At 62.2% G+C, this 51,026-nt stretch carries 43 protein-coding genes, 1 tRNA gene and 2 pseudogenes; 14 read left to right on the forward strand and 32 right to left on the reverse strand.

Annotated elements, in window-relative coordinates:
- Positions 1-80 precede the first annotated feature (80 nt).
- The 3 genes from pheA to T370_RS0109435 form a co-directional block, all read right to left on the reverse strand.
- Entirely contained in the window at positions 81-1,205 is a 1,125-nt protein-coding gene (pheA, locus tag T370_RS0109425) for a prephenate dehydratase (RefSeq protein WP_005027904.1), read from the reverse strand.
- A gap of 2 nt (positions 1,206-1,207) precedes the next feature.
- Complete coding sequence (locus T370_RS0109430; RefSeq protein WP_029435575.1) at positions 1,208-2,200, reverse strand: 3-dehydroquinate synthase II family protein; 993 nt, start codon at positions 2,198-2,200, stop codon at positions 1,208-1,210.
- A 196-nt stretch (positions 2,201-2,396) separates the two neighbouring features.
- Positions 2,397-3,200, reverse strand: a complete 804-nt coding sequence (locus tag T370_RS0109435) for a 2-amino-3,7-dideoxy-D-threo-hept-6-ulosonate synthase (RefSeq protein ID WP_005027906.1) — start codon at positions 3,198-3,200, stop codon at positions 2,397-2,399.
- Between the two features lie 517 nt (positions 3,201-3,717).
- Between T370_RS0109435 and T370_RS0109440 the strand changes: the two genes are divergently transcribed.
- From T370_RS0109440 to T370_RS0109455, 3 genes are all read left to right on the forward strand, one after another.
- Positions 3,718-4,167, forward strand: coding sequence for a universal stress protein (locus T370_RS0109440; protein ID WP_005027907.1), 450 nt, complete (start codon positions 3,718-3,720; stop codon positions 4,165-4,167).
- A 734-nt stretch (positions 4,168-4,901) separates the two neighbouring features.
- Positions 4,902-5,300, forward strand: coding sequence for a hypothetical protein (locus tag T370_RS0109450; RefSeq protein WP_156034393.1), 399 nt, complete (start codon positions 4,902-4,904; stop codon positions 5,298-5,300).
- A gap of 84 nt (positions 5,301-5,384) precedes the next feature.
- On the forward strand, positions 5,385-5,816 hold the full coding sequence (locus T370_RS0109455; protein WP_029435577.1) for a hypothetical protein: 432 nt from the start codon (positions 5,385-5,387) through the stop codon (positions 5,814-5,816).
- 211 nt (positions 5,817-6,027) lie between these two features.
- Here T370_RS0109455 and T370_RS0109460 read toward each other — a convergent pair whose 3' ends face one another.
- From T370_RS0109460 to hisH, 3 genes are read right to left on the reverse strand one after another with little or no spacing between them, the layout of a single operon-like run.
- Positions 6,028-8,430: a tetratricopeptide repeat-containing diguanylate cyclase gene (locus T370_RS0109460; protein ID WP_016360617.1), complete on the reverse strand. Its 2,403-nt coding sequence runs from the start codon at positions 8,428-8,430 to the stop codon at positions 6,028-6,030.
- 2 nt (positions 8,431-8,432) lie between these two features.
- Positions 8,433-9,212, reverse strand: a complete 780-nt coding sequence (gene hisF / locus T370_RS0109465; RefSeq protein WP_005027911.1) for an imidazole glycerol phosphate synthase subunit HisF — start codon at positions 9,210-9,212, stop codon at positions 8,433-8,435.
- Positions 9,206-9,853 carry an imidazole glycerol phosphate synthase subunit HisH gene (gene hisH, locus T370_RS0109470; protein WP_005027912.1) on the reverse strand — a complete coding sequence of 216 codons (648 nt, stop codon included), beginning with the start codon at positions 9,851-9,853 and terminating at the stop codon, positions 9,206-9,208. Before hisH ends, hisF begins: the two co-directional genes overlap by 7 nt.
- 346 nt (positions 9,854-10,199) lie before the next feature.
- Here hisH and T370_RS0109475 point away from each other — a divergent pair, with 346 nt between their 5' ends.
- The 7 genes and pseudogenes from T370_RS0109475 to tpx all read left to right on the forward strand — a co-directional run bounded on the left by T370_RS0109475 (position 10,200) and on the right by tpx (position 17,271).
- Positions 10,200-10,910, forward strand: coding sequence for a septal ring lytic transglycosylase RlpA family protein (locus tag T370_RS0109475; RefSeq protein ID WP_005027913.1), 711 nt, complete (start codon positions 10,200-10,202; stop codon positions 10,908-10,910).
- A gap of 618 nt (positions 10,911-11,528) precedes the next feature.
- Entirely contained in the window at positions 11,529-12,845 is a 1,317-nt protein-coding gene (gene dsrA / locus T370_RS0109480) for a dissimilatory-type sulfite reductase subunit alpha (protein ID WP_005027914.1), read from the forward strand.
- An 18-nt stretch (positions 12,846-12,863) separates the two neighbouring features.
- A pseudogene (dsrB, locus tag T370_RS0109485) lies at positions 12,864-14,006 on the forward strand (dissimilatory-type sulfite reductase subunit beta); the annotation flags it as partial.
- An 81-nt stretch (positions 14,007-14,087) separates the two neighbouring features.
- The gene (locus tag T370_RS25960) at positions 14,088-14,315 is read left to right on the forward strand and encodes a dissimilatory sulfite reductase D family protein (RefSeq protein WP_255344672.1); all 228 of its coding nucleotides are present in this window, start codon (positions 14,088-14,090) and stop codon (positions 14,313-14,315) included.
- A 122-nt stretch (positions 14,316-14,437) separates the two neighbouring features.
- Positions 14,438-14,734 carry a hypothetical protein gene (locus T370_RS0109490; protein WP_005027916.1) on the forward strand — a complete coding sequence of 99 codons (297 nt, stop codon included), beginning with the start codon at positions 14,438-14,440 and terminating at the stop codon, positions 14,732-14,734.
- A gap of 2 nt (positions 14,735-14,736) precedes the next feature.
- Positions 14,737-16,440, forward strand: a complete 1,704-nt coding sequence (locus tag T370_RS0109495) for a cobyrinic acid a,c-diamide synthase CobB (RefSeq protein WP_029435579.1) — start codon at positions 14,737-14,739, stop codon at positions 16,438-16,440.
- Between the two features lie 306 nt (positions 16,441-16,746).
- Positions 16,747-17,271, forward strand: a complete 525-nt coding sequence (tpx, locus tag T370_RS0109505) for a thiol peroxidase (protein WP_029435580.1) — start codon at positions 16,747-16,749, stop codon at positions 17,269-17,271.
- Between the two features lie 116 nt (positions 17,272-17,387).
- Here the strand turns inward: tpx and T370_RS0109510 are convergent, their stop codons facing one another.
- From T370_RS0109510 to T370_RS0109580, 15 genes are all read right to left on the reverse strand, one after another.
- Positions 17,388-17,672 carry a hypothetical protein gene (locus tag T370_RS0109510; RefSeq protein ID WP_029435581.1) on the reverse strand — a complete coding sequence of 95 codons (285 nt, stop codon included), beginning with the start codon at positions 17,670-17,672 and terminating at the stop codon, positions 17,388-17,390.
- Between the two features lie 120 nt (positions 17,673-17,792).
- A complete protein-coding gene (locus T370_RS0109515; RefSeq protein WP_029435582.1) occupies positions 17,793-20,120 on the reverse strand; it encodes a phage tail protein in 2,328 nt (775 codons plus the stop codon).
- Positions 20,111-20,626, reverse strand: coding sequence for a C40 family peptidase (locus T370_RS0109520; protein ID WP_029435583.1), 516 nt, complete (start codon positions 20,624-20,626; stop codon positions 20,111-20,113). Before T370_RS0109520 ends, T370_RS0109515 begins: the two co-directional genes overlap by 10 nt.
- 63 nt (positions 20,627-20,689) lie before the next feature.
- On the reverse strand, positions 20,690-21,463 hold the full coding sequence (locus tag T370_RS0109525) for a phage BR0599 family protein (RefSeq protein ID WP_005027922.1): 774 nt from the start codon (positions 21,461-21,463) through the stop codon (positions 20,690-20,692).
- Positions 21,463-23,121, reverse strand: coding sequence for a hypothetical protein (locus T370_RS0109530; RefSeq protein ID WP_029435584.1), 1,659 nt, complete (start codon positions 23,119-23,121; stop codon positions 21,463-21,465). Before T370_RS0109530 ends, T370_RS0109525 begins: the two co-directional genes overlap by 1 nt.
- On the reverse strand, positions 23,118-24,254 hold the full coding sequence (locus T370_RS0109535) for a hypothetical protein (protein WP_029435585.1): 1,137 nt from the start codon (positions 24,252-24,254) through the stop codon (positions 23,118-23,120). Before T370_RS0109535 ends, T370_RS0109530 begins: the two co-directional genes overlap by 4 nt.
- Positions 24,254-25,252, reverse strand: coding sequence for a hypothetical protein (locus T370_RS0109540; RefSeq protein ID WP_029435586.1), 999 nt, complete (start codon positions 25,250-25,252; stop codon positions 24,254-24,256). Before T370_RS0109540 ends, T370_RS0109535 begins: the two co-directional genes overlap by 1 nt.
- 36 nt (positions 25,253-25,288) lie before the next feature.
- Positions 25,289-26,479: a hypothetical protein gene (locus T370_RS0109545; protein ID WP_029435587.1), complete on the reverse strand. Its 1,191-nt coding sequence runs from the start codon at positions 26,477-26,479 to the stop codon at positions 25,289-25,291.
- A 9-nt stretch (positions 26,480-26,488) separates the two neighbouring features.
- Complete coding sequence (locus tag T370_RS24985; protein WP_005027927.1) at positions 26,489-26,668, reverse strand: hypothetical protein; 180 nt, start codon at positions 26,666-26,668, stop codon at positions 26,489-26,491.
- On the reverse strand, positions 26,665-27,018 hold the full coding sequence (locus T370_RS0109555) for a hypothetical protein (protein ID WP_005027929.1): 354 nt from the start codon (positions 27,016-27,018) through the stop codon (positions 26,665-26,667). Before T370_RS0109555 ends, T370_RS24985 begins: the two co-directional genes overlap by 4 nt.
- Positions 27,019-27,227: 209 nt before the next feature.
- Positions 27,228-28,190, reverse strand: coding sequence for a phage tail tube protein (locus T370_RS0109560; RefSeq protein WP_029435588.1), 963 nt, complete (start codon positions 28,188-28,190; stop codon positions 27,228-27,230).
- Between the two features lie 9 nt (positions 28,191-28,199).
- Positions 28,200-28,649 (reverse strand): phage protein Gp37, encoded by a 450-nt coding sequence (locus T370_RS0109565; protein ID WP_248604241.1) that lies wholly within the window; start codon positions 28,647-28,649, stop codon positions 28,200-28,202.
- On the reverse strand, positions 28,646-29,068 hold the full coding sequence (locus tag T370_RS0109570; protein WP_005027933.1) for a gp436 family protein: 423 nt from the start codon (positions 29,066-29,068) through the stop codon (positions 28,646-28,648). The genes T370_RS0109565 and T370_RS0109570 overlap by 4 nt, the downstream gene beginning before the upstream one ends.
- A 141-nt stretch (positions 29,069-29,209) precedes the next feature.
- Entirely contained in the window at positions 29,210-30,154 is a 945-nt protein-coding gene (locus T370_RS0109575) for a Mu-like prophage major head subunit gpT family protein (protein ID WP_005027934.1), read from the reverse strand.
- Between the two features lie 233 nt (positions 30,155-30,387).
- Positions 30,388-31,509: a phage protease gene (locus T370_RS0109580; protein WP_029435590.1), complete on the reverse strand. Its 1,122-nt coding sequence runs from the start codon at positions 31,507-31,509 to the stop codon at positions 30,388-30,390.
- Positions 31,510-31,818: 309 nt separating this feature from the next.
- Here T370_RS0109580 and T370_RS26190 point away from each other — a divergent pair.
- The 4 genes and pseudogenes from T370_RS26190 to T370_RS0109600 form a co-directional block, all read left to right on the forward strand.
- Positions 31,819-31,962: pseudogene (locus T370_RS26190) on the forward strand (hypothetical protein); the annotation flags it as partial.
- Complete coding sequence (gene fdhF / locus T370_RS26195; RefSeq protein ID WP_345917533.1) at positions 31,939-33,861, forward strand: formate dehydrogenase subunit alpha; 1,923 nt, start codon at positions 31,939-31,941, stop codon at positions 33,859-33,861. The pseudogene T370_RS26190 and the gene fdhF, both read left to right, overlap by 24 nt.
- Before the next feature lie 301 nt (positions 33,862-34,162).
- Positions 34,163-36,178, forward strand: coding sequence for a 4Fe-4S dicluster domain-containing protein (locus tag T370_RS0109595; protein ID WP_029435592.1), 2,016 nt, complete (start codon positions 34,163-34,165; stop codon positions 36,176-36,178).
- 279 nt (positions 36,179-36,457) lie between these two features.
- Positions 36,458-36,534, forward strand: a tRNA-Arg gene (locus T370_RS0109600).
- A gap of 245 nt (positions 36,535-36,779) precedes the next feature.
- Here the strand turns inward: T370_RS0109600 and T370_RS22820 are convergent.
- From T370_RS22820 to hpsH, 11 genes are all read right to left on the reverse strand, one after another.
- Positions 36,780-38,630 (reverse strand): sigma-54 interaction domain-containing protein, encoded by a 1,851-nt coding sequence (locus T370_RS22820; protein WP_248604242.1) that lies wholly within the window; start codon positions 38,628-38,630, stop codon positions 36,780-36,782.
- Between the two features lie 536 nt (positions 38,631-39,166).
- Positions 39,167-40,147: a Bug family tripartite tricarboxylate transporter substrate binding protein gene (locus tag T370_RS0109615; protein ID WP_005027942.1), complete on the reverse strand. Its 981-nt coding sequence runs from the start codon at positions 40,145-40,147 to the stop codon at positions 39,167-39,169.
- Positions 40,148-40,178: 31 nt separating this feature from the next.
- Positions 40,179-41,672, reverse strand: coding sequence for a tripartite tricarboxylate transporter permease (locus T370_RS0109620; protein WP_029435594.1), 1,494 nt, complete (start codon positions 41,670-41,672; stop codon positions 40,179-40,181).
- Positions 41,673-41,681: 9 nt separating this feature from the next.
- Entirely contained in the window at positions 41,682-42,167 is a 486-nt protein-coding gene (locus T370_RS0109625; protein WP_029435595.1) for a tripartite tricarboxylate transporter TctB family protein, read from the reverse strand.
- A 105-nt stretch (positions 42,168-42,272) separates the two neighbouring features.
- On the reverse strand, positions 42,273-42,746 hold the full coding sequence (locus T370_RS0109630; RefSeq protein ID WP_005027945.1) for an L-2-amino-thiazoline-4-carboxylic acid hydrolase: 474 nt from the start codon (positions 42,744-42,746) through the stop codon (positions 42,273-42,275).
- 1,142 nt (positions 42,747-43,888) lie between these two features.
- A complete protein-coding gene (locus tag T370_RS0109645) occupies positions 43,889-45,283 on the reverse strand; it encodes a sigma-54 interaction domain-containing protein (protein WP_029435597.1) in 1,395 nt (464 codons plus the stop codon).
- A 161-nt stretch (positions 45,284-45,444) separates the two neighbouring features.
- Positions 45,445-46,746, reverse strand: coding sequence for a TRAP transporter large permease (locus tag T370_RS0109650; protein WP_005027947.1), 1,302 nt, complete (start codon positions 46,744-46,746; stop codon positions 45,445-45,447).
- The gene (locus T370_RS0109655; RefSeq protein WP_005027948.1) at positions 46,746-47,252 is read right to left on the reverse strand and encodes a TRAP transporter small permease; all 507 of its coding nucleotides are present in this window, start codon (positions 47,250-47,252) and stop codon (positions 46,746-46,748) included. The genes T370_RS0109650 and T370_RS0109655 overlap by 1 nt, the downstream gene beginning before the upstream one ends.
- Positions 47,253-47,311: 59 nt before the next feature.
- Positions 47,312-48,310 (reverse strand): TRAP transporter substrate-binding protein, encoded by a 999-nt coding sequence (locus tag T370_RS0109660; RefSeq protein WP_005027949.1) that lies wholly within the window; start codon positions 48,308-48,310, stop codon positions 47,312-47,314.
- 270 nt (positions 48,311-48,580) lie between these two features.
- Complete coding sequence (locus T370_RS0109665; protein ID WP_005027951.1) at positions 48,581-49,414, reverse strand: amidohydrolase family protein; 834 nt, start codon at positions 49,412-49,414, stop codon at positions 48,581-48,583.
- A gap of 620 nt (positions 49,415-50,034) precedes the next feature.
- Entirely contained in the window at positions 50,035-50,943 is a 909-nt protein-coding gene (hpsH, locus tag T370_RS0109670; protein WP_029435598.1) for a (2S)-3-sulfopropanediol dehydratase activating enzyme, read from the reverse strand.
- Between the last annotated feature and the right edge of the window lie 83 nt (positions 50,944-51,026).

The following is a 51,026-nucleotide window of genomic DNA, read 5'->3' on the forward strand; positions in this document are numbered from 1 at the left end:
GGGGTTTGGGGAAGGGAGGGAAAAGCTTTTCTCCAGAAAAGTTTTCCCTCCCTTCCCCAATCTTCATTTTCCTTCCCTCACTACTCCCCTGCCGTGTAGCAGCCCAACAGCCTGAACGAGTGGCAGGTGTTGCGGAGTTCGGCGAGGACGCCGGAGAGCTCGGGCTTGAGCAGGTTCGTCTCGAGATCGGCGAAAAAGGCGTATTTCCAGCTCTGAGAGCGCAAGGGGCGCGACTCCAGCTTGCGGAGATTCACCCCCGCCTTGAACAGCAGATCCAAAATACCCGCCAGAGAACCGGGCTTGTCGGGCAGCGTGAACAGTACCGAAGTCTTGTTGGCTGCGGAAGTGTCCGTGGGCTTGGGGCCGATGACCACAAAACGCGTCTGATTCGTCGGCTCATCCTCAAGATTATAGGCAAGGATGGGCAAACCGAGCATCGTGGACAGGCTCTTGTGCCCGATGGCGGCGCTCCCCGGCTCGGAAACCGCCCGGCGCGCGGCGGCGGCGGTGGAATCGCAGGCCATAAGAGAGGCTTCGGGCAGGTGCTGACGCAGCCAGCGCTGGCACTGGGCAAGCGCCTGCGGATGGGAATACACCACTTTGATCGCTTCCGGAGACGATTCCACGGACAGCAGCGTGTGCTGGATGCGGGCGACCGACTCGGTCTGGATGTACACATCGTATTCCATGAAGAGATCGAAGCACTGCCCCACGGAGCCCTGCAGGACGTTCTCAAGCGGGATCACACCGAGCGCGCACTCGCCTCCGTGTACGGCGGCGAAGGCCTCCCGGAAGTTCTTGCAAGGCCGGTAATCCATAAGATTCCCGAGCAGATCCACAGCCGCGAAATACGAGTTCGTACCCTCGGGGCCGAGATAGGCCACGGATACGGGACGCTGAAGGGTACGGGACGAAGCGAAAATTTCGTGCCAGATGGAACGCAGATGCTCCTCGGGCAGGGGGCCTGAGTTCTCGCTGGCAAGGTTGTCCAGAATCTGCCGTTCGCGCTGCGGGCGGAAGACAGGACCGGACGTATTCGCCTTCACCCGCCCCACTTCAAGGCTCAGGGAGGCACGGCGGTTGAGCAGGGCCAGCAGTTCGCGGTCCACGGCGTCGATCTGGAGGCGCAGCCCCTGAAGCGCTTCGGACTGTTTCGCGGCTGCGGCTTCGGACCAGCCGTCCGGGGTATCGTTGGATTCGGGCATGACTATATCTCGCGGATGTTTTCCTGAATGCGCATACCGAAATGACGCCCGGCCACATCGGCTCGGCAGATGACTTCGTCGCCGGGCCGGAGCGCGACCACGCTGACGGGCGTCCCGTCAGGCCGCACAAGGCGGATGGTTTCGGCGTTCTGCAAAAAGACGGAGCCGGTGCGCGTGCCTTCCGGCGTTTCCATCTGGGCCGTGATCATCAGCATGGGCCGCACCTCGGTCTTGATGCGCCCTATGGTGGCGAGCGACGTGCGCCCGTCCTTATCCACGATAAGGACTTCGTCCCCGGAGCGCAATTCGCCCACGTAGCAGGTCTTGTCGCCGGGCATCACCGCATAGGCGTGCACGCCGCCCGCGTTGATGCGGAAAGGCCGCGCCGCCACATATTCGTTGTGCTCCGTTTCGGCGTGCGTAAGGAAGGTGAAGGCGCTGGAGTTGCCCACCAGCATCCCTTGCCCCCGCTCCATGAGGGTCAGCGTATCGACGCAGACGCGGTGCCCGAGGCCCACGGTCTTCACTTCGGTAATGGTCGCCTTGTCCAGCGTCAGCGTGCCTTGCGACAATTTCAGCTCCGATACGATGTTCTTGAGGCTTGCCAGCGCTTCGGGAAGCACCACCACGACGGGCACGCCGCATTCGAGAACCCCCGCCGCAAGACGGGCTTCGGCCAGCGAAGCGACCTCGACCGCGAGCTTTCCGGCCACGGCGGGCTGCGCGAGCAGATTTTCCACCGGGATGATCTCCCACCCCTGAGCCAGTACGAGCCGCTCGCCCCCGGCGATGCGGGAGGCGATGGATTCTTCCTCGGCCTTGGAGCCGAGCCCCACGGACGGCATGTCCGCCTCGGCCCGCACGTCGCACAGGGCCAGGGAGCGGACGCCCTCCACGTGTTCGGCTTCGGTGATGATCCCGTCGACGCCGGATTCGAGGGCCAACGTCACGTCTTCCTTGCTGAAAGGCACGCTCTTGAAATAAATGTCAGGCATGGTCCCGTTCCTGTTGTTTCAACCGCATCAGGCTTCATGTCCTGACCGGAAAATGACGGCCCCGGAACTCCCCGGAACCTTTCCCCTTCCCTTTTCCCAGCGCAGCTTCCGCCGCGCAGACGCCTCTACCAAACCGGCGTTTCCCGGATTGAGGCCGGGGGGAGCGCCCGTCAAGAAACGCCCTCCCCCGCTCCCGCTAGCCTTCCACAACGGCCAGCGCTTCGTCCAGTGACAGGCCCTGATGGACCAGGCCGCGCAGGGCACGGACGAGCTGCACGCGCTTGGGATGCTGGAACACGTTGCGGCCCACGGAAAGGCCGGAACCGCCCGCCTTGAGGGAATTGTCCACCATTTCGAGGAATTCGCGGGTGGTCTCGGTGCGGGGGCCGCCGGCGATGACCACAGGCACGCAGCAGCCGGCGATGACGTCGGCGAAGGAATCGATGTCTCCGGTGTAAGGGACTTTCACGATGTCGGCGCCGAGTTCCACGCCCACGCGGGCACAATGGGCAACGACGGCGGGATCGTATTCATTGGAGATGCGGGGGCCGCGGGCGTACAGCATGGCGAGGAGAGGCATACTCCATTCTTCGGCCACACGGGCGACTTCACCGAGGTCGGCGAGCATATCGCTCTCGTTGTCGTCGCCGAGGTTCACATGCACGGAAACGCCGTCGGCACCACGGCGGATGGCTTCCTCAACGGTGCATACGAGGCGTTTCTTGTTGGAGTAGCTGGACAGGGACGTGGAAGCGGAAAGATGGATGATCAGGCCGACGTCTTTACCTTCGCCGGAAGCGCGGAAGCAGCAGCGGCACAGCCCTTTGTGCATCAGAACAGCATCAGCGCCGCCGTCGGCCATGTCTGAGACTGTTTTGTGGATATTCTCGATGCCTTCGATAGGACCGACAGAGACGCCGTGATCCATAGGAACAATAATGGCGCGGCCGGTTTCACGATTGAAAATGCGCTGGAGACGAACTTGCTTGCCGAGATTCATGGTATTCCATCCTTTGTGTGTTTGCACAGGGAAGCTGCTGCATGGATCCGCGGCAAAAAGAAAGGCCGCGGATTTGCACCCGCGGCCCTGAATGTCTGGTTTTGCTTTACAACAACACCCCACACACCCCTGTACCGCAGGCGCGACCAAAATAAAAAAAGAAGCCCCAAAAGCGGCTGCTTTCGTTGGAAGCGGTAAATGCGGTGGCGGTGTAGTTGGTCATGTTGTCCTCAAATGTGTTTCGTGAAAACTAGTCCTCAATCCGGTTTCCTGTCAAGAAAAAAATGTACCTTTTTTCATCAGCGCGAAAACGTTTGGTTTTCGCCACAGTTCCGTCACTGTCCGCTTTTTCCCCCGATCCTCGGCTTCCGGCAATGCACAAGAGGGAAACGAATAAAAGGCGGCCTCTTGTTTGTTAACGAAAAAACGATTACAGTCTGATTAATCTCAAAGAGCGCTCCTGCGCCGTTCCGCAGTAAAGCTCTCCACTGTGCAATCTTTTACAGGGAGAAGAGTCATGCCTGCCTTGAAGAAGATCCTGTGCGCCCTGGACCTGTCGGATCAGAGCGAATCCGTAGCCGAATACGCCGTTATGCTCGCCAAGATGTCCGGAGCCAGCATTGTGGCAGTATACGCCGCCCCCACGCTGACCCAGTACACGGGTTTCCATGTGCCGCCGAATACCATCGACAACTTTGTCGGTGAAATCGTTTCCGGTGCCGAACGCTCGATGACCGACTTTGTATCCGAACACTTCACCGGCGTGGATGCCCGCGGCGTTGTCGTCGTCGGCTACGCGGCTGAAGAAATCCTTGCCCTCGCCGAAAGCGAACAGGCCGACATCATCGTTATGGGTACCCGTGGACGCAAGGGCATCGACCTGATCCTGTTCGGCTCCGTGGCTGAAAAGGTCGTGAAGAACGCGACTTGCCCTGTGCTGACCATCCGTCCTACCGACGACGATTGATTGACAGGGGGGCAGTCCGGCGAAACCGGGTTGCCTCCTTTTCCTTCCCTCGGACGGAACCGCTCCGTTTCGTCCTTCTTGGTGTTTGCCCAACGTTCCGCGCCATTCGATAGGAATGCGGACCGCAGGACTTCACTGCCGGAATCCGGACCTGCCCCCCATGCTTTACAGAAAAACGCTTCCGCATCATGGGAGGACGTTTTATGGCTCCCTCCAGCTTTCCCGCCTTTTCCAGAAAATGCACGCCTTCGGGAGGCAGATGTTTCCTTGTGTTCCCCGTTTCAGTGCTTGGGGTGTGCGTGAGCGTGTACTATCACTTTACGCCCGGCATTCCCTTTGATCGGAACCTGTTCGCAGCGCTGGGGATGATCCCGGGCGCGTTCCTCCTGCTCCTGCCTTGCGGGGCTGGCTCTCTTGGCTGTTCGACACGCTCTTGTGCGCCATTATTGCACCGATATTTTGTTATTTCAGGGGAATGGATATAGGCATATTCCCCGCAGCCGTATGGGGTGCCCTGCTGGGGGCAAGCATCTCCTACCCCCTGTTCACGCTCTTTGACACACTGAAAGAAAGGGCGGAAAAAGGCACCGGCAAAGACAGCAAACGCCCCGCTTCCGACGAAATGGGCCCACCAAAGAAACCATAGGTCTTCCAACAGCCCGCAGCCCGCTCAACGCACGATCTTCCGATTTCGAATACCCGCCCTTTTGAGGGCGATCATCGGAGGCTACCCCATGTCCCTCACCCGGTTCCTCATCCTTGCACCTAAAGGCACCCCTTCAAGGCAAAGATGCTGCAGACTGCTTGCCGTGATGCTGATCGGCATGTTCGGGGGCCTTATCTACGGATGTTCCGAAGGCGCTCTCCTTTCTCCCATATTGGCGTCTTCGGCCGGAATGCTCCCGAGCGCGTTCCTGTGCGCCCTGTTTCTGCTCATGCCCTACGGAGGCTGGATTCCCGCCCTGATCTGCGCGTTTGCGGGCGCCCTCTTCGCTCCCGCCACCGCCGCATTGAAAGGGCTGGATTTCGGCCTGATTCCCACGATGCTCTGGGGCTTCATGGCCGGAATGACCGCGTATCCGGGAGTCGTCCTTCCGCAAGCGGCGCAGCCCGAAGACGAACCGGCGGGCTAGCCTGACGGGTTGCCGCAGAGCCTCAACCCCGCCCCTGCCGCCAAACGCAGCGGGCCACGACGCAACGCAGCCAAGGAGACGGCAATGGGCTTCTCCATACGGTCCGAGCTTGCAAGCTACGCGCGCCTCAAGCGCCGGTGCTACTTCCTCTTCGTCATATCCTACGGAGGATTGCTGGCGGGCTTGACCTACGCGGCCATGACGCATCAATCCCCGCCCCTCTGGATCGGGCTCATCCCCGGGGCCGCCCTCTCCATCCCTCTGCTTCTGCTGCCCACGCAAAGCTGGCTTCCCTGCCTTTTCCACGTCCTGCTCGGGGTCGTCTTCGCCCCCATCATCTGTGCCCGGCGGGAAGCGGACCTGTCGCTCATCGAGGCCGTGGAGCTGGGCGCCGTGGCGGGGCTGGCCCTCATCTACCCCTTTTATATCCTGTGCAGTACGCTGGAAAAAGAAGGCACACTCAAAAAATACGCCCCGGATCAGAGGCGGAAGGCCTCCCAAGAGACGGAGGAATGAGGTTCGCCGCCCCTTGCAGCCGCTTCAGCTTGAGCAGTGCAGCAAGCCCTTTCGCCTGCAAAAGAACCAAGCCTCGCCTAGGGGCGCGGGCCGTGCGGAGAAGTACGGGGAAAGGGCGGCGGAGAGCGGAGAAGAGTAACGGCAGTGGCAGGAGAAAAGAGGAGGACCCCTTCCGCAAAGAGGCCCCCTCCTCTTTTCCAATCTGGCTTTTCTACAATTCCCCGGCCTTCAGCAAGGCTTCGCGGGCGTCCGACAGACGGCCCTGCACTTCGAGGGCGCGGGAAAGCACCAGCCAGCCATTCCGATATTCGGGACGCAGGGCCACGCTCTGGCGGGCCAGCGATTCCGCAAGCTCCGGATCTTCGCCGCCGTCAAGGTAGAGGTCGGCCATAAGGCTGAGGGCGGCCACATCTCGGGGATTGCGGAGCAACGCCTGGTGCAGATGTTCGCGGGCCTGATCCGCTTTGCCGAGCCGCAGGGCGAGACGGGCAAGATGCCGGTACGGGAGCGGGCTCCCGGTGTCGAGGGCCGCCGCCGACTCGAACCGGGCGCGGGCCTCTTCAAGCCGTTCCTCCGCCTCGTCGAGCTGCCCGAGCCGGATCAGCGCATACAGATGCGAGGGCGACAGCCGGATGCAGGTGCGGAAATGCTCCGCAGCCGCCTCGTTGTCGTGCAGGCTCTGGCAGACCGCGCCGAGGTTGTAGGCCAGCGCGGGATCGTCCGGGGTACGCTGGATCGCCTCCTCGAAAAAGCGCCGGGCTTCGGCATGGCGCCCAAGCGAGGCAAGGCAGACGCCGAGGGAATTCCACGCCAGTACATTATCCTCGTCGGCCAGCAGGGCAAGCTTATACTCTTCGATGGCCCCGAACACGTCGCCCCGGCAGTGCCGCTTGTCCGCGCTGATGTTCAGGGCGAGAGAACCGAACTGCCCGATATGCGGCGCGGGGAGCAGGAGCGCGTATTCGAGCGCCTTGCGGGCGCCTTCGATCATGTCCGAAGGCCGGAGATCGAGGAACGGCCAGCAGGCCAGCCCCACGCCCGCGCGCACGCCGAGGCGCGAGGCGATGTCGGCGCACAGCTTTTCGTACAGCTCGCGGAGCGGTTCCGCCTCCAGATCGGGATGGAAAAAGATGAGGCTGTTCAGCCCGAAGCGTCCGCCGGGCACCTTCCTGCCGCATACGGAACGGGCGAGATCGGCCACCTGCGCCATAATGTGCTCGGGCTGCGTCATGGGCTGGATCGCGCCGGAAGATTCACCGTCGCGGCGCGCCATGTCCACGTGCAGCAGGGCCAGCGAAAACCGTTCACACTCGCTGCACGCCCGCGCCAGATGGGCAAGGAAATCGCCATGCCGCAGGAGCCCGGTCAGAGGATCGGGACGGTGGAACACGCCGTCGTCCTGCCCTTCGGGGGCCGCGTTCTGCACGCTCAGCCTTTGCTCCTCCTGAAGCAGCGTCAGGGCGTCGTCGGGCTCAAGCGGCCACGCGGGATCGCCAAGGTGCAGGATCTCCGCCACGGATTCCGATTCACGGACTTCCAGCAGGACGATCTCGCCTTTGTAGAGCGGCTGGAGGGACTCGTCCCCGGAACCGCCCTTGACCGCGTAGTTCACCGACCAGACCGAGAAGTGCTGGCCTTCCCGCGCGCCCACGCTCCGGCCGAGCGAGGTCAGGACCCGCGAAAGGGGCATCACCTGCCGGATGTGCCCGCCTTCGAGAAGCAGCCTGCCGTACCCCATGACCCGGCCCGCCTGGAAACCGCCGGGGCCGCGCGTGCGGGCCACTTCCGCCGCGAGCTGGGCCTTGTGCAGCAGGATACGCCCGTGCTCTTCCGAACTGCGCTGGCGGGTCCCGTCCATATCCTGCGGATAGAGCGCATAGCCCGCATGGGGCTGCACGCCGAACTGCCTGCCGATCAGCGGATCGGGCAGGCGTACCTGCTCCATCGCCCGCAGGATGGCGGCGGAAAGGTTTTCGCACTCGGGGCGCGTGGCTTCGGGAAGGAACACCGCAACCGCGCTGTCGCCGATGCGCGCGCCGAACGCCTGCTCGGGGAGCTGGCCGGAAAACGCCTCCACCAGCTTGCCCACGAGCCGATCCGCAAAACCGTAGCTGATATTCCGGGCCACCTCGCGCACGCCGTCGAACCGGACGACAATGAGGCCGAGCGTACCGCCCCGGCTGCTGCCTTCGCCGCTTTCCAGCCCGAACTCCCGCGCGAACGCCGACTGTATGGCCCCGGTTTCCTGCGTGAGCCGCTCCAACAGCACTTCATGGGTCGCAAGCCCCGAGCGGGGATCAAGCCGCCCGGCCTTGTACAGCTCCAGATTCTCAAGGCACAGATCGACGATGCCGGGCAGGGACGGCAGCAGCGCCGTCACGCGCTCGGCGTCGGGCACACGGGCCATGAACACGCCGAGGAGTTCCCCGTGCCGGACGAGCGGCAGCAAAAGCTTTCCCTCGTCCGGCAGCCATTCCGGTTCCTTCGAACGGGTCTGGCGGGGAAAATAGACGGCGTGTGCCTCGAACGGGAGCACGCGGTACAGACTGTCCCGCAGCCGCTGCTCCAGATCCAGCAGATCACGCCGGACAAGGCCGGTCGTCAGGCCCGACATGCCTACCACGTCAGGCGGACGGGCACGCCGCGATCCGCCATGTATTGCTTGAGCTGCCCGATCGTATATTCGCCGTAATGCACGATGGAGGCGATGAGCGCCGCCGAAGCGCGGCCTTCCGTCACGGCGTCCACCATGTGCTGCGGGCTCCCCGCGCCGCCGGAAGCGATGACGGGGATACGCACGGCGTCGCAGATCAAACGGGTGAGCGTCAGCTCATAGCCGTCCTTGGTTCCGTCGGCGTCGATGGAGTTGACGCACAGTTCGCCCGCGCCGAGCGCCTCGCAGCGCTTCGCCCACTCGATGGCGTCGATTCCCATGGCCTTGCGCCCGCCGTGGATCACGATCTCGTATCCGGACGGGATTTCCGGGGTGACGGGAACCCGCTTCACGTCCATGCCGACCACAATGGCCTGCGAGCCGAACGCGTCCGCGCCCTGCGAAATGATTTCAGGATGCTTCACGGCGGCGGAGTTCACGGAAATCTTTTCCGCGCCCGCGAGCAGCACGGCCCGCATGTCCTGTACCGTGGAAATGCCGCCCCCCACGGAGAAGGGGATGAAAATCTCCGAGGCGACCTTTTCCACCACGTCGAGGAAGATCCCGCGCGCCTCGGCGGAAGCCGTGATGTCGTAAAAGACGATTTCGTCGGCCCCGGCCTCGTAATACTGCCGGGCGGTTTCCACCGGATCGCCGATGTCTTCGTTGCCCACGAACTTGACGCCCTTGGTCAGGCGCCCGTTGCGCACGTCAAGGCAAGGGATAACCCGTTTCGTCAGCATACCCGGCCTCCCGCGCTGCGTGCCATGCACCATTCATAGAAATTGGAAAGGATCTTCAATCCCGGCCGCCCGCTCTTTTCCGGGTGGAACTGGATGGCCCACAGGCCGTCCTGCCCATACACCGCGCAAAACTCCGTACCGTAACAGCTTGTGGCGATGACCTTTTCCGGGGCCGTCTCCACATAATAGCCGTGCACGAAATAGAAGGCCGCGTCAGCCGGGACATCCTTCAGGATGGGGCTCTCCTGCTTGCGGGAAATCGTGTTCCAGCCCATGTGCGGGATGCGGATAGGCGCCCCACCTTCCTCCAAATGCTCGTCGAAACGCACGCAACGGCCTTCCACGAGGCCGAGGGTCGGCGTGTCGTTCTCGTCGCTGTGGGCCACCATGATCTGGCAGCCGAGGCAGATCCCGAGCAGGGGCCTGCCCGACGAGACGACATTGCGCAGCACAGCGTCGAGGCCGGAATCCTGAAGGTGGCGCATGGCCTGTCCGGCCGCGCCCACGCCGGGGAAAATCACGCCGGCCGCGCTGTCCACGACGGCGGGATCGGCAGTGATGACGCAGGGAATGCCCAGATGATCGAGCGCGCGGCGCACGCTGGTCTGGTTCCCCGCCTTGTAGTCAAGGATGGCAAGCATAGTTCTTCCCGGTAAGCCGTTGTCCGCCGCCTCCGCGCGGAAAAACGTCCGGCGGGCGGGAGCGGGTGAAAGCCCATCGAAAGGGCCGAAAACACGATACTATCCGGTTCAGCGCCAGGTCAAGGCCCACGGAGCGCCGGCCCAAGTGTCGGTACGCCCGGAAGCCCGCATGTTCCTTGCCTTAAGAGGCTTGTTGAGGGCGCATGGAAAGCCGGGGTTGACAGAATCCGTAGTCTGGGTGAAATATATGACAATTCCACACTCCATCACGAGGTAAACCAAGGCCCTTTCTCTTCCGCCAGGCGCGGGAGGCCTGCCGTACGGGGCCGCAGCGCTAAGGATACGCATGATAAAACGAGCCATCACCCTGCTGCTCTTGGCTCTTCCCTTTTATTTGGCCGCCGTCCAGCAGGCGGAAGGCCGATCTCCGGGCCCCATGCTTGAGGTCTTCACCGGGGGAGCCACCTTCTACAGCGACTCGTTCCACGGCAAGAAAACAGCCAATGGGGAACGCTACAACAAGAACGAATTCACGGCGGCGCACCGCTCCCTTCCTTTGGGGACCATTGTCCGCGTGACCAACCTTTCCAATGGGAACAACCTGCTCGTCCGCATCAACGACCGCGGGCCGGGCAAGAAAAAACTCATCCTCGACGTTTCCAGGGCCGCCGCCAGCAAGCTGAACATGATCCGGCGCGGCGTGATTTCCGTTCAAGTCGAGGTCGTCGCCGACAAGCGGGGCATCCCGGTCCTCCGGAACAACGCCTTTTACCTGCGGCTGGCCAGCGCACGCACGCTCAAGGACGCCCAAAACAAGCTCAAAACGCTTTCGTCCGCCAGCTCCTCCAAGCTCACCAAGCAGACTTCCCGCAACCGGTCCGGCGAACTCAAAATCCTCTCGGAACGCCTTCCCAACGGCCGCACGCAATACTTCGTCGGCCAGGGCCCCTTCACCCGCTACCGGGATGCGCAACACGCCCTGAGCAAAGCCAGAGCCAGGCACACTGAAGCGAGCGTCGCCTGCCTTCCCACGCTGGTCGCCGAAAACACCCGCTAACGACGGTTTGAGCCGCCCTCCGCAAGCGCCTTTCCGTATGCCCGGCACCCGCCACTCTTCGGGGCTCCACACCGCGCCTTTTGGGACAACCTCCCCTGTTTTTCATGGGAGCCTTTTCGTGCGTCCTGTTGGACCTTGGCCCAAAAGCAGCTTAATCAGCTAGTATTAAAGGGAAAACATACTCAGCTCCCAGAATATTGTTCAAAAAATCACTAAATCTTTTTCGTTCTTCTTTGCACAACTTTTTCCGTCAACAACTATCACACTGTTTAAACATACTTTTTATACAAAAAAGACAAAGAGGGAAACGGTTTTCAACTCCCCAAAAGCCCTTTCCGGACTGGTGCAGAAATTCACTCTATCCTCTATCGTGCCCTAATCACGCGCCATTTGCACGAGTTCCCGGCTCCGCGGGGCTAAATGTGCACAAAATCCTTTGATGACACTGTGTTTCTCGAGCCTTCCTTGACACAAACAAGAACTGCATGGTATTTTTAACAAGAAGTAAGATAACTGAGATCAGGCTCGCGCGTTTGCGCCCGGGCCGTCTTAGAATATCCCGCGGCGCTCAGCCGCACCACAATGCGGTTACCAACCAAACCAAGTGGAGGTAAGGCAATGGCAATCAAACATCCAACTCCCTTGTTGGATCAACTCGAAACTGGCCCCTGGCCCAGCTTCGTGTCCGACATCAAGCAGGAAGCTGAATACAGAGCGGCCAACCCCGACAACGTGGAATTTCAGGTTCCCGCCGACGCTCCCGACGACCTGCTCGGCGTGCTTGAACTCTCCTATAAAGAAGGGGAAACGCACTGGAAGCACGGCGGCATCGTGGGCGTGTTCGGTTACGGCGGCGGCGTTATCGGCCGTTACTGCGACCAGCCCGAAATGTTCCCCGGCGTGGCTCACTTCCACACCGTCCGCGTGGCTCAGCCCTCCGGTAAGTACTACTCCACCGAATTCCTGCGTGGCCTGTGCGACATTTGGGAACTCCGTGGCTCCGGTCTGACCAACATGCACGGTTCCACCGGCGACATCGTGCTCATCGGCACCCAGACCCCGCAGCTTGAAGAGATCTTCTACGATCTCACCCACAAGCTTGACGTCGACCTCGGCGGTTCCGGTTCGAACCTCCGTACGCCTGCCGCCTGCCTTGGCCAGAGCCGCTGCGAATATGCCTGCTACAACACGCAGGACGCTTGCTATCAGCTCACCATGGACTATCAGGACGAGCTGCACCGTCCCGCCTTCCCCTACAAGTTCAAGTTCAAGTTCGACGGCTGCCCGAACGGCTGCGTGGCCGCTATGGCCCGTTCCGACTTTGCCGTCGTGGGTACGTGGAAGGACGACATCAAGATCGATCAGGAAGCTGTGAAAGCCTACGTTGCCGGCGAATTCGCCCCCAACGCCGGTGCTCACGCCGGTCGTGACTGGGGCAAGTTCGACATCGAAGCCGAAGTCATCAACCTGTGCCCCTCCAAGTGCATGAAATGGGACGGCAGCCGCCTCTTCATCAACAACGCCGAATGCGTGCGTTGTATGCACTGTATCAACACCATGCCCCGCGCCCTGCACATCGGCGACGAACGCGGCGCGTCCATCCTCTGCGGCGCCAAGGCCCCGGTCGTTGACGGCGCTCAGATGGGCTCCCTGCTCGTTCCCTTCGTCCCGGTTGAAGCTCCTTACACCGAAGTCAAAGAAATCATTGAAAAGATTTGGGATTGGTGGATGGAAGAAGGCAAGAACCGCGAACGTCTCGGCGAAACCATGAAGCGTCTGTCCTTCCAGAAGCTGCTTGAAGTCACCGAAATCCCCGCTCTTGCTCAGCACGTCAAGGAACCGCGTTCCAACCCGTACATCTTCTTCAAGGAAGAAGAAGTGCCCGGCGGCTGGAACCGTGACCTGGCTGCTTACCGCTCCAGACATCAACGCTAAAGAGAAGGGAGAATTACCATGGCGTTTGTTTCTTCCGGCTACAATCCTGAAAAGCCGATGGAAGGCCGTATCTCCGATATTGGCCCCCGCAAATACGACTCGTTCTTCCCTGAAGTCATCAAGAAGAACTTCGGCAAATGGCTGTACCACGAAATCCTGGAACCCGGCGTGCTCGTGCACGTCGCCGAATCCGGCGATAAGGTGTACACCGTGCGCTGTGGCGGCACCCGTACGATGTCCGTTACCAACATCCGCGAAATCTGCGAAATCGCCGACAAGTACTGCGATGGGCACGTTCGCTGGACGACCCGTAACAACATCGAATTCATGGTGACCGACGAAGCCACCCTGAAGGCCCTGAAGGAAGACCTGGCGGGCCGCAAGTTCGCCGCCGGCTCCTACAAGTTCCCCATCGGCGGCACCGGCGCCGGCGTTTCCAACATCGTGCACACCCAGGGCTGGGTGCACTGCCACACCCCCGCCACCGACGCCTCCGGCCCGGTTAAGGCTGTGATGGACACCATGTTCGAAGAGTTCAAGAACATGCGTCTGCCCGCCCCCGTGCGCATTTCGCTGGCTTGCTGCATCAACATGTGCGGCGCCGTGCACTGCTCCGACATCGGTATCGTGGGTATCCACCGCAAGCCTCCGATGATCGACGACCAGTGGGTTGACCAGCTCTGCGAAATCCCGCTGGCTGTCGCCGCCTGCCCCACCGCCGCCGTGCGCCCGGTCAAGAGCGAACACGACGGCAAGAAGGTGAACTCCGTGGCCATCAAGCAGGACCGCTGCATGTACTGCGGTAACTGCTACACCATGTGCCCCGCCCTGCCCATCTCCGACGGCGAAGGCGACGGCATCGCCCTGATGGTCGGCGGCAAGGTTTCCAACCGTATCTCCATGCCCAAGTTCTCCAAAGTGGTCGTGGCGTACATTCCCAACGAACCGCCCCGCTGGAACACCCTCACCAGCACGATCAAGCACATCGTGGAAGTGTACTCCGAAAACGCCAACAAGTACGAACGTCTGGGCGACTGGGCCGAACGCATCGGCTGGGAATCCTTCTTCGAACTGACCGGCCTTGAGTTCACCCATCACCTGATCGACGACTTCCGCGATCCGGCTTACTACACCTGGCGCCAGAGCACCCAGTTCAAGTTCTCTGAACTGGCCCTCGCCGCCCACGGTGGCGAAGCCCACGAAGCTGCTTCCGCCGCTGAAGTCACCGCCGAAGACAAGGAAATTGTCATCAACTTCCTCAAGGACAAGATGTCCCGTCCCGGCGCGAAGACCAAGTACTACTTCAAGGACTTCCTTGAACTCTTCCCCGCCAAGGGCACCCGCGACGTCAAGAACGTCCTGTCCGTGCTCGTGTCCGAAGAGTCTCTGGAATACTGGTCTTCCGGCTCCACGACCATGTACGGTCTGAAGGGCGCCGGCAAGCAGGCCTCTTCCGAAGGCGAAAACTAGTCTTAACGGTTGCGGGGGAGCTTTCCTCCGCGCCTTTCCCTCCCGTCCCCGCTTTGCCGGGAACGGGAGGGAATATTGAGGGAAGGAAGCGATTCCTTCCCTTTTCTTTTCCGGGAGACGGCATGGCCCAAAACATTCGACTCAGGCACGCGCAGTCCGGCGTCATCACAACCGGATTCTACGGGTTCAGCTGGACGACGTTGTTCTTCAGCGGTTTTCCCGCCATATTCCGTGGCGATCTCATCACCGGGGTCATTGTCCTGATCCTCAGCGCGTCATCCTTCTGGCTCGTTGCCATCATCTGGGCGTTCCTCTACAACCGCGTGTACACGACACGGCTGCTTGAACGCGGGTATGTCTTTGACGACGATCCGGAGAAAGTCCGGGAAGCCAAACGCGCCCTGCGCATTCAGGAATAAACATGGATGCCGCTTTCCCCTCCATCACTGCGCCCCGCCTTGTCGTCTCCGGCCTTTCCGGAGGCGGCGGGAAAACGCTCCTCTCGCTCGGCCTCGCCCGGGCCCTGACGCTTCGCGGCCTCCGCGTCAAACCCTGCAAAAAAGGCCCGGACTACATCGACGCCGCATGGCTCGGCCTCGCTTCGGGACGCACGCCGACCAACCTTGATCCCTTTTTTTTGACGGATGCCCGGTTGCGCGCGCTTTTCTGCACCTCATTCGGCGATGCCGACCTTGCCATTATTGAAGGCAACCGGGGCCTGTACGACGGGCGCGACGTGCAGGGGAGCTGCTCCACCGCGACCCTCGCCCGCGCTCTTGGCGCGCCCGTCCTGCTTACCCTCACGGTCACCAAGATGACCCGCACCGCCGCCGCGGTCATTGCCGGGCTGGCCCACTTCGAGCCCGTCAATCTCGCGGGCGTGGTCCTCAACCGTGTGGCTTCCTCGCGGCACGCCGCCCTCATCCGGCAAAGCATCGAAACATACACCGGCATCCCCGTCCTCGGGGAAATCCCCCGGCTTGCCGAAAACCCCATTCCCGAGCGGCACATGGGGCTCGTCTCCATGCACGACGAAACTCCGGACGCTCTGGGCCGGGCCTCCCTGCTCGCCGCCCTCGACTCCCTTGCCGGGCTTATTGAACGCCACATGGACATCGACGCGGCCCTGCGCCTCGCCCGCTCCGCTCCGGATCTGCGGGACGTCGAACCGTTCTGGGAAGGTGGAGAGGATGCCGCTTTCCGGGAAGCGGGCACCCTTCGGGAAGGCTCCGGCAACGCTCCTCAGAGTGCCGATGCGACGGCTGAGGATACCGATCTCGGAAAAACGTTCATCGCCCCCGGCGATACTACGCAGCCCCATAATGAGCGGGTATCCGCCGAAAGCGCGTCTTCCGGCATGGAGCCCTCTCGCCCGCCGGAACCAGCCAGCACAAGGAAACCGTCCGCCTCAGCGTTGATCCACTCCGGCCTTCCGCCCGTAACGCCTGTGACCATCGGCTTCGTACGGGATGCGGCCCTGTGGTTCTATTATGAGGAAAATTTCGAAGCCCTGCGCCGGGCCGGAGCCGAACTCGTCGAATTGAGCCTGCTCTCGCCCGAACCGTGGCCCGGCGATCGCCTTGACGGGCTCTATCTCGGCGGCGGATTCCCCGAAATGGTTCCCGAACGCCTCGCGGATTCCCCGCATCTGGCGGAAATCCGGGAATACTCCATGCGCGGTATGCCCATTTATGCCGAGTGCGGGGGATTCATGGTCCTGTGCCAGGAGTTGCAGATCAACGGGAAGCAGTACCCCATGACCGGGATTTTCCCCGCACGGGCGGAATTCTGCCCGCGTCCGCAGGGCCTCGGCTATGTGGAGGCCACCGTGGAAGCCGAAAACCCGTTCCATCCGGTAGGCGCTCTCCTGCGCGGGCACGAGTTCCACTATTCCCGCTGCGTCGCGCTCGGAGAACTGGAACCGACCCTGCGCCTCTCGCCCGGCGTGGGCATGTCCGGACCGGGGCATCGCGCCAAAGGGCTTGCGGCGGAAGGCCCGGACAACCTCAAGAGCCGCGACGGGCTCCTCGTCCGCAACACCTTCGCGGCGTACACGCACCTCTTTGCTCCAGCCGTCCCGCACTGGGCCGCCCGCTTCGCCGCCGCCTGCCGGAAAAATGCCTGATCCCCAGAGAGGGTGGCGTTTCCTCAAAGAGTCACACGCCTCCCTCTCCCCGAACCTTCCTTCCCACGCGCTTCATCTTATCCGCCACCTTAGGTTTCGAGATCCGTTTTGACGCTCCCACTCTCGTTGATGAAACACCCGCCATCGTTGCGCCGCCCCCAAAAAAAAAAGGGAGCATGATATGTTCCGTGATTTTCTCTTAATCAGGAATCATTTCTATTTACATCCTATCGTGTTTGCGGTATCGTTTTTCACACAACACAGAACAACACTACGCTCCCGTTTTTTGGGGGATGGAGGCTTATCATGATTGAGGAACGCACCGGCATCATCACTTTCCAGAGCAATCCCCTGACCCTCATCGGCAAAGGCGTTTCCGTGGGCGAAGCGGCCCCGGAATTCTGCGTGCTCGCCAATGATCTCACGCCGCGCACGCTGGCCGACTACAAGGGCAAAGTGCTGGTCATCAGCGTGGTTCCTTCCCTCGACACGCCCGTCTGCGACATGCAGACCCGCCGTTTCAACACCGAAGCCGCCAAGCTTTCCGACAACGTCCGCATCCTGACCATCAGCTGCGACCTGCCCTTCGCCCAGACCCGCTGGTGCGGAGCCGCCGGGGTCGACGCCGTCGAAACCCTCTCCGACCACCGCGACCTTTCCTTTGGTACGGCCTATGGCGTCGCCATCAAGGAACTCCGCCTCCTCAGCCGCGCCGTGTTCGTCATCTGCGCCAACGGCGTCATCGCCTACGAACAGATCGTCAAGGAAGTCACCCACGACGTCGACTTCGAAGCCGCTCTCGGGGCCGTGAAAGCCTGCCTTGAAAAATAGTTCCGCCAAAGCGTGAACTGACCAGCCTCCCCGCCGGACCTCTCTTTCCTTCCTTCCGAGACCTTCCGGCTCATATGGCAAAGGCCGCTCCTGATCTCTCAGGAACGGCCTTTATTCTAGGCGGAAGGCGGCTCTTCCGCCGCTGCCTCCAGCGCCGCCACGCGGGACTTGAGGGCCTCCAGTTCCGTTTGCAGGGCCTGCACCGCATTGGACGGCTCCCAGCTGCCGTTGACGGCGTTCCACACGGGGACGGCCCCCGCCGTGCGGCTCCGGCTGTCCATCAACGGGAGCAGCTTCCCGAGCCATGTATTGAGGCGCTGCATGTTCGCCGTCACGATGGCATTCCAGCCTTGCTGCCCATAGGTGATCGTTTCAAGCCCGGTCGGGGTCAAACTCGCCATTGCGTCTTCTCCTTGCTTGTTTCGCCGGTCCGCTCCCCCCAATGGCCGCAGGGCCGGATGGCCCGGAACTCCGGCCACGGGAAACATGCCGTTGCGTTCTTATCCGTTGGAATGCCCGGCTCAGGCCACGTATTCCCCGTCCTGCGATTCCACGGTGACGTATGCCGCTGGGGAAACATACCCGAGCTGCCGCGCCGTCACGGACAGCGCGAAACGTCCCGAGCGCGTAAGGGTGATGGACGTGCCGTTGACCACATGCTCCGTACCCGCCGCCGTAAGGACGAAATCCCCGGAGAATCCGGCGGGCACCGGCTCGTTCTCGTTCTCGGTGCGCGTCCCGGCCCCGCCGAAAGCAACGTCCACCGGGCTCCAGCTTACGGCGACGGAATCCCCCGTGCGTACCGCCCGCAGCCCGGTGACGGGCCACGGGACCATCGCCTTTCCGGTCACGGCGAGAGACAGGCGATCCACCCGATCCGCGCCGAGCACCTCGTCTCCCGAAACGGGCCGCAGTTTGATGTTGTGCGTGCCTATGGGCAGTCCCTGCACCGTGTTTCCCTCGCCCGGATTCCGGAATACCCATATCGCCGCTCCCGACGCGTGCGCCTGGACGGGCGTATTCATGTAGCCCCGCACCACGCCGGAGAGCCGCGTCGTCTCGGAGCCCTCAAGCACGACCGTCTGGAAAAGCATCAATTCGTCTCCGACGAGCGCCATGCGCCGCGCCCCGAACAGATCCGTCCGGCTGACCGGGCCGAAGGCCGGATCTTCCTTATAGGGCCGGTACAGCAGCCCCTGCGTGTCGTCCACGGCAAGCGTACTCGCCGGATACGCCTCGGCAAGGGTCCCGTATTGCGCCCACGGAGCCGAAAGCAGCCCAACGGGGCTGTAGTCGGCGTTCGTGGCGGAACGCTCCACCAGCACCCCTTCCTCGGAAAGCAGCTCCCTCGCCGCCAGCACGAGCACCACGGGCTCGGATCCGGTTTCCGGGTTTCGCGGCAGTTCGAAAAGCCGCGCGTGCCGCAAGGGAACCGGCGAGAGGTCCGGAGCCGACCACGGCGGGATGCCGGTGACCGGCGGGTACACGACGGTCGGAGGAGCCATCGGATCGGGCAGGGTTTCCCCCGGAGGAACGAACGTTCCGGACAGCCGCTCCACAACCTGCCTGGCCTGAATCGAAATGCGGTTCTCGGACAGGTTCCCGCGTACGACTTCCAGCACGCGCACCCGTACCCCGGAAAGGCCGAAACGCGAGTGCGTGATCTCGAGGATCTGCCCCTGCTCGATGTGGGCATAGTCACGCGACACGTCGAATGAGAACGAAGCCGCCGGGTAGGATTCCACATCCCGCAGTTCCTCAATGCGCCGCTGCGCCGCGCTGCGGTCGGTGAAGGCGGTCAGGTCCACGCTCTTTTTGCGCCGCAGCCCGAGGAGCTGGATGGAGGCCGCGTTGTTGGCGGTCACGGCACGCTCGGAATAGTCCTGCGCCGCGTCGGTGAACTTGCCGGAAAGATCGTTCCACGTCGTATCCCACGCCGCCCGCTTGAAGGAAAAGGAACCTTCCAGAAAGTCGCCTTCCCCGAGCGTCGCCGAGGGCGCCACATCCGGCTCCGGAGCCCGCAGGGACAGCGTCCCGTCAGCCCGCTCGATGAGCCAGCCGCCCACCGCCCCGAGCACCTGCATAATGTGATCGCGTACGGGTTTCTGACGCGAGAACACGATGTTCAGGCCATAGCCCTTCTGTGCCCAGAACGACGCGGCGGCGGAAAAACTCGGCTTGTCGATGGAAGACCACGAAGCCCCGGCATCAAGGAGCAGCTGGAGGATGATCGCCGCCGGATTCACGCCGTTGGACAGGATGGCGTGTTCCAGCGGGATATCCCCGCAGAACCGCACCACGTAATGCAGCGTCGGCATCATGGATACGTTGAAGCCCAGATAAAACTGCCGGAGCCAGATATGGGACACTCCCGGGAGGCGGCTGGCGTACGGCCCGGCCTGCGCGGGATAAAACGCGCCCGTGCCGTTGTTCCAGACCTGTTCGGCGCACGAGATGGCCCCGCCCTGCTCCGTGAGCAGCCGGTCGTCCTGATATACGCCGACAAGTTCCAGCGGCCCCATGCCGATGCCCTGCCACACGTCCATACGGTAGTGGTAGCCTTGCAGCACCTTCTGCTTTTTCTTTTTGCCGCCCTTGCCGCCCACGGTCGTTTCCTCATACTCCGGCTCGCTGGAAAGGTTGCCGTAGTACAGCAGGTTTCCCGGCAGCCTGACGGTGCCGAACACGCGGGGGATGACCGTACCTTCCTCAGCCGTGGTCAGACGGAAGGCGTCGAGATTGGCCGGGGCCATGTCCGCCCCCTTCGTGGAGCGCGGGCCCTTGGCGAACAGCGTCGTCGCCACGGTCGCCCCGATGGTCACGGCGGCGATGATAAGCCCTACGCCCATGCGGCCACCTCCGCTTCGGCAATGACGATGCGGAAGTGCCGGGTCATGCGCCTCAGCCACCAGTTCCCGAGCGGCGTAAACGATACGCCCCGGTCGTTGATGGCGTGCAGCATCTGAAACCCGCCGTCGGCGCAGGGCCAGACCAGACCGCAATGGTTGGTCACGCGGCGCTCCGTAGTGGAAAACGCCAGCCAGTCGCCCCGCAGGAGCGGCGTACCCACAGGCAGGGAGGCCATCTCCAACCCCGGACGCAAGTAGTCGCGCATATGCCGGTGGCTGGCCTCCAGCACGTATTCGTCCCGCGTATGCTCGTGCCAGTCACGGGGATAGTAGTCGTACTCCAGACGGGTCAGCAGCCCGGCATCCAGCAGCGCCTGCCCGACGAACAGCGTGCAGTCCGCGCCGCGCCCCCTGCACCGCTGCAAATGCCTGTAGGGGGTCCCGAGCCATGACTCCGCCTCCGCGCGGAAGGCTTCCCACGCGGCCTCGTTGTCGAAATAGTGCATAACGGTCCTTCCTTTGGAAAGGGAAAAGAGGCCTCTTCCCCTGAAGCATCCCCTTCCGGTTTCCTATTTGAATCCCCAGACGGCGGGGTTCCGGCTCGGGATGGAGGCGCAGCCGCCGAAACGGGCGGAATTGCCGAAACGGTCCCGGCAGGTGGCGGGCGAGCCGTCGCATCCGGGGTACGCCGTCACGGTCCCCCCGTTGCCCACCCGGGAATCAAAGGGCAGCTGGAGCGTGATCGTATCGCCGCCATGCGCGACGATGAACCGGAAATCCCCTCCCGCCGCGGCATACCCGCGCGTGAAATACCCGTTCGGGTACGCGGCGAAGGACGGCGACGCCAGCAGATACCCATCCACGGACACGGACGCCGTCACTCCCCATGACTGCGCCGCCAGCCCGCACCCTGAATCGAACAGCACGAACTGGCACTGTCCCGAGTAGATCATGCGAGGCAGCATGGCATCGAGGATGCAGCTTGACGAAAGGCAGTTGACCGAAACCTGCGTGGCGTCCGCCCCCGGGATCACCTCCAGCACCACGCCGCCGAAAACCTGCACCGTATCCCCACTCTCGGGCTCGTGCTCATAAATGTTCACCCGCGTCGGCAGGATGGGCAGTGAAGCCAGATACCGGGTGAGCAGCGTATCCATGCACGCCGTCAGCGTCACCGTGGCGGCTTTGCCGTCCACGCTGCCCCGCAGTTCGCCGCGTTCGATGGCGGCGGGCGTCCACTCCGCGCCGCGCCACAGGACGGGCTCCCGCGAGGTCGTGAGCGTATGTATGGTATCGGCTATGATTTCGTAGAGTTCCACAATCTGAGGCAATACGGTGCGCATCAGCTTTCCTCCGGTATGGTGCAAAACGACAACTCACACCGGGAAACCCCGGCGGATTCGTGCCGGATGGCCACGCAGTCCGTGTCCAAACGGGCGAAGTAGTCCCGGCCCACCCGAGAGGCCGGGGGCACGGTCACGCCGAGTTCGGAACCGAGATGCAGCGCCAGTTCCCCCACGTTCGCGGTTTCCACGGCCACGAGACGGCGGAGCAGGACATCCCCGCCCGGCAAGGCGATCCACAGCCGCTGGTTGGGGATGAAACCGTCCTTCGCGCCGTTGTCCCGTACGTACAGGATCGCCTTGTCCGCCGTGGACCCGCGGGTCAGCGTGAAATATTGACGCGGATCGCGCACCAGCAGCGCTTTCCACCGCCCCCGCAGGGCTGTGGCCCGATCCAGCAGGTCGGCGAGTTCCCGCTCCCGCAACAGGTACTTCTGGCGATGCGTCGACGAGGCCACATCCCTCCGGACGCCCAGTTCCATCACGCCGCCGCGCACGGTACGCAGCGTACGCAACAGGGACGACGTGCCGCCGACGCCGTCGCCCGACCAGTCGGGACGGTGCGGCCAGAGGTATGCGCCCGTCCCGGAAGGAGCGTTGGGCAACGCCCCCAGCGCAGGCTGCGCGCCCGCCAGTTCCCGGAATTCAACCGACCACGTTTCCATCCCGTCGGAAACCACGGCAGGCTCCGCGCTCGTCAGGATACCCGTAAACAGCGGGACCAGCCGCGTGGCGCCACCCGCAAACACATCGGAAACCGGCGCGGTCACGGAAAGCGTCCGGCCCGCCGGGTCCCTTGAAAGCAGGGAGCAAGCCATGAATGTACCGCTCCGGCGCTCATGCAGCATGATCAAATCGCACAGCCGCGTCAGATTCCAGCAGTCGCTGAAATCCCTCCCAAGCATGAGCACCTGCCGGGTGGCGTCGATCCCCGTCACGTCCAGCGCCTCCTGCCACAAAGGGACGCCGAACACGCGATCTTTCCCGTGCTGGACAAGGTGGTGGAGCCGCTGCCCGTTCACGCCGTCGCCCCAGATCGTGGCACGGAGCGTCCGCAGGGGGCGCTTCGCCAACGGGCGGCGCTGCTCGTCGCCGTTCTCACCCCGCGTCAGCACGGTGTCGAACGCATAATCGATCTCCAAACCATCCGACCAATCGGGCCAGAACGGAAACAGAAGCACGCGCGACGCCGTGATCGTCAGGCTCCGCTCCCCGATGCCGGTAACGAACGTATACGTCGTATCCTGCTGCGCCGGGCCGGAAGACAACACGGTGAGAAGGCCCTTGAGCGCGCCGGTAGGCGGCAGCACCCCCGGACGGAACCCCGAAAGCGTCGTGCCCGCGGACGATGCGCTGTTGACGCCGACGAGCTGCACGGGGGCGAACGTCGCGTTCCAGAGCACCACGTCGAGCGCCTCCATCCCCGAGAGCAGCCCCAGATGGACTTCCGAGGGATACAGATGGATCTGCCCGTAAATGAGGTCCGCAACGCTCTCGGCCATGCGGTGCCCCGAGGGCCGGGGGAGCGGCGTGGCCTCGTGCCGCACTTCGTCCCCCCGGTGCGGGGCGTCGCCGATCCACGCGCCCGACGTGCCGGGGACGCTGTACGAGCACTCCGGGACGCCGCCCGCGCGCGGCCACAGCACCTCGAAAATCATGCCTCCACCTCAACGGCGAGGCCGATCTCATCCGAGTCCGAGATGTCTGGCAGGACCATAAACACCCGGCTCCCGATGCTGATGCGATCCTTGGGCTTGAGCCCATGCAGGTTGACCGCCCAATACGGGAGCTCGCCCGCGAGGCGCACGTCCGCGCCGTTGCAGACATACAGCAGCGGTTTGATCAGCATGTGCCGGAGCGTCCCGCTGTTCTGGAGGAGCGCCGCGTTGTACTGGGGGACCGATGCGCAGACCCCGCCCTTATGCGTATAGTTTATGGTTTTCCCGCCCGCGTTGACGGTCCCTGTCAGGCAGTAGTCTGTGTTCACCCGCCCGATGACATTGCGCACGGTGACGCTGGTGCGGACCACGCTGGACGCAAGCGGGCTCGTCCTGTAGCCGTAGGTCCCCTCGGGCGGGAATTTCTCGGCATTGGCCCCCTTCCAGAGCAGCCCCACGTTGCCGTAGTTGTTGTTGCAAAAATAATACTCGTTGTTGACGTCCCGCTGGGCCACGTACAGCGCGGAAAGCATGAGCCCCATCGCGCTGTTCGCGCTCCACGCCGACCACAGCACCATGTTGAGTTCCGTCTCGGCATCGAAGCCGTCCGCCGCTCCGAACATCAGAGGCACCCAGCCCGAATACGGCGTATTGGCCCCGTCGGAAAACGTGTAGACCACCCGCATCGCCGTCATGACGAATGTCGGGCAGACCAGCACGATCTGTTCGGCGACCGGCGGCAGGATCCACCAGCCCGTGGACGTGATGCTGTATTTCCCCGGGGTCCTGAGCCAGATGGGTTTCCCGGTCGTCCGCGAGCAATAGCCGTGCGCCAGCCTTTCGGTGAACCGGCCCGGCTGCGCGTCCCATGCCGCGGAAGCGTCGAACCCCGTATTGCCGTGCACGGCCAGCAGAAAGCGCTCCGCGTTGTCGTGCGCCTGCAAGAGCCGCAGCGAAAAAAAGAGCCGCCGGTTCCCGCCGCCCGCACTGTGCAGATACAGTTCGCCGTCGGCGTCCACGGCGTTTTTGTCCACCGCCCACCCCCCGGCCTGGGCGGCACTGGCGATGTTGGCGAGCACGCCTTTCTCCGTCCCTACGTTCGTGTAGCTGAAAACCTTGCAGGGCTGCGCCATCATTCATCTCCTATGGCCATAAAGCTATGCCACTCCACCCGGTTGACGTCGGGGAAGAGGATGTAGCCGTCCACGTCGCTTTCAATGCCGGCCAGCGAGTCGGGAGCCCAGCGCACCCCGTACATCTCGCCTATGGCCGACGCCCCGGTGTAGTCGCCCGTGTTCTCAAGCTGGATGACGTACATGGGCAGGAGCAGGCGCGGCGTCCCTTCCGGGAACACGATCCCCGTCCCCTGCGTGTCTATCTTCATGTCCGTCTCATAGCCGCTCGACGAGCCCAGCAGGCTGGTCGTGGGGCAAATGGCGAAGTGCGAAGTCCATACGCCGTCCGGCCTGCAAATCTGATGACAGGCGTGATAATAAGAAAAGGTCGTTGCCAAGGGGAAAGAGCCCCGCCGTACGAATGCCAGATTCCGCCTGTGCAAATCCGCATCGCGCGAGCCCGTGCTCGTGATGGCGTCGTGCCATGTCGTGTATTGCCACAGGCTCGTGTAGCCGTCCGTCAGGCAGGCCAAAGGCCACGGGTTCTCGCTCGGCAGCGAAAAACGCCGGAGCTGTCCAAGGTAGGCGTTGGCGTATACCCCGTTGCACTCAGCCACGATCACGACGCGCGCCTTGTTGCTCCAGATCCAGACGTTCATGGCGGCATTCCAGCAAGGCAGGAAGGCATGGGTCCCGTTCTGCCCCGTCCCGTTGCCGTAGGCCGTATCCAGAAACCCCGTTCCGCCCGGCGCGCTGTCGAAGGCCTTGTAGACCTTGCAGACAAGCCCGCCCTTCACGCCGTCGGTATACGTGGCGGCGCAAAGCCCCACGTATACCTCTTCCGAACCGGACAGCCCGGTATTGCGGAAGACCGTCGCCGGGCCCCACGTCAGCGAATCCTGACGCGCCACCGTCCAGTCGCGGCCCGGCGTGCCCGGATCGCCCGTGATGAAGTTCGTCATTTTGGCCAAAAGATCGGCATGGTTGGCCGCCGTTATCTTGCCGCTGAATGCCATTGCTTTCCTCCTCAGGCGCACGGCCCGCACAGGGCGTCAGGACGCAATCCCTTCCTCGCCCAAAATATTGATGAGCACGCGCCGCCCCCGCGTCGAAGCCAGCGCCCGATCGAATTCACGTTGAAAATCCATAACGTTGATCACGGTCAGCCCCTCATTGCCGGACGCCTTGCCGCCTTCCGTCAGGGAACCGTTTCCGATCTCGCCGCCGAGGGCATAGGCCGTGCGCTTGCCTCCCGATGCAGGGAGACGCGGCGACGCGAACGGCTCCAGCAGTTCGCGGGGGACACTCCTGCGCCGCAGCGCCTCCAAAGCCGATACCCCGTAATGGCGTACCGTGGGCCTATCGAGCATATATTCGCCGGGCGTGGCGCGGATCAGCACGTTGTCCGCCCGCTCGCCTTTATCCTGCCCGCCGATGAGCCCGCCGAACGCGAACCCTTTCAGCGGCGTGCTCTTGATGGCGGCAACACGGGCCATGCCCGCGGCGACGGCGGTGGCGGCCATGATTGCGCCCACCACCGGGCCGCCCCACTCCATGCCCTGCGCGTACGCGGCCTGAGCGGCCTTGTAGGTGCTGATGGTGGCCTCGGCGATGGCCAGTGCCTGATACAGCTGGTACACGCCCTTGCTCTGGGCAAGGCCGGACTCGTAGACCTGCTTCATGGCGTCCGCCATGCCGCCAGCCAGCGACAACGCCCCTTCAAGCCGTTGGGCGTCGATCGCCTTCTCGCGCTCCGCCTGCTCGGCCTTGATGGACACTTCCCGATCCGCCTGTGCCTGCTGCGCCTCAGCCCAGTTCTGCCCATGCGCCACAAAAGCTTCCAGTTCGGCCTGATACGCGTCCTTCCGGGCTTCCAGCTCCTGCGCCATCCGCTCGGCCTGTTCCGAAGCGTTTTCCCGCTCCATGTCAGCGGTTTCTCCCGCCTGACGCCGCCGCTCGGCATAGTAATCCGCCATCGTCTTGCCGCTGTCCCGGAATGCCGCATCCAACTCCTGAAGCGCCCCCTTGGACAGGCCTTCCAGCTGATCGGCGGCCCCTTCCGCCAGCTTCCCCAGATCCAGCCCGGAAACGGCCTGCCCCGACTCCTTGTTCAGCGCGGAGACATCAGCCCGGAGCGAGCCCACCAGTTCCCGCACATTCGAGAGCGCCCGGCCCATATCCTTCAACCCCGCGGAAACCGAATCCTTGAGGCTGAGTTCCAGCGTATAGCCGCCATGTCCCATGTCCCGCTCCTATGCTTCCAGAAAGGCTTTGAACTGCCGCCCGTCCGTATGCAGCGCCACACGCAGGGCAAGGGCGGCGTCCTTCATGCGTTCGTCCCGGCGCTGCGCCTCGGCCTCAAGCGCTTCGACGAACGCGCTCCACCCATACTCGAATACGTCCCTGTGCCCGGCCCCCGCCAGCCGCATCACCGTACGGAGGAGTTCCCGTTCAGAGCCGCCTCCATCAGATCGCTGCGCAACTGAGCCCGGAACGCCTCCAGCACCCTGCCGAAGCCCAACGCCCCGGCTATCCTGAAAAAAGCCGCGTTGACCTCCTTGACCTGCTCCCACAGCATCTCAAGCTCGCCGGGCGTCATGTCCATGAGGTCATTGGTAGTGAGGTTGGACATCCTCGGCAGCAGCCGCTCCAAATCGTGGACCAGCGGGCCCTTGCCGAACTGCTCGCACATATCCAGCACTTCGCGCACCGTCAGTTCCTGAAGGCGCACGCTCAGGGTGCCCTTGTCGTTTTCCATCGTGAATTCAGCTGATTTTCGCATTGGGTATCCTTGTCGGGAAAAAAATGATGCGGGGGAGGGAAACCTTTCTGAAGAAAGGTTTCCCTCCCCGCGCCCCTCCCTCCCCAAGACTTTCGACTGGTGGGGAGGCGGCGCGGAGTAGGTCCCTGCCGTTTGGAAACGAAACTGGAAAAGAAGGAAACGCGGTTCTTCAGGGAAGGGTTCCCTCATTTTCACAATATGTTTTACGGTTATCCGAGATAGCGCACCCGGAAGAACGGGCTTTCGGGATGGTTCAGATCATCGGCGAGCACTTCGCCGGTCATGGGGATGGAGGCCAGTTCCTCACTGATGAGGCCGACCTCGCCGCTGAGCGAAAGGGTCACCTTCCAGCACTGCACGACAAGCCCCGGCCCCTGATCGGGCTGGCCTACGAACAGCAGTTCGCCGGTGACGTCGCTGGCGGTCAGCGCATCAACAAGCTGCTCGTCGGAAGACTCGCAATCGGCGGTCAGGAACACCGTGTCGGCGGAGCAGGATTCGCGGACGCGCAGCAATCCGGTGCGGGCGTTGAGATCGTAGTCGACGCCCTGGCGGTAGCGGACGGTCGGCGCGCTGGCCTTGTCCGTGAGCACCACATCGGCGACGCGGGCGATCCCCTGTAGCGTGGCTTTGATTGCAGAGGCGGCGATCTCCTCGCCGGGCACAAAAGTCCCCCGCACGTTTACGCACTCCAAAACCCCGTCCGTTACATAGGCGACGGTCGCCGTGGCGCTGGACGTCGAGCCCACCACGGAGGAGCCGGGCGCGAACGTCCCTCCGGTCACCGTGCCGTGCTCCAGACGCGTGAAGCCGAGCTTCTCCTTGCCGACGAACGTATACAGGCCCTTGTTGGCGTTGACGGACTGGCCGGACACCGTCGCGGCGGCCTGCATCTGCTTCGCCACCGCCGCGCCCTTGAAGGCCCGGAGGATGTTTCCGGTGGTGAATTCCTCCAGCGTGAAGGCCACGGCCGCCCCCTTCTGGGTGACCAGCTGGAGATCCTTGGTCTTCGTGCCGCTCATCGAGCTGAAATGCTCCAGCTTTTCTTCGGTCAGGCTGATGGTGAAGGCCGGGGCGTTTCCGAGATGGTCGTAGCCTTCGCTCCCTACGGCGCGGAAAAACAGCTCGCCCTTGCCGTACAGGTAATTCCTTGTCTGCGGACTTGCAGTCATATCCAATCCTTACAGTGCAATATTGTGTATGGTCGAAACGGTCATGCGGTAGACGCTGGCTCCATCCAGAACGAACCCTTGGATAGAGGACGGCAGGCACGGCCCCATGCCCGGAAGGGGCGGCACGCCGAGGAGCCGTTCCCGGGCCGCGGCAAGCAGCGCATAGGTTCCGGGGTGCCCCGGTTCCGGCTTTTGGCCGTTTGCTGCCGATCGGTAACTTTTATCCATGACGTAGACCTCGAACTCCATGCGTTCCTCAAGGCGGCGGCCCGAAGGCGTGAACGCGGGAGACCCCGCGTACAGGACCAGCACCGCCGGAAACCCGCGCCGCAGCCGGGCCCATGTATCCTTGTCCGGTTGTCCCTGAAACGCCGCTACGGTCTTTGCTCCCGGCGTTTCCCTGAGCGGCTGGAGCAGTTCGAGAATCGCGTCCTCAACCTCCATCGGCGTGCGGCTCACGGCGTCACCCCATCCCACGGGCGGGTGCCCGGTTCGAGCAACACGGCCCCCGGCGTTTCCGTTCCCGCAGGCGGCAGGCCGGGAATGCCAGCCTTGCCGTCCGCGACGTCGCGCAGCCAATTAAGCGCCTTGGTGTAACGCTCACGGATGGGATCGGTGTCGCGGATGTCGCCCCCGGTGAGCCGATACCGGGCGATGTCCCCGGCAACCGAAACCACCACGGGCGGAATAGGATCAGAGTCCGAAAGCGGCGTCGCATAGCGATCCGCGAGATAGCTGTCCACTTCCGAGGATGCCCGCTCCAGGGCGTCGGAAATGACCGCTTCGTCGAGTTCGCCCGTGCCCTGCCTGTCCGAAAGCGTGCGGATTTCGTCCGCCCCGAACAGGCTCACAAGCTGATCAAGCGTGGCGTATGCCATAAAGAAATGCCTCCGGCGGCAATCCGCCCATTCTTGTTCGGCTGAGGCGGACTCCCCCGCCTCTCCTCCGGCTGACGCCGTGCGGGGGAGCCCAGAGAAGGGCACTTTCACAAGAAAAGCCCCTCCCACGCCTTCGCTCCGCTAAATCAGCCAGTGGCTGACCAGCAGCGTCGCGGCGCGGTACCAGATATTGCTGCCGCCGTCGGGGTCCTGCTCGGCGGAAACGACGCGGCGGGCGGCGGACTGAAGGGACGGGGGCACGACAAGCATCGTCCCGGCCTCACCGCCGAAACCGAGGCCGAGGGGACGCCCGCCATCGGCGCGGAAGCTCTGCATGGCTTCAAGGGCGGCGGCGAAATTGGCGGCGTTCAGCTCCTGCGTGCTGCACACGGCCTGCTGCCAGAAGCCGTACCCGCCGTTGCAGCGGTAACGGATGCCGTAGGGGATCTTGTCCTTCATAAAGACATAGTCGTTGTCCGGATTGGTGATGACCTGCAATTCCGGGGCGGTGCGCTCCTGAAAGATGAACGGGCGCAGCGGGCGGGAGACATCCAGCACGAACCACGGCGTCCCGTCGGTGACCGTTCCGTCCACAGCGGCGGGACGCAGCCAGTTGGAGACGGTTTCGGCGTCGCCTGAGCCGTCCGCGTTCAGGTACACGGGATGATCCACGGCAAAGAACGCCTTGCCGTCATAGCATGTGCCGGACATGCCGTTCTTGAGGAGGCCGAACACGATCTCGTCGGGATGCGTCCCGGCGGCATAGCCCATTTCGCGGAACAGCGGGGCATACACGCCGATGTCGTCGTCCTCCACAGCCGTGCGGGGGATGTCCACGGTGGCCTCATAGAGGTTGTTCATCACCGAATAGCCGTGCTCTTTGATGTTCTTGAAGGAGCGGTCGCCGGACCATTCGCGGAGTTTGGGGAACTGGCCAATCCAGCCGTACGTATTGCCCGCCGAGCTGCTCGGCACACGGGTGGACAGCCTGTCCCACTGGGACGGCGCGGACGAAAGCGCATCCTGAAATTCACGCTGGAACCCCACACGCAGGGCCGACACAAGGGAACTCGTCACTACTGCCATTGATATATCCTCATGATGAAAAACGGTTCTGAAGAGAGGAGACGGGCCTTTTCCAAAGGAAACCGCCGTGTCCTCTCCCCCTGGTTCCCTCCCCTCTCCCTAAAAGCCTTCGCTGATAGGAAGATGATGCGGAAGGAACCCCTGCCTTTTCACTTTTCCAAACCGGAGGACGGACGCGAAAGAAACAGCTTTTCAAGCCGCCCATCCCGACGCCGACCTTCCCCGGCTCTCCCTTACCCCCGTACAGCGAGATACTCGGCCTCGCTCAGGCCGAGCTGGGCGCAGACGAAGCGCTCCTCATCGGAGAGCGGGGACGCGGCGGGAGCCGACAGCGCGGGGCGGCTGCCCGTGCTCTGGAACGACGAGAGCGCGGCAATGGGCGAAACGGCGGCAAGATAGGTTTCCAGCGCCTCCGGGTTCTGGCGTCCCAGCGCGGTGGCCCAGCCGACAAGCCCACGGCTCAAGCGCCCGTCGGTTACGGCGGTTTCGACGCTCCGGGCCACGCGATCCCCCTGCGTGACGCTGAGCGCCACGGAAAGCTGATCGCGCAGGGCTGTGTTGGCGCGTACCAGAGAGGTCAGGGCCGCCTGAGGATGGCAAGCCTGCAAAAAGTCGAACAGCGTGGGCCGGGCGTTGCCGGGCAGCGGATCTGCCTGATGGGGAAAAGGCGGCTGTCCGGGCAAAGCGGGCAGATCGGACGCGGCGGGATTCGCGGGCGTGAGCAGGGATTCGAGCTTGTCCAATTCCGCCTGCAAGGTTTCCTCGGCTGCGTCTTCAGGCAGGCCGAGCAGCTGTTTCAGCCGATTGAGCGCATTCATGGCTGTCTCCGGTTGAGGGGTGTCGGATGGAGGGAAATCCTCGGTCGCGGCGACGGCGCCAAGCCCGTCAAGCGCGGGAACATTGGTCAGGGCCGCGCCTTTCAGTTCCAGTACGTCGCCGTTTTTGGGGTTGAAGGAGAACACCGGGGAAATGAAACGGTATTCGTCCTGTTCGATGAAAGCCTTGGCGCCTTCCGTCCACCGGATCGACGCGAACAGCCCCTGCCCCGGCTCGTACCGGAGCGACTCGATCCAGCCTGCGGCCGGAGCGGGCTGCCCGTTGTGGCGGGCGTTGAGGCTCTGGTGCTCATAGTCGATGGCCAGAGGCGTCTCGCGCCGCCTCCATTGGTCGAGCACATGTTCCGCGCCGGGACCGGAGAGGTTCCATGCGTTGAGGTTTCCTCCCGTGAGCGTGCCGGGCCTGCCGTCGCGCGCGGCGAACGCGCCGTCGGGCAGAAGCCGGATCTCCGGGAAAGGCCGGCGGAGCGAATCCGCCACCGCGGACAACAAAAGGGGATGTAGGGGTGATTGCTTCATGAGCTGCACCCTACGCGGCATTGCGCCGCAAGAAAGATTGAACGATGTCAGCGGGTGGAAGAAGCAAGGAGCGGAAAGGATCTGGCGTGGAACAGGCCGACCCTAAAGGGAAAAACGGCAAAAGGGCTACGAGGGGGCACCCTGCGGCACACCGTAGGAAGAAGAGGGCGGAAATTTGGTGAAAAACAAAGCTTATGCGATAAAAACAATCGAAATCGTAAAAAATTTTCCGCACAAACTCCGAAAAGGCTTGTAAGCGAAACCCGCCGGATCTATGATTGGTCAACTGAACAATTTTCGGGGTGGAGCATGAAAAAAGTTCTGACGACCTGCGGCTATTGCGGATGCGGGTGCAACCTGTATCTGACCGTGGAGGGCGGGCGCATCACCGGCGTCCTGCCCAAGCCGGATCATCCCGTCAGCCAAGGCATGTTGTGCTCCAAGGGGTGGCAGGGGCACGGCTTTGCGCGCCATCCCGATCGGCTGGATCAGCCCCTGCTCCGTCAGGAAGACGGCACGCTGAAAGGCGTTTCGTGGAGCGAAGCCTACCGCGCCATTGCGGAACATCTGCGCGCGGTGCTCCGCACGCACGGCCCTGACAAGTTCGCCATGCTCGCCTCGGCGCGCTGCACCAACGAAGAGAACTACCTTGCCGCCAAACTGACCCGCGCCGTGATCGGTTCTCCGAATATCGATCACTGCGCGCGCCTCTGACACAGCCCCACCGTAGCCGGTCTGGCTACAGCGTTCGGGTCCGGGGCGGCCACCAACAGCCTTGAGGAAATCCGCTTCGCCGACACCATCCTCGTGATCGGTTCCAACACGTCGGCGCAGCATCCGCTGGCCTACGCCCGCATCACGGCGGCCAAGAAACGCGGGGCAAAGCTCATTACCGTGGACCCTCGGCGTACGCCCGTGGCAACGCTGTCGGACATCCACCTCGCCATCCGTCCGGGCAGCAACCTCGCGCTCGTCAACGCGCTGATGCACGTCATCCTGTTTGAAGAAAAAGGGCAGGACAACGCCTTCATCAACGAGCGCACGGAGCATTTCGACGCACTGCGCGCCTCGCTGGAGGGCTGCACTCCGGAATGGGCCGCGCCGCTCACCGGCCTCCAGCCCGAAGCCATCCGGGAAACGGCCCGGCTGTACGCCAAGGGGCCCAATTCCATCATCCTCTACTGCATGGGCGTCACCCAGCAGGTAACGGGAACCCGAACCTGCGGCGCGCTGGCGAACCTCGTCATGCTCTGCGGCATGATCGGGCGGCCTTCCACCGGGCTCATCCCCTTGCGCGGGCAGAACAACGTGCAGGGCTCCTGCGATATGGGCGCGCTCCCCGAAACCCTGCCCGGCTACGTCAAGGCGGATTCCGAGCTGGGGCACCAGCGTTTCGCCCGGCTCTGGGGCCCGTTCGCCGACGAGCAGGGCAAGAAGCTCACCGAAATCATGGACGGGATGCGCGACGGGAGCATCCGGGCGGCCTACATCATGGGTGAGAACCCCATGCAGTCCGATCCGGACGCGGCAAAAGTCGAAGCAGGGCTGCGGAACCTCGATTTCCTCATCGTACAGGACATTTTCATGACGCCCACGGCGCGGCTTGCCGACGTGATCCTGCCCGCGGCCAGCTATCTCGAAAAACAGGGGACGTTCACCAATACCGAACGCCGGGTACAGCTCATCAACGAAGTCCTGCCCCCCCTGCCCGGCACCCGCCCCGACTGGCGCATCCTGTGCGACGTGATCAACGCGCTCGGCGGGCGGGCGGACTACGATTCGCCCCGCGAGATCTTCAATGAGATCCGTCAGGTGGTCCCGAGTTACGCGGGCATGGACTATACCCGCCTTGCCGAGGAACAGGGGCTGTGCTGGCCCTGCCCGACCCCGGATCATCCGGGCACGCCCTATCTGCACGCCGCGTCCTTCACGCGGGGGCGCGGGCTGTTCACGGTCAACGACGTGCCCGACGATCTCGGCTACGCCACGGATGAAACCTATCCGTTCACGCTGCTCACCGGGCGCGTCTCGCACCACTACCACACCGGCACGATGACCCGGCGCTCGTGGGCGCTGGACCGCGAGTATCCCGAGGCATTTCTCGACATGCACCCGGACGATGCGGCGGCCTTGCGGCTCAAGGACAACTGGAAAGTGCGCGTGACGTCGCGTCAGGGCTCCATCGTGGCCCGCCTGCGGACGGCCACGGATCTCCAGCCCGGAACCGTTTTTCTCCCCTTCCATTTCGCGGAGAGCCCCGCCAACGCGCTCACGAGCCACGAGCATCTCGACCCCACGGTCAAAATCCCCGCGCTGAAGCTCACGCCCGTGCGTGTGGAGGAGGCGAAGTAGGGGAAAGGAATATCGGGGGAGAGGGAAACCTTCTGGAGAAAGTTTCTCTCTCCCCTCCCCCGAGCCCCCTCCTCTCTCCCTTCAAAGACTTTCGTGTTTATCGAATCCCTGTTCGCGGTTTTTTCCTTTGGAATAAAGAGTTGCTGTGTATTCAACTAATCAGCAAGGTTTTTGAAACAAATGGGGCGCAGCCTCCCCACCAGTCGAAAATATTGGAAAAGGTGGGGGCGCGGGGGAGGGATACCCCTTCACCAGCAGGGTTTCCCTCCCCCGTATTCCCGCCTTTCCCCCAGGAGCCCTCATGTTCAAGTTCAAAGCATCGGATCTCCCCGAAATACTGACGCGCTGGTCGGCGCGGTATTCGGTATTCGTCCCGAGCGGAAGCCCGGACAACGCGCAGATGCGCATCTGGTCGCGCCGTACCCGGAAAGAGGTCCGGTTCATGGAGCCGGACGAATACACCAACCTGATCGTCGCACCCAAGGGATTCGTCTTCGGCGAGCGCGAGGAGCTGTTCCGCTGGGAAGGCAACGAGAAGACCTGTACCGCCATCAGCGCGCCGTCTTCGTCATCCTTGCAGGAAGAGGACAAGATCCTGTTCGGTCTGCGGCCCTGCGACACGTACGGGCTGGCCTACATGGATCGCTTTTTTCTCGGCGAGCACCACGACATCAATTACCATTTGCGCCGCCAGCACGTGTTCATCGTCGCCGTGAACTGCCTTGAGGCCGGGCCGGAATGCTACTGCGCCTCGATGGGAACCGGGCCGTTCGCGGAAATCACCGCCCACACCGAATACGGGATGCAGGCGGGCAAGGGGTATGACCTGCTTCTGACCCCGGATTACGGGCCCGACCACAAGAAAGGGGAGAAGGGAGAGAACGACTGGTACTGGGTGGAGGCGGGATCGGACCGGGGCAAGGCGCTCCTGTCGCACGTCGCGCCGCTCCTGTACCGCGACCTCGAATTCACGGGCCGCAGACGCAAGAAAGCGTTGCAGGAAGACGCGCTGAAGACGTTCCGCCGCACGCTGGACACGTCCACGGTCCGGCAGGTGCTTGCCGCGCACTTCAAGGACGAAGAATGGGACGCCATCGCCTCAAGCTGCATCGCCTGTACCGGATGCACGCGCGTTTGCCCCACCTGTACCTGTTTCACCACCGAAGAGGAGCAGGACACGCCCCATTCCGGCACCCGCGTCCGGGTCTGGGACTCGTGCCAGTCGGTATCGTTCACCCGGAACGCGGAATTCCATAACCCGCGCTCCAAGACTTCGGCTGTGCGCTACCGGATCTACGACAAGCTGCAATATATCGAAGAGCGCTTCGGCATGAAGGGCTGTACCGGATGCGGGCGGTGTGCGGCCGTCTGCCCGGCATCCATCGACATGGTGGACATCATGGCCCGGATGAAGGAACGGACGCCCCACGAGGTGCTGGAAGCCCCCGCCCCGGCGGTCAACGTGCACTACGAGCGCGAGGAACGCCTGTTCGACCCTCAGCCGTATACGCCGCTCGTAGCGGAGATCATCGATATTTTTGAGGAAGCCAAGGGCATCAAGCGGTTTACGGTCCGTTACCGCGACCGCCCCAATCAAGGCCGCCCCGCCCTGCGCGGCCAGTTTTTCATGCTGACCGTGTTCGGCGCGGGGGAAATCGCCATTTCCGTGCCGTTCAGCGACCGCGTGAAGGATGCCTTCACCTTCTACGTCAAAAAGGTCGGCAAGGTCACCACGGCCATGCACAACCTGAAGGTCAGGGACATGATGGGCCTACGCGGGCCGTTCGGCGTGCCCCTGCCCTACGAGACGCTGAAGGGACGCGATCTGCTGGTCGTCGGCTCCGGCGTGGGCCATGCACCCGTGCGCGCAACGCTGGTCCGGGCCATCGAAAACAAGCCGGACTTCGGGCGCATCGCCATTATGGCGAGCGCTTCGACCTATGACGGGCTGCTGCTCAAGGACGACCTGCGCGAATGGGCGAAAGTCCCCGGCGTCGAGGTGCACTACTCGCTCTCCAAGCCTACGGATCAGGTGGATGCGCACATCGGCTACATCAACGACCTGCTGCCCGGCCTCGGCCTCGACTGGAAAAACACCTCGGCGATCATCTGCGCCTCCGCCCGCCGCATCAAGGCCGTCGCCCGCGACCTCATGCAACTCGGCATGAAGCCCTCGGACATTTACACGGCCCTCGAAACCAACATGCACTGCGGCATCGGCAAGTGCGGGCACTGCAAGGTCGGGAGCCATTACATGTGCGTGGACGGCCCCGTGTTCACGTACGAGGAAATGCTCCAGCTTCCGCCGGAGTTTTAGACACATTGAGGAAGGGAGAGGGACGCTTTCCAAAGGAGTACGCCCCTCCCCTTTCCCACTTCAACCTCCCGCTGTCATTGAATCCCTCGGCCCAATCCCCCGGCAGCCTCATACGGAAGCTGTGCTTCTTGTCTTTTTTCAAGAAGATAAAAACAGATAATATCATGATATTATAGTGAAAAAAATATTTTTTCCGCACAGGAGAGATTTTTTTCGCGAGAGTTCCCCAAAAAACGCTTGACGGAACCGGGCCGTCCGACTATACCTCTTTCTCGTGATGCGGCTGTAGCTCAGCTGGATAGAGCAACAGGCTACGAACCTGTAGGCCGGGAGTTCGAATCTCTCCAGCCGCACCAGAATTTTGAAGGACTTATGATGAATAATCATGAGTCCTTTTTTTCGTACCCGAAAAAGCGTTCCCAATCTGTCCGCTGCAAATCGAAACCGCTTGATGGCACTCCTCAATGCGCCTTCACCGTTTTTGCCTCGCCGCAACCCGCCTGCCGCATTCCCCCCCAAGAAGGCATCTTCTTATAGGGGGTCTGTGGGGCCTCAAAAACCGGATCCCCTTCAAGGGAAAGCCGTTCGCCCACCCCATCCGCTATGGCTGTTTCCTGCATGGGGCGATCTCGCTCGATATAGCGACAGGCATCCTGTCCATCCTCCCGCCCATCCTTACGGGTTCGCCCGTTTCGCTTATCCCCGCGCGGTCCGTCCTCCCCGCCATGTCCCCCGGCAACGCATGGGAGGAGGCACAGCCGGAATGTTTTGCCCCAGGCGGGCTGGGGGGGAAATGACGGAAGGGAAGGCGGCCCCTCCCTCTCCTTTGCGCAGGCCTGCTGAAGGCGTCCAAGGCCTGGAACAGGCAATGGCCCGCCATGCAGGGGATTGCGACAGGGCGGGCGGTTGCCGCCGTATCCATGCGAAAAGGCGAGCCCTCAGTCATCTCGCGTGCTTTCTCGCCGTGATGCCTAGCTGCCCCATCCTGCGGTAAAGCGTGGCAAGGCTGATCCCCAGTTCCGAGGCCGTCCGTTTTTTCCCTTCCGTGTGCTGCCCGTAGCGCCCGAGGAGCTGCATGATCCTGTCGTATTCCGCCGTATCGCGGGCAGGCCCCGGCGGTGGGGACAGCATACCTTTTTCCGTTTTGACGGGAGGGGGGGCTTGCCGTCTTGAAGCGGGAATCCATGAGATCCAGCGTCAGGACGCCGTGCTCGCAAAACCCGACCCCGTATTCCACAAAGTTTTTCAGTTCGCGCACGTTGCCGGGCCACGGGTAGGCCTCGAAAGCGTGCATGAGTTCGGTGGCGACCCGGTAGGTGCAGCCCCGTTCGCGGCTGAACGACTGGAGGAAATGGGCCACCAGCAGCCGGATGTCGCCTTGCCGCTCCCGGAGCGGGGGCACGAACAGGGGGATCACGTCCAGCCGAAAGAACAGGTCTTCACGGAACGCCCCCTGCGCCACCAGTTCACGAAGGTTCCTGTTGCTGGCGGCGATGATGCGGATGTCCACGCTGTGGTTGACCTTCCCGCCGACGCGCCGGACAACGCGCTCCTGCAAGACACGCAGCAGCTTGACCTGAAGCGACACGGGCATTTCGGATACCTCGTCGAGGAAGAAGGTACCCGTGTGCGCCTGTTCCAGAAGCCCCTTTTGGCCCCCGCTGTTCGCGCCGGAAAACGCGCCGGGCTCATAGCCGAACAGCTCGCTTTCCATGAGCGATTCCGGGATGGCCCCGCAGTTGATGGCGACGAACGGCCCCGTATGGCGGGGGCTGTTGTCATGGACCGCCTGCGCGATCAACTCTTTGCCCGTCCCCGACTCCCCTTGGATAAGGACGGTGGCGTTCGTGCCGGCGGCCTTCAGGATAGCCGCCTTGAGCCGCAAGATGGCCTTGCTCTCGCCGATGATGCTGGGAAAACGGTCATCGCGCGGTTGTTCGGGGAGCGATTCCACGTCGCGTCCGCGGGCCCATGCGAAACCGATGATCTGGCTGATGAGCTCGAACGCCTTTTCCGACTTCATCAGCAGCTCGGCGCGCTGATTGTCGGTGAAGGCCACGATCTGCACGACCGCGACGATTTCGTTTTCTATCACCACCGGCCCCGTGAAATTGGCCACATCCGCGCAGGCCCCCTTGCCGGAGCAGGTACGGCAGACTTCTTCTTTGCCGGGCGTCAGCACCATGGAGCTCTGGCCGGAACGCAGGCTGTAGGTCAGCGCATTGTCCGCGGGCATCCGGAACCCGACACCGCGGAGGTAGGGGCCGGTTCCCCCCACGCAGTAGCCTTCCGCGTTCATGATCACGATTTCCACGTCCAGCAGCTCCGCCAACGGGGGAAGATGCTTCTGCACAAGGCGCCAACGCTCGGTGACGGGGGAACCCGATGGGAGGGGAGGTTCGAGAGGGGTGTTGATCCACAGGGGGACAGCGGCATGGATTTCCGATCTCATAGGTGTCTCCAAATAGGCAAATCTATATGTTTTATCGATGTATCTTACTTTTATAGTTACTCTTTTGAGTTTCTCACCTGCATGAGAAAAAGACAAGCGAAAAGGTGGAAAAAAGGAGAAGCCGTATTTTTTTGTTGTTCCCGAAGCGGGTGGCGGAAACCGATTCTGAGAGGCTGCCTTTGGACGGCGGGGGCTGCCGGGACCTTCTCATGCAACAGCACCGCTGCGCCGGGGGGAGGCCCTTCGCATGTCTTCAAGAGCGGAACCGGGCCTCCATCGCCTGCTCTTGAAGGGGCTCCGCCGTTTCCGCCCTCCCCCTGCAAAAGGGCCTCATCGGGTTGCGGGCGATACCCATCCCCAGATGCGCCCGTGGCTGTCCGCGGGAAAAACGGCTGCCGGGCGTTTCGGCATACGGACGCCTCCCGCGCCCCGGCGAAAACCGCCAAGCGGAAGGGAGGCCCCCCTTGACGCCGCCCGTGCTGGCCCCAAACAAAAAAGCCGCCCCTGAGGACGGCTTCCTGACGAAGGGCTTGCCTTTACTTCTTTTCGGCTTCCTTAGCCTTGCGGATAGGCTCCTCAAAGAGCTTGTAGTACCCTTCGATGACCTTGCCGAATTCGTCGGCGGGGAGGTAGTTGGTGGTCATGTTGACCTTGGCGAACTTGGCCTGCACGTCGGGATCGCTGAGAGCTTCCTTGATCAGGCTCTGGAGGCGTTCGATGCGATCCTTGGGGGTCTTGAGCGGGGCCACGATGCCGTACACGGAGTCGAACACGAAACCGTCGCCGAACATTTCCTTGAACGTGGGCGCGTCGGGATAGTTGGGATCGCGCTGGGCGCCGCACACGGCGATGACGCGGATGTCCTTGTGTGGCTTGAAGTTCACCACGGGCGTGAACCCTGCGGAGATGTGGTTGCCGAGGAGCGCCGTCACGATTTCCGCGCCGCCGTTGTAGGCCACATAGGGGAGGTCGGATTCGGGGAACAGCTTCATCACGTTGGCGTGGTAGAAGCGCTGGGCCGTAAACGCGCCGGGGCTGGCGAGGCTGTACTTGCCGCGTTCGGCCTTGGCCTTGTCCATGAGATCCTGCACGCTGGCGATGCCGGAATCGGCGCGGACGCCCCAGCCCATCGTGAAGACGTTGACCTGCGCCACCGGGGCCAGATCCTTATAGGTGAAGCCGCACTTCTTGTATTGCGGGACGACGGTCAGCACGTTGGCAGAGGTGAGGCTGATGGTATAGCCGTCGGGACGGGCGCGGACGGTTTCGAGCGTGGCGGGGATGCCGCTGCCGCCGGGCTTGCTGGTGATGAGCAGCGTGATGTTGTGCTTGCGCTGCAGGTAGTCGCCGATAATGCGGGCGGCGGTGTCGGGAGCGTTGCCCGCGCCGAAAGGCATGATCAGGGTGATCGGGCGGCTCGGGTAGTCTTCTGCCGCAGCTTGGAACGGCATGGCGCAGAGCAGGGCCGCGGCTGCGGCAACGCCGGTGCGGAACATCCGGGACAGATTCCTCTTCATGAAGGCTCCTCCTGAAAAAAGTGTGGATGGATCAGACCGCCTCGCGCTTGCATCCCCTGTATTCGTCCCAAATGGTTTTGAGGACGACGCAGGCGCTGACGGCCAATATGGCGCAGGATATGGGGCTGGTGAAAAAGGTGCTGAAGTCGTCGCGGGAGAGGGACAGGGCCCGGCGGAAGTTGGATTCCGCGAGCGGGCCGAGGATCATGGCGAGCAGCATGGGCGGCTGGGGGAACCCCGCCTTGAGCATCAGGTAGCCAAGCAGCCCGAAGGCGGCCATTACGCCGATGTCGAACGTGGAGTTGTTGGCCGCAAAACTGCCTATGGCGCACAGCGTGAGCACGACGGACATGAGGATCGCCGTAGGCACGAGGACGACCTTGCCGAGGATGCGCACGGCGATGAGCCCGACCACAAGGATGAGGATGTTGGAGACGAAGAAGCTCGCGAAGATGCCGTTGACCGTGGCGCCGTGCTCCTGAAAAAGCAGCGGGCCGGGCGTCAGGCCTTGGATCATCAGCGCGCCGAGCAGGATGGCGGTGAGCACGTCTCCGGGGACGCCCAGCGTCATCAGGGGGATGAGCGCCCCGCCGGTCACGCCGTTGTTGGAACTTTCCGTCGCGGCCACGCCTTCCAGCGTCCCCTTGCCGAACGCTTCGGGATGCTTCGAGAAGCGCTTGGCTTCGCCGTAGGCTATGAAAGTCGCGGCGCTGGCCCCCGTAGCCGGGATGATGCCGATGAGCGTGCCGAGGAGCGAGGAACGCAGCAGGTTGAACTTGTTCGACCAGATTTCCCTGAGCGTCAGCCCCTGATTGGACAGCTTGCCCTCCTTGACGATCCCGCTCTTGCCGAGGAAGACATCCTCAAGGGACAGGAGCACCTGCGATACCGCAAAAAGCCCGACGAGCGCGGGCACCAGCGAGATGCCGTTGAACAGTTCCGGCACATCGAACGTGTTGCGGAAATCGCCGGAAACCGGATCGATCCCCACCGTGGAAAGGAAAAGGCCCACGAATGCGGCGGCAAGCCCCTTGCACATGGCCCCTGAAGACAGGGTCGCCACCACCGTGAGCGCGAAAACGGCCAGTGCGAAATATTCGGCCGGGCCGAACGACATGGCGGCGGTCGCCAGCAGCGGCGCGCAGGTCACCAGAGCGACCGCGCTGAAGATGCCCCCGAAAAACGAGGCGAACGTGGCCATTTCCAGCGCTTTGCGCGATTGCCCCTTGGCGGTCAGCTTCGGGCCCTCGAGCAGGGTCGCGGCGGCGGCCACCGTGCCCGGCGTGCCGACGAGGATGGCCGTGATCGATCCCCCGTAAATGGCCCCGGCGTACATGCCGAGCAGCATGGAAAAAGCCTCCACGGGCGGCATCCCGAAGGAAAGCGGGATGAGCAGGGCTACGCCCATCGCCGCCGTCAGGCCCGGCATGGCCCCGAACAGGATGCCCAAAGAAACCCCGGTGACGTTGGCTATCAGCGAACCGAAACTCAAGGCCGCCTCTATCCCAGCAAAAACCTCGGACATCGTGTCCTCCTACGGCAACATGATCTGAAAGAAGTATCCGAAGGCATACAGCAGCGCTCCCGTGGTCAGCGCCGCCACTCCCATGATTTCAACGGGATTCCGGCGTCCCAGAAGGGGCAGGGAGAACAGCAGGAACAGGAACGTGGAGATCGTAAATCCGCCGTTGTGCGGCCACGGGAACCAGCTCTGCTCCACGAGCCGGTCGCCGAGCCAGATCATGCCGGACAGGTACATGACGAAGAAACCGAAAAAGAGAAGGGTCTTGATGACGGCGGATCGGTTTCCCCAACTACGGCCGGGCCGGCTCCTCAGCAGCCCTTGGAGGATGAGGAAAACCCCGCACAGCGCCATGCCGCCGAGGGCCAGCGTGGGCAGCGCATCCGCCCCGACAACCTCCCCATCGGACGGGGCGATGGAGGCCGACACTTCGTAAGCCCCCACCGCGCAAAGGCATAGAAGAACCGCGCCGGAAAAAATATCGTTGAGGTTTTTCATGGAATTCCTTTGTGTTGTTGAGGCCCCGCCCCCCGGAAAGCGGGAGCGTATACCCTCCGTTTTCCGGGGAGTCGGGCGATCAGGCGAAAAAGCCCGCCGTCCCGGTCAATCCTTCTTCTTTTTCCACAGCACGACGCGGCAGAAGGGGTCGCCCTTGCCGAGGCGTTCCACGATATCGCACGGGATGCCGTGCTCCTTGGCGCGGTTGCGATCCAGTTCCATAGCCACGTCACAGAAAAGATCCTGATCTTCAGGAGAAAGCCCCATCTTTTTCCATTCTTCGAGGAGGGGGCAGTAGTGCATCTTCATTTCGCAGTATTCTTCGGTGTCGGAAATTTCCGTCTCGAATACGCCGCCCATCATGGTGTAGTGTTCGTTCATCCAGTCTTCGGGAGCCAGCTTGCGCCCGTCGCGCTCGGCACGGATGCGGCCGTATTCGGCAATCCCCTCACGGGCGAGGGCTTCGGCCTGTTCGCGGGTCATTACTGAGGAAAACGCCTTGAACAGACAGGCCTGAGAGCGGGCCCTGTCCTGCATGGCCCCACGAACACGGCGTACAACTTCGGGATTCCATTCCATGAAACTTCTCCTGTTATCATAAAAGGTTTCACATCTTCTCCGTGTAACCGGACATTTTTTCTAATGCGATTTTTGTGCCATACGGCGCATACTCCGCATCTCACTATTGTTACAGATTTTTTATCATTGCAGGCACATTATTCTCATCCTGGAATTCTCTTTTCGCATCTCATTGAGAAAAAATTCTCACCACATGAAAATACAGTGCCCTTTATGCCGTTCTCTTTATTTTCAGTCAGGTATGCCGCACAGTTACGGCAGCGCAGTTTCCGGACTCCTTTGCCGACAGGCATTCAGGGCACGAAAACACACCGCCAGGATCCCAGGATGGGACCGCAACCTGCCCGCGCAAGGAAACGGATGCGGAACGGAAAAAGGAAGATTGACAGGATGGCGCGCTGTGAAAGGCGAAAGAAAAAGCCGGAAAAAATGCCGAGGGGGAAGGACAACGGAAGCCTCTGCTCACCCGCCTGTTTTTCCGGCGAAACAGGAGAGGGGGACAAGCGCCTCCGTGTGGGATAGCACGCCGCCCCTTCGAGCGCGGAAAAGACTGGAGGTTGCGAATGCTATTCAAACAAATGCGGTAGATTACGGACGGAAAAGCTGGGAAACCGTATGACGGCATTCCGAACGGATACGGCGGAGAGGAAATACCCCAACGGGCGGAGCGCCGACGGGTTCCAGACCGTATCCCTGAAAAGTATCTAGCGGGGATGATGGGATAGCCAGAAAAAGGAAAGCCCGCTGGAGTTCAGCGGGCTGCCTTCATGCGGCGGGAGGGCCGAATCCATGCTTCCCCCTCCACATCCTATTGACTGTATTCCATTCTTGGTTACGTCCGCAGCACGCGCCGTATCCATAAAACGGAGGCTTGGCGAGCCTTCGAAACAGCACCGGGGGCTCAAAAAACTTCTGGCGAACGTAAAGAGGCCCCCGAACAACGCCGGGCATCCTCCCTTTTCCGTCTTGACGCGCTCCCTCACGGGTGGCTTCAAGTTCGGGAACGGCATTCCCCGAAGGCAATCCATACCCCGCCCTTTCCCTATCTGGCGATAAAACGGGCTGAAGACGCCGACAGCCAGCATCGCCGCCCCACCCGATGTATTCCCGAGGTACAGCGGCCACCTCCCCAGCCCCAAGCGTCACTGCATCTTCCCTTCTTTCTCCAATTCCTTCACTTTTCTGAAAATCGTACTGCGGTCGACCTGAAAGTGCCTGGCGACCTCGGTGATGCTGCCGTAACGTTCCATCGCGGCTGAAAGGACCTTGTTCTCAAGGTCCTTCATGATCTCCTTGTATGTCTTGCCGTCGAGTTCAAAATCGAGGCCGTCCCTGCGCGCCGATGCGGCAGGCTTCGCCACGCCCGAAATGGGGACATCCGAGGCCCGGATCACGCTGTCCTTGCTGGTCACGGCCAGCCCCTGCACAAGGTTTTCCAGCTCGCGGATATTGCCCGGCCACTTGTAGTCGAGGAGCAGCGATTCGGCTTCTTCGGAAAACGCCAGCTGTCGATGGTACTTGCTGCCGTAAAACCGCAGGAACATGCGTGCGAGGGGCAGAATGTCCGCCTGGCGGTCGCGCAACGGCGGAATGGCGATCACCGCCACCTTGAGCCGGTAATAGAGATCACTGCGGAATTCCCCGCGCGCGATGGCGCGTTCGAGATTCTTGTTGGTGGCGGCGACGATGCGGACGTCGATCTGCTTCGGCGTGGTGGAACCCACGCGCATGATCTCCCAGTCCTGAAGGAACCGGAGCAGCCGCGTCTGCATGGGCATGGGCAGCTCCCCGATTTCGTCGAGGAACAGCGTGCCGCCCGCCGCCGCTTCGATGAGGCCGATCTTGCCCGTCTTGCTCGCGCCGGAAAACGTGCCCGCCGCATAGCCGAACAGCTCGGTTTCAATAAGGTTTTCGGGGATGCTTCCGCAGTCCACCTTGATGAAGGTCTTGTTCTTGCGCAGGCTCAGGGCGTGGATACGGCGGGCAATGACGTCCTTGCCCACGCCCGTCTCACCGAGCAGCAGGACCGTGGCGTCCGTCTCCGCAATGGTGTTCACCTCGCCGTAGAGCTTGATCATGGCACTGCTGGTGAACAGCTTCGGCGTCTTGCGGGAAAGCTCCTGCGCGTCCCCGGCGGTACTGAGCTGCTGGAACGCTTCGAGCAGTTCCTTCTGGACGCTCATCTGCTCCCGCATCTCGGAGAGCATGGTCACGTCGCGGAGGAAGGTGATGCACAGCACCAGCTTGCCCTGCGCGTCGAAAACCGGATTGGCTTCGAGGATCAGCTTCCGCCCGTCGGAAACGGTCTGCACGCGCGTGGCGGGCTGCCCCGTCCGCATGACCTCCGGGTTCAGCACCACGTCGAGCCTGCCGCGCTTGACGAACTCCATCACGGAATGCCCCAGCATCTCTTCGCGGGGGATGCCCGTGATTTCGGCATGGCGCCTGTTCAAATGCACGACGGTCCCTTCCACGTCGGAGATGCAGATCCCCTCTTTGAAGGCGTCAAAAAGCTGATCAAGATACTCTTGCAACATTACATGTCCGTTCTTAGTTTGTGAATCGTTTCTCGAAGCATCTTCTCCTTATGCCCCATCACATGCCGAAAAGCAAGAAATCATAAGTTGTTACTATAATGGAAAAGAATCCGCCCGGCGGAGAAGCCGGGCGGAACCGTAAAGAAGCGCCTCCGCCGGGGCTACTGCCCGTACCCCATAAGGCTGGGCAGCCATGTGCTGATCGCCGGGACGTAGGTGAACAGCAGGATACACAGGGTCAGCGCGATCAGGTAGGGGATGACCGCGACGGAGATGCGCTCCACCGAGATGCCCGCTATCCGCGACGCCACGAAAAGGTTGACTCCAAGCGGCGGCGTCAGCATGGCGACGTTGTTGGTCACCACAAGGACTATGCCGAAATGGATCGGGTCGATGCCGAGCTGGAGGATCATGGGCAGGAGCACCGGTACGAGGATGATGATGGTCGCCAGCGTTTCCATGAACATGCCGAGGACATACAGCACGCCGATGATCATGAGCAGCACGAGATGGGGATCGTCGGAAATGCCGAGCACGATGGACGCAAGGCGCTGCGGGGCTTCCTCAAAGGTAAGGATCTTGCCGAACAGGGTGGACGCGCCCACGATGAGCAGCACCGCGCCGCAGGTCATCGCGCCTTCCAGCAGGGCCCGGTAGATGTGCCGTGGCCTGAGTACCCGGTTGATCACGATGCCCACGAACAGCGCCCACACGATGGCGACCACGGACGCTTCCACGGGCGTCGCCCAGCCGGTATAGATCGAGCCGAGGATGATGAACGGCGTCGCCAGCGCGAACCCGGCGTTGCCGCAGCTCCTGAGGAAAAACTTCATGTTGAAGGGCGCGGCGTTCTCGTCGCCCTTGAAGCCGTTCCTCTTCGCCAGCAGGTAGGCGGTCATGATCATCGCGAAGGCCACGATGAACCCGGGGATGAACCCTGCGGTGAACATGGCGGTCACCGACAGGTTCCCGAGGATCGCATAGATGATCATCGGGTTGGACGGCGGGATCAGGATGCCGATGGTGCCTCCGGAAGAAGCCGCCGCCGAAGCGTAATCCTTGGAATAGCCGTTGCGGACCATCGCCGGGACGAGGATGGTGCCCACGGCGGCGACGGTCCCCGGCCCGGAGCCGGAAATGGCCGCGAAGAACGTGCAGGCGAGGATGGTGGTGATGCCGAGGCCGCCGTAGACGCGGCCCACAAGCTGCTTCACCACGTCGACGATCTGCTGCGTGATGTTCCCGAACTCCATGAGCGTGCCCGCGACCACAAAACAGGGGATGGCGAGCAGTGGGAACAGGTTCAGGCCGTCAAAAAGCGAGTTGTGGATGACCGACAGGGGCAGGATGTCCCCGCCCGCGAGGATCGCCACCACGGAAGAGATGATCAGGGACATGAAGATCGGCAGCCCCAGCAGAAACATGGCGACAAGGACAATGAGGGCAATGGCTAGGGGCGTCATCAGGCTGCCTCCTCGTAACGAACCAGTTCTCCGAGGGTGCCGTTCCGCCAGCGCACGACGTATTCCTCAACGATGCGCCAGCTCACCAGCACGAAGCTGAACGGGATAATGCATTCCACCCACGCCTTCACAACGCCGAGGGTAGGCGACACTTCGGGGTAATACAGGCCCTCTTCGATGCAGGCGAGCCCGATCCACGCCACATAAAGGGAGAAGCCGATCCAGATGATGTCCCCGACGGCGCGGAACACGAGCCGCCAGCGGGTCGGAAGGAACATGAACTGTGCGGTGATGCGGACATGCCCACCGCGCTTCACGGCAAGGGCGGCCCCGACATACACGGCCCAGAGGAAACTGTAGCGGGAAAGCTCCTCCGTCCACGCCAGCGACGACCCCACGGCGATGCGCATGGCCACCTGAAGGAAGAGGCAGAGAACCATGACCGCGACGAACAGAGCACAGGCCCCCTCTTCGAAGTTGTCGTAGAGCTGCTTGAAAAAAGACATACGTCCTCCAAGGAATGAAGACGACGCGCGGAGCCGAAACCCGCGCGCCGGGCGTCCGTTTACTGCTGCATGATGGCGAGGGCTTCATCCACCACGGCCTTGCCGCCGACCTTGTCGTAGAACTGCGGCCACACGGAGCGGGCGGCCTCCGTCCAGGCGGGTTCGTCGGACACGTCATTGATGACCATGCCGCGAGCAAGGCATTCCTTGAGGGCGATTTCATCCTGTTCCGCGGACCACTTCCATTCGTAGGCAGCGGCTTCCTTGGCGGCCTTTTCCACGAGGGCCTTGGTCTGCGGGTCGAGCTTGCGGAACCACGGGTCGCTCACGAGCATCGGGCCGACCCAGAGCATATAATGGATGTTGGTGATGTACTTCTGGACTTCCCAGAACTTCTGGTCGCGGTTGATGGCGTGGGGGTTTTCCTGCCCGTCGACCACGCCCTGCTGAAGCCCGTTGAAGGTTTCGGACCACGCCAGCGGATGGGGTTCGACGCCCCACGAGCGGAAGGCGGCAAGCTGGAGCTCCACGGCGGGAACGCGGATCTTCAGGCCCTTGAGGTCGGCCATCGTGTTGATGGGCTTCTTGGAGTTGGTGATGATGCGGTAGCCGCCCACAAGCCACGACAGGGGCCGGGTACGGCTCTGCTTGGCGATGGCGTCGGCGGTCTTGTTCATGAACGCTTCATTGCCGAACAGCTTTTCGGCGTCGGAAATCTTCGGGAACATGTACGGCAGGATGAACACCCCGGCCTGCGGCGCGAAGGGCGTCAGGTTCCCGTCCGCCAGCACCGCGAGATGGATCTCGGCGTTGCGGAGCTGTTTGACGTTGGCCTGTTCGTCGCCGAGCGAGCCGCCATAGAAGGTCTGTACGGTGATCGCGCCGTTGGATTCCTTCTCGACGATCTCCTTGAACTTGTCGATGGCGACCACATGTAGGCTGCCCTGCGGATTCGCGGTAGCGGCACGGATGGTCATCTTCTTGTATTCCGCCGCGTTGGCGGTGCCAAGCGAAAGCATCAGGACAGCCGCGGCGAAGGCCGTAAGAAAACGTCTCATGCAATTCCTCCTCTTTTTTCCCCCGAAATGGAGATGATGCTGCAAACCGGGACAAAGCCCGTCTCCCCCTGTGGGAGATTCCTCTGTTTCATTCCCGCGCCGGACGGCCCCCCGACCTTCCGGCACGGGGGCGGCCCTGTACCGCCCCCTCTCCCAAAATCAGCTTTCCAATGCGGCGTTGGCCAGCACCGTGACGGGCTCTTCCCCGACAGAACGGGAAGGCGGTTCAACGGTTCTCAAGATACGAGGGAACCTGCCCGCTGGCCACCGTCAAAGGCCAAGGAGCTTGGCGGCGTTGTTGTAAAAAATGTTTTCAAGCGCCTGCGGGCTGAAAGGCAGTTTCCTGTACAGCGCGATCTGCCCCTTGAAGTCGAGAAACGGATGGGCGCTGGCGAAGATCACCTTGTCGCCGATCATGGTGTTCGCGGCCTGAATGTAGCCTTCGGAGAACGGCGACTGCTCGTACTCGGAAAGCTCCAGATAGACGTTGCGGTTGCGCTGAACGACCATGATGATCTCGTTCACCCACGGGTAGCACCCGTGGCTCACTACGATCTTGAGCTTGGGGAAGTCCCGGGCCACCGCGTCGATATACCGGGGGTGGCAATGCTCGGGGTCGGCCCCGTCCACCAGGGTCGCCATGCCCGTACTGATCACGACGGGAATGTCGAATTCACAGCACTTGGCATAGATCGGATAATATTTTGCGTGGTTGGCCGGAATCTTGGCGAGAAACGGGTCGATGGCCGCGCCACGGAAACCGTGGGTTTCGACCATGAGCCCCAGCTCGTCGATGGCGTCCATTCCCTTGTGCGGGTCAAGCCCGGCCATGCCGATGAAACGGTCGGGATACTGTTCGAGGAAGGGGATAACCCCCTTGTTGCCGGAAGCGATGCCGTAGGTGGTTTCCGCGTCGCGGCTGGTGATGACGCCCTTGACCACGTTCTGCGCTTCCATGTCGCGCACGATGTCTTCAATGGGCTGGGAGCGGGCGCGCTCATGGAATTTGAACAGCGCGTGCATCTCGCCGAAGACGGGATGGTCGATCATCCCCTGTACGGTGGAAGGGATGTTCGGACGGAAACGAAAGTCGATGATCTTCACGATGGTCCCCTTTGCATGAATGTCTGGCGTGACGCCTTGACGACGATCTTTGCTTTCCCTAAAGCAAGAGGCGGACCATTTGTGAAACAAAAAACATTTAACAAGACTCCTTACTGCTATAAAACGGATAAAATTACCTAACAGACTCTTTTTTCATCTTTTTTATTTTCATCTTTTCCGTAGGTTCGGCTTCCGTCTTGCTGTTTTTCAGCCTTTGCCATGCGAATAACCGTCCTTCCGTTCCCGTCCGCAGGAATATTGTCCTCCATCCATTCTTTTGATGCTTATAATACACTTAAATAACATGTTCTTTTTTCATCACAGGAAGCGCTTCAAATCCATGATGCGAATACGCACCTTCCGCATTGCAAAAAAACACACTCCTCTTTTCCTTCCTAATACAGCCATATAACAGCAAATCAAAGGTTTGAAACCATCAATATGTGCATTTTTGCACAGTTCATCATTCCATGAATGCAAAAAAACACAGCTTCCAGCCCCTTTTTCCTTCTCCCCTGCAGTTCCCCGAGGTACAAAAAAAGCCCCTGAACCCAGTACAGTCAGGGGTCAGGGGCAACGGTACAGACGCTTCAATACGGCCTAAAGAAAAATGAAAGTTCTTATTTCTCGTAGGATTTCAACATAATGTTCAACCGTTTCATGAAGGCTTCATCGGCCTTCACGCCCTCCAGCTCATAGCGCCGCCCAAGGTAGCCGTATTTGGGCTGCCCCATGCGGTGGTAGGTCAGCGCTTCATAGCGGATATTGGCCTTCCTGGGAATCATTTCACGAATACCGAGAATATCCTCTTCCGTATCGTTGAAACCGGGGATGACCGGCGTGCGGATCAGCACCGGAAGATCCGGGAAGTGCTCGAATACGTGCCCGATGTTCTTGAGGATCAGTTCGCTGCCCACCCCCGTGGCCTTCTTGTGGCGGGCTGAATCGAGGCACTTGATGTCAAAAATCAGGGCATCAAGCACCCGGCAGGCCTGATCCAGAACGTCGGTCGGGTAGTGCCCACAGGTTTCGATGGTCGTATGGATATGGCGTTTCTTCGCCTCGCGCAGCAGGGCCAGCGCGAAATCCGGCTGCGCCAGCGCCTCGCCCCCGGACAGGGTGAGCCCGCCGCCCGATCGCGTATAGAACACGCCGTCCTCTTCCACGCGGCTCAGGATTTGATCCACGCTCTGCGTTTCGCCGTACACCGTCTGCGCCCCGCTCGGGCAGGCGCGCACGCAGGCGTTGCAGCCCGTACACTTCGAGCGGTCAAAGCAAACCAGCCCGCCGACAATGCTCACGGCCCCGGTCGGACAAGCTTTGGCGCACCGCCCGCATACGGCGGCGGTCAGGCAGCGCGTGGGGTTGTAGGCGCGCTCCGGCTCGCGGCGCTGCGACTCCGGATTGCTGCACCACGGGCAATGCAGCGGGCATCCCTTCAAGAACACCAGCGTACGGATGCCTTCGCCGTCGTGGACGCTGAATTTCTGCACATTGAACACGATACCCGTTTGTTGCCTGTCCAGCATGGTGGCTGCTCCTGACGTAAGAAAACTGGGGGAAGGGAGGGAAAACCTTTCTGGAGAAAGGTTTTCCCTCCCTTCCCCCAGAC

The organism is Bilophila wadsworthia ATCC 49260 (assembly GCF_000701705.1).
GTDB classification, from domain to species: domain Bacteria; phylum Desulfobacterota; class Desulfovibrionia; order Desulfovibrionales; family Desulfovibrionaceae; genus Bilophila; species Bilophila wadsworthia.

Bases quoted from the DNA above. Each gene is read 5' to 3' on its own strand.
- T370_RS0109660 (WP_005027949.1), bottom strand. From the start codon at position 48,310: ATGAGACGTTTTCTTACGGCCTTCGCCGCGGCTGTCCTGATGCTTTCG.
- T370_RS0109530 (WP_029435584.1), bottom strand. From the start codon at position 23,121: ATGATTTTCGAGGTGCTGTGGCCGCGCGCGGGCGGCGTCCCGGAGTGC.
- T370_RS0109570 (WP_005027933.1), bottom strand. From the start codon at position 29,068: ATGGCATACGCCACGCTTGATCAGCTTGTGAGCCTGTTCGGGGCGGAC.
- T370_RS0109620 (WP_029435594.1), bottom strand. From the start codon at position 41,672: ATGTCCGAGGTTTTTGCTGGGATAGAGGCGGCCTTGAGTTTCGGTTCG.
- T370_RS0109440 (WP_005027907.1), top strand. From the start codon at position 3,718: ATGCCTGCCTTGAAGAAGATCCTGTGCGCCCTGGACCTGTCGGATCAG.
- T370_RS22820 (WP_248604242.1), bottom strand. From the start codon at position 38,630: ATGAGATCGGAAATCCATGCCGCTGTCCCCCTGTGGATCAACACCCCT.
- T370_RS0109430 (WP_029435575.1), bottom strand. From the start codon at position 2,200: ATGCCTGACATTTATTTCAAGAGCGTGCCTTTCAGCAAGGAAGACGTG.
- T370_RS0109650 (WP_005027947.1), bottom strand. From the start codon at position 46,746: ATGACGCCCCTAGCCATTGCCCTCATTGTCCTTGTCGCCATGTTTCTG.
- T370_RS0109645 (WP_029435597.1), bottom strand. From the start codon at position 45,283: ATGTTGCAAGAGTATCTTGATCAGCTTTTTGACGCCTTCAAAGAGGGG.
- T370_RS0109435 (WP_005027906.1), bottom strand. From the start codon at position 3,200: ATGAATCTCGGCAAGCAAGTTCGTCTCCAGCGCATTTTCAATCGTGAA.
- T370_RS0109455 (WP_029435577.1), top strand. From the start codon at position 5,385: ATGGGCTTCTCCATACGGTCCGAGCTTGCAAGCTACGCGCGCCTCAAG.
- T370_RS0109460 (WP_016360617.1), bottom strand. From the start codon at position 8,430: ATGTCGGGCCTGACGACCGGCCTTGTCCGGCGTGATCTGCTGGATCTG.
- T370_RS0109475 (WP_005027913.1), top strand. From the start codon at position 10,200: ATGATAAAACGAGCCATCACCCTGCTGCTCTTGGCTCTTCCCTTTTAT.
- T370_RS0109495 (WP_029435579.1), top strand. From the start codon at position 14,737: ATGGATGCCGCTTTCCCCTCCATCACTGCGCCCCGCCTTGTCGTCTCC.
- T370_RS0109540 (WP_029435586.1), bottom strand. From the start codon at position 25,252: ATGGCATTCAGCGGCAAGATAACGGCGGCCAACCATGCCGATCTTTTG.
- T370_RS0109625 (WP_029435595.1), bottom strand. From the start codon at position 42,167: ATGAAAAACCTCAACGATATTTTTTCCGGCGCGGTTCTTCTATGCCTT.
- dsrA (WP_005027914.1), top strand. From the start codon at position 11,529: ATGGCAATCAAACATCCAACTCCCTTGTTGGATCAACTCGAAACTGGC.
- T370_RS0109520 (WP_029435583.1), bottom strand. From the start codon at position 20,626: ATGCACTATTTCGACAACGAGGCCGCGTGGGAAGCCTTCCGCGCGGAG.
- T370_RS0109575 (WP_005027934.1), bottom strand. From the start codon at position 30,154: ATGGCAGTAGTGACGAGTTCCCTTGTGTCGGCCCTGCGTGTGGGGTTC.
- T370_RS0109450 (WP_156034393.1), top strand. From the start codon at position 4,902: ATGTCCCTCACCCGGTTCCTCATCCTTGCACCTAAAGGCACCCCTTCA.
- T370_RS0109555 (WP_005027929.1), bottom strand. From the start codon at position 27,018: ATGCGAAAATCAGCTGAATTCACGATGGAAAACGACAAGGGCACCCTG.
- hpsH (WP_029435598.1), bottom strand. From the start codon at position 50,943: ATGCTGGACAGGCAACAAACGGGTATCGTGTTCAATGTGCAGAAATTC.
- T370_RS0109580 (WP_029435590.1), bottom strand. From the start codon at position 31,509: ATGAAGCAATCACCCCTACATCCCCTTTTGTTGTCCGCGGTGGCGGAT.
- T370_RS0109490 (WP_005027916.1), top strand. From the start codon at position 14,438: ATGGCCCAAAACATTCGACTCAGGCACGCGCAGTCCGGCGTCATCACA.
- hisH (WP_005027912.1), bottom strand. From the start codon at position 9,853: ATGCTTGCCATCCTTGACTACAAGGCGGGGAACCAGACCAGCGTGCGC.
- T370_RS0109545 (WP_029435587.1), bottom strand. From the start codon at position 26,479: ATGGGACATGGCGGCTATACGCTGGAACTCAGCCTCAAGGATTCGGTT.
- T370_RS0109525 (WP_005027922.1), bottom strand. From the start codon at position 21,463: ATGCGCACCGTATTGCCTCAGATTGTGGAACTCTACGAAATCATAGCC.
- T370_RS0109560 (WP_029435588.1), bottom strand. From the start codon at position 28,190: ATGACTGCAAGTCCGCAGACAAGGAATTACCTGTACGGCAAGGGCGAG.
- T370_RS0109595 (WP_029435592.1), top strand. From the start codon at position 34,163: ATGTTCAAGTTCAAAGCATCGGATCTCCCCGAAATACTGACGCGCTGG.
- T370_RS0109535 (WP_029435585.1), bottom strand. From the start codon at position 24,254: ATGGCGCAGCCCTGCAAGGTTTTCAGCTACACGAACGTAGGGACGGAG.
- T370_RS0109510 (WP_029435581.1), bottom strand. From the start codon at position 17,672: ATGGCGAGTTTGACCCCGACCGGGCTTGAAACGATCACCTATGGGCAG.
- hisF (WP_005027911.1), bottom strand. From the start codon at position 9,212: ATGCTGACGAAACGGGTTATCCCTTGCCTTGACGTGCGCAACGGGCGC.
- tpx (WP_029435580.1), top strand. From the start codon at position 16,747: ATGATTGAGGAACGCACCGGCATCATCACTTTCCAGAGCAATCCCCTG.
- T370_RS0109515 (WP_029435582.1), bottom strand. From the start codon at position 20,120: ATGGGCGTAGGGCTTATCATCGCCGCCGTGACCATCGGGGCGACCGTG.
- T370_RS0109630 (WP_005027945.1), bottom strand. From the start codon at position 42,746: ATGGAATGGAATCCCGAAGTTGTACGCCGTGTTCGTGGGGCCATGCAG.
- T370_RS0109655 (WP_005027948.1), bottom strand. From the start codon at position 47,252: ATGTCTTTTTTCAAGCAGCTCTACGACAACTTCGAAGAGGGGGCCTGT.
- T370_RS0109615 (WP_005027942.1), bottom strand. From the start codon at position 40,147: ATGAAGAGGAATCTGTCCCGGATGTTCCGCACCGGCGTTGCCGCAGCC.
- pheA (WP_005027904.1), bottom strand. From the start codon at position 1,205: ATGCCCGAATCCAACGATACCCCGGACGGCTGGTCCGAAGCCGCAGCC.